Here is a 55,456-nt window from a genome sequence, read left to right as displayed (position 1 = left end):
CGGCCCGTGAGGAGGGCCCCGGCCGAAACCCTGCCGACGAGGCGCGTGGTGTGGGTTCAATGGCCCTCATGATGCGTAGAAGGACGTCGTCCACCGCCGTGGTCACCGCTGTCGTCGCTTGCGCGTTCGCCGTTCTCACGGCGTGTTCCTCCGGCGATTCGGAAGGATCCCCCGCCGAGGGCAAGGGCCGGCCGAGCGGGTCCGGCTCCAGCCCGGCGTCCGACCCCGCGGGGACACCCACACCGACGTCCACGCCGTCGCCTGCGCCGACCGGGCCGTGTGCCGACGGGACGTGCGAGATCAAGGTCGCCGTGGGGGACACCGTGAGCGTGCCGGAAGCGTACGGCCTCGGGCCGATCAAGGTGACGGCGATCGCGGGTGACAAGGTCGACATGGTCGCCCGGCTGACCGGGTCGGGCTACAGCGTGTCGGGCTGTTCCGGTGGCGGCGGCGTGTCCTCGGAGGGCGGTGGCGGCGTCGGGTTCAGCTGCTCAGAGGGACCCGCCGCGACCATCAACAACGCCATGAGCCTGGAGGTCGTCGACGTCGTCGATGCGGCCGCCGTCCTGCGCATCAGACCGGTCGGGTGATGTGCGGCCCTGCCGCGGCGACACGCCCTGACCGCGTTCGTCGTCAACGCCAAGGCGCGCGTGACGGTGTGTCCCGCACTCAAGGCGAAGGGTGGGGGGAGCTCTCGGCCGGACCTGTTCGGGACTCGGTCGGACCTGTTCGGGAGTCGGCCCGACCTGCCCTGGAGCCTGGCGGCCCTGCCCCGGAGCCGTTGGACCCGGCGCGGCGGCCCGTCAGCAGGACGACGGCCAGAGCGCCCGCGATCACCTGGCAAGCGGCGACCCCCAGCATCAGGGATACGGCTCCCAGCCCGCTGAGGGCACCCGCCGCGCCCGCCCCGGCGGCGGCGAAGGTGCTCTTGAGCCCGGCACCGAGGGTGAAGATCTGCGTGCGGACGGCCGCTGGGGCGTACCGCTCCCGGCCGGCCAGCAGCGCGCTGAACAACGGTCCGGTGCAGAAGCCGGCCACGGCGAACAGCGCGGCCGCCGCGACGGCATGACCGGCCCAGGGCACCACCGCCAGCGGCACCCCGGTGGCCGGCAGACCCCAGAGCACCACGAGTTCCGGGCGGTGCCGGCCGACGGGGCGGTAGGCGTAACTCAGGGAGCCCGCCAGGGCACCGGCGGCGAACGCGGTCATCAGCCCGCCCGTCGCCCATGAGGCGTGGTACTCGGCGGCCAGCAGTACGCTCACCACCGGCAGCGCCCCGACCCCCATCTGGCCCACGCTGCTCCCCCAGGTGACCGACCGCAGCGGGGGGTTGCGGACCAGTTCGACCACTCCCCGCATGAGGTCGGCAGGCCGTGGCCGCCCCGCTCCGGTGGGCCGTCGGGCCCGTGGACGCAGGGGCAGCGAGAACAGCAGAAGCCCGCCCGTCATCGCTCCGGCCCCCAGAACCGAGAGGGCGGCCCCCGCGCCCACCAGCGTGCCCAGGGCCGCCGCGACGGCGGGCCCGCAGATGCCCGCCAGGTTGTACGACACCGCATCCGCACTGAAAGCCCTGGTCAGCCGCTCCTTGCTGAGCAGTTCCGGCAGGAGACCGGTGAGGCCCCCGGTCAGCAAGGGGGCGGCACAACCGGCGGCGGCGGCCAGAGTCAGCGCCACGACGTCGTCGGCAGTACCCACCAGAAAGGCCAGGGCGACGAGCGCGGCACCGTAGAGCGCCACGGCGCTGCCGTGGAAGAGACGGCGTCGCCGCACGGAGTCGGCCAGAAAACCGGCCACCGGTGCGGCCGCCACATGGGGGATCATCAGCGCGGCCACCAGGGCACCGCCCAGCGTCGGGCTGTCGGCCCGCTGGGTGGCCAGCATGACGAGTGCGACGCGGGCCCCCTCGTCGGCGGTCCGGGCGAGGACGGCCGAGGTCAGGTACACCGGGAGAGGCGAGGGACCTCCGGTGCGGGGCGCGGTGCTACCGCGCATCGCGATCGGCGGTGCCGGCTGCGGGGACGCCGGACAGGGCGATGCGGGCGGTGACGCGCTTGCCGACCGGCTGCCGCTGGATGTCGAGGTCCTGGGCCACGGCCCTGACGATCTCCAGGCCGTGCCGACCGACTCGGTCCGGGTCGGTGGGGTGCGCCGACGGCATGATGGGGTTGCTGTCCCGGACGACGATCTCCACCCTGGGGCCGGTGACGCGCAGCTCCATGAGGACAGGTCCGGGGGCGTACTTGAGGGCGTTGGTGACCAGCTCGCTGACGATGAGCTGGGTCATTCCCACGGTGTACGGGGAGACGTCCAGGCCGTGCTTGTCGCGGAGCCGGGTGAGGAAGCCGGTGGCCTGGTCCCGGGCCTGGGCAATGCATCCGTCGTCTCCGGCCAGAGCGAAGTCGACGTGCGTCGGGTGGGCACCGCGCTCGGTGCAGTCCCCGTCCTCGGATTGCGAACTCACCAGCGTCACCCGTTTCCTCCCGTTCTCCGCGCGAGTGCCCACCCGGTCGCCTCGGCATGCACGCCGGGCGCGATGTCCGGCATGGCCGGCCCGGTGTCAGCGGCCGACGTGGCCGGCCGGTGCCACCGGCCGGGGTGGTGCGGCACAATCGTCCCCGGACGCTGCCCCGGGCAGCCTGGTCTGAGGTGAGGAACGGTGACCGACATATCGCCAACAGGCCGACCAGAGCGGCTGTACATCGCGCACTCCGTGGTCGACGGCATCCGCGTGGTGACCCTGCGCGGAGACATCGACCACGACGTCAAGGAGGCGCTGGCCGGAGCACTGCTGCCCGAGGAGGGCGCCGAGGACGGTCAGGCACCTCGTGTCGTGGCGGACCTCAGCGGCGTGACCTTCCTGGACTCCACCGGCATCAACGTCTTCGTCCACGTCCACCACCGGGTCAGCGCGGCCCGGGGCTGGTTCCGCCTGGCCGCCGCCCGCGAGCCGGTGCTACGGGTCGTCCAACTCGTCGGCCTGGACGCCGTCATCGCCTGCCATCCCACGCTGGAGCAGGCCCTGCGGCCCTGATCTGCCTACGGGCGCGAAGGTTCTTCGCCGGCCGTGGCCGGCGAAGAACCACCGAGAGGCTGTATGCCCAACCTCTCCTGAGCCGAGTCGCCCTCATCTCGCTGTTCACACTCGCCCCGACCGACCTGCGACGGCGTCCACGACCGACTCGACAGTTCAGGCGTCGGGGGTGGCAGCCGACGCGGCCGCCGGCAGATAAGGCGATCGTCAGCGCAAGCCCGCTGTATCGAGCAAGGTGGCCACCGTGGGACAGACGAGCCCTGCGAGGTTGTCGGCCCGGATTCCCGCGCGGGCGTTGGCCCCGTCGAAGACGAGGCTCAGCTGCCGGGCCAGCAGGTCGGGATCGCCCGCGCCGCCCTTGGCGGCCTCGGCGCGGAAGAAGGCGGTCAGATCCTCCTTGACCCGATGGGCCACCCGGCTCCCTGGATGGCTCCGGTCCTTGAGCTCGATCTGTACGGCGAGGTACTGGCAGCCGTGGAACTCGGCCGCACCCGCCTGCACCTCCACCTGCTCGAAGGCGTGCAGAATCCGCTCCCGAGGCGGGCGTCCGTCATCCGCCGCGGGCAGGAGTGCCGCCACGTAGGCGGAAGAGCTCCGCTCCAGGCTCGCCGCCAGCAGTTCGTCCTTGCTGTCGAACAGCTGGTACATGGACTTCTTCGACACCCCCGCCGCTTTGCACAGTGCCTCGACGCCGATATGGGCGCCGCCACGGTAGGTGAGCGAAGCCGTCGCCTCCAGCAGCCGCTCCCGGGGACTCGCCTTCACCTCGATGGTCATACCACGAGGTTAACCCGATTCGAACGAAAAGAAAACCGATCGGTTTTCACCTGGGTCCTCTGCGGTGGCCGGCTCGATGATCGATGACCGGACCGCCGCCGATCAGCGCTGCGGTTCCGGTCCCGTTGCGACCGGGGGGTTGCGATCGCCGTACCAGTCCAGGATCACGACGGTGGCGTCGTCCCTGAGGCTGCCGTGGCAGGCGTCGAGCACCGCGGCGGTCAAGGCCCGGACGGCCTCTCGCGGGTGCAGGTCGCCGGTGTCGTGGATGACCGAGGCCAGGTCGGCGGCCGCGGCACCGCGTTCCAGCATGCCGTCGGTCAAGAGGATGAGGCGGTCTCCGGGTCTCAGTTGCAGTTGCTGGAGCTGGTAGGAGGCGGGGGCCGCCACACCGAACGGCAGATTGACGGCGAGCCTGACCTCCTCGACGACGCCGTCACGCAGCCGCAGCGGCCAGGGATGGCCGGCGTTGACCAGCTCGCACAGACCCGATTCCAGGTCGACGCACAGCAACTGCCCGGTGGCCAGCCCGCGGCTGTGGTTCAGCAGGGCCTGGTGGGCGTGGTCGGCCTGCTTGAGGGCGTCACAGCCGCTGCGGCGCGCCCGACGCAGCGCGCCGACCAGCAGGGTGGCCAGCAGAGCGGAGTTCGTGTCGTGCCCCATCGCATCGGTGATGGACAGGTGCAGGGTGTCGCGGTCGAGGGTGTAGTCGTAGGTGTCGCCGCCGATGTCGTCAGCCGGCACCAGGCCGGCTGCGAGGGTGAACTGGGCCGCCTCGCAGCAGGGAGCCGAGGGCAGCAGCTGGTGCTGGATCTCCGCGGCCAGGCTGGTCTCGGTGGTGCGCCGGCCCAGGTGGTACAGGTCGGTGAAGCGGCCGTCCGTGACGATGATGTAGGCCAGCGCGTGTGACGCGTCGTGGACCTGCTGCAGCACGGTGTCGTCGGCGGACTGCAGGCTCACCTCCAGAACGCCGATGCAGTCGCCGCGGTTGCTGACCGGCGTGATGACGCGCAGACCGCCCTGGCCGTCCGGTTCCACATGCTGGCGCTGGCTGCGCAGCACGCTGTCGTAGACACTGCCCTGCAGGTCGACCGGCTCCCGGTCGTCCGCGATGTCGGCGCCGACCGCGGCGAGGCGTACCAGCCGCTGACCGATGAGGTCGACGAAGAGGAACGACACCTGCTCCGCACCGAGCCGTTTCTGCAGGTCGCGTGCCACCACGTCGACGGACTCACTGGGCGGGGCCGCTTCCGCAGCGGCCAGCAGCTCGCCCAGTTCCAGATCTCCACCCTCCACAGCAACCTCCCATCGGCTGCCGCAACTTCTTCCCCGCATCTCCGCACGCTCACCTCACACGGCCATGTTGCCTGTTCAGAGGCCGGCCCATCGCTCAAGTCCCCCAAGGGCGGCGGCACCTGTTGATCCACATCCATACCGGGTACACGCCTCGGCATGGCTGAATGGGTACAGGCTGGACTGTGGGGGCTGGTGGCGGGCGCGGCGCTGCTGCTCGGCGCCGCGCTGGGGTACGGCGTACGGGTCCCGCAGAAGATGATCGCGACCGAGATGGCCTTCGGCGCCGGGGTGCTGTTGTCAGCGGTCTCCTTCGAGCTGGTCGGGGAGGCGTACGACCAGGCAGGGCTCACGCCCGCGGTCATCGGCACCCTCATCGGTGCCGTGGCCTACACCGCGGGCAACGTGTGGCTGGCCCGCCGTGGCGCCCGGCACCGCAAGCGCTCCGGTCACCAGGAGTCCGCGGTGCAGCCCTCGGAGGCCCAGCAGGGCGGTTCCGGGATGGCGCTGGCGCTCGGCGCACTGCTCGACGGGGTGCCGGAGTCCGCGGTGATCGGCGTCAGCCTGCTCGACGGCGGTGCGGTCAGCCTGGTGACCGTGGCAGCGGTGTTCATCAGCAACGTGCCCGAGGGGCTGTCCAGTTCGGCGGGGATGAAGAAGGCCGGCCGCACCAAGGGGTACGTCTTCGGCGTCTGGGCCGCGATCGCCGCCGCGAGCACCGTGTCGGCCGTCCTGGGCTACACCGTGGTCGGCTCCTTCTCCCCCGCCCTGATCGCCGTGGTGACCGCCGTGGCGGCCGGCGCGATCCTCGCCATGATCGCCGACACGATGATCCCCGAGGCGTTCGAGGACGCCCACCTGGCCATCGGACTGATCACGGTGAGCGGCTTCCTGGTCTCCTTCGCCCTGTCCCACGCCTGACCGCCGGGTGCGACCTATTTCGCCGTCACCCTGCTTCCCCCGTCCCACACCACCATCTCCACGATCGCCATCAGCCCGAACAGCCGCCAGTGCCTTGACGGCACCAACCTGTCCACGGCCAACGGCACGCAGTACCAGCAGTACTACTGCGAGGGCGGCTACCAGCAGATGTTCGACGTCAAGCCGGTCGCCGGCCTGACGAACACCTACACGGTCGTCAACGAGCTCAGCGGCAAGTGCCTCGACGTATCCGCCGTCTCCACCGCCGACGGCGCCGCCGTCCAGCAGTGGACCTGCACCGGCGGCACCAACCAGGAGTTCACCCTCAGCCCCGTCGCCACCGGCAGCCATGACTACCAGCTGGTCGCCGTCCACAGCGGCAAGTGCATCGACGTATCCACAGCACGCGCCCAGATCCACCAGTGGACCTGCGACCCCGCGAGCGCCCTCACCACCAAGCAGAACCAGATCTGGACCCTCCTCAACTAGAGGAGACCTGCTCCGCACCCCTACCTCAGAGGGCTCCCGGGCACGGGCCGGGAGCCCTCCATGAGTTGCGGTCTCCTGTTCCCGGGCGGCGCAGCAGCCGAACTCCCGGGCTCTCCGCAACTCCTGGCCTCCCATGGAACACCGAGGGTGTGCAGGTCAGCCCCAGGCAGTCACCGGCACGAAGGAACTGTCCTGGCGGAACAGATCCGTCCCCGCCGTCCGGTCCAGCCGGAGCTGGTAGTTGTAGTGGCGCAGGTAGTACCCGGGGTAGTTGTACGACTCCCAGCGGATCGCGCCCGAGGACGAACCCGTGCGGGCGATGAACGTCGCGTCCTTGGCGAAGGTCGACGTGCCGTCGTCGGCGTCGAAGCGGCCGCGGAAGTCCCAGTGGCGCAGGTAGTTGCCGGAGGAGTCGCGGAAGGAGTAGCCGTTCGAGTCGGCGAGGCCCGCGACGACCGTGAACGTGGACGCGGACTTCTCGGCAGCCGTGCTGGAGCCGGTCACCACCGGGAGGTTGAGCAGGGAGGACTGCGTCTGCCAGTACCGCGTCGAGAAGTTGGACGACTGGAAGGAACGCGTGACGTTCTTCGCGAGCGAAGGCCCGCCGGACACCGTCTCCTTGATGACCGTGAAGTGGCGGGCGGTGCCGGAGACCACCGGCAGCGCGGTCGGGGCCGACCAGGTGGCGAAGGTGTCGTAGCTGTCGCTGTAGTAGTAGGTCCCGTCACCGTAGCCGTCGAAGAAGATCCGCCGGCCGCCGTTGTCGAGCTGGATCACGGACGGGCCCTCGCGGTAGCTGCCCCAGCCCGCCCAGTCGCCGGTCCTGGAGATCGTGTAGGGGCCCGTCAGGGACGACGCCGTCGCGTACTCGATGTACTTCGTCGTCTCGTTCTTCGTGAAGGCGTGGTAGGTCGAGCCGATCTTCACGATGTACGTGTCGATGTGGTTGGGGCCGATCCCGGCCAGGGCCACCGGTGAACTCCAGGCCGTCAGCGCGGAGTTCGTGGCCTTCAGCCGGTACGGAGTGAAGATCCACTCGTCGCTGGTGACCGAGCAGGACACGATGACGTTCACGCTGCCGTCGCTGTCGACGAACCACTCCGGCGCCCACGCGCGGGACAGGTTGGTGATCGGGACCGTGTAGTCGTACAGGAACGTCCAGTTGGCGCGGTCGGAGCTCCGCGCGAAGCCGATGGTGGGGCTGACGTCCTGCCAGGTGTGGGTCGTGTACGTGAGGTAGTAGTAGCCGTCGGTGTGCTTGAAGACGCTCGCGTCGCGGATTCTGTTGCTGGGCGGCGTGTAGGCGGAGGACTTGAGCAGCCGGAAGTCCGTGGCGTCGTCGGACTGGTAGACGTTCACGGTGCCGTCGTTGCTGTTGAGGAACGGCACGATCGTGTAGCGGGTGGCCGAGCCGCTGGGCGGGGCGGCGGCCAGGGCCGTGCCCGGCAGCTCACCGATCAGGACAGCCGAGGCCGGCAACGCGGCCATCGCGCGGAGCAGGGTGCGGCGGGACGGCGTGGGGGGACGATTGGTCACGGGCGGCTCTCCCTCGGACAAGGACGCGGCTCTGATGTCCGACATACCGAACAAGGTTCGGAAAGTCGATCAGACGGTAGGGTGGTGACCGGAACACGTCAATCCCTCGCGTGCAACCCGCTCCCCTCCGGGCGCAACCCGCGTTCCCTCGAAGCGCTTTCCGACGTTACCGTTCGGTAGAAGGCGTCGGTCCGCAGCACGGAGGTGCCCCGTATGACGTACGACCGTTCCGCTGGGCTGGTGGAGACCGCCCGAGCACTGGCCGACGGCGAGACCACCTCTCTGGCCCTCGTCGAACGGACCCTGGCGCGGATCGAGGCCTCCCAGGACACCCTCAACGCCTTCCGGATCGTACGTTCGCAGGCCGCCCTCGCCGAGGCGGAGGCCGCGGACGTCCAACTGGCCGCCGGAGTACGCAAACCGCTGCTCGGGGTGCCCGTCGCCGTCAAGGACGACATGGACGTGGCCGGTGAACCCACCGCGTTCGGCTGCCAGGGGGAGTTCCCGGCGGTCGCCCGGGACGGGGAGGCGGTACGGCGGCTGCGCGCGGCAGGGGCCGTGCTCGTCGGCAAGACGAACACCTGCGAGTTCGGGCAGTGGCCGTTCACCGAGGGGCCCGCCTTCGGGGCGACCCGCAATCCCTGGAGCCCGGAGCACACGCCGGGCGGCTCGTCCGGCGGGTCCGCCGCGGCCGTCGCCGCCGGTCTCGTGCCCACCGCGCTCGGCTCGGACGGGGCCGGTTCGGTACGGATCCCCGCGTCCTGGACCCACCTCGTCGGCATCAAGCCGCAGCGCGGCCGCATCTCCACCTGGCCGCGCGGCGAGTCCTTCCAGGGCATCACGGTCAACGGCACCCTGGCCCGTACGGTCGCCGACGCGGCCCTGCTCCTCGACGCGGCGAGCGGCAACCACGTCCTGGATCCGCACCGGCCGCCCGCTGTCGACGCCTTGGCGGCGGTCGGCCGCGACCCGGGTCGGCTGCGCATCGCGCTCGCCCTGAAACCGCCGTTCACCGCGCTGCCCGCCCGGCTCCAGCCGGAGGTACGGGCGCGGGTCGTCGAACTCGCCGAGAAACTCAGCGACTTGGGGCACACGGTCGAGGAGGCGGATCCGCCGTACGGGCAGATCGGGCTCACCTTCGTCCCGCGCGCCACGGCCGGTATCGCCGAACGGGTCCGCGAGGCGCCCTTCCCCGCGCTCCTGGACCGCCGCACCCGGGGCGCGGCCCGGCTCGGCGGACTGCTCGGCGGGGTCCCGCTGCGGGTGGCGCGGCGCGCGGAGGCGGTCCTGCACCGCCGTATCGGCGGGTTCTTCACGTCGTACGACGTCGTCCTCGCCCCGACCACGGCCGCTCCCCCGCCGCGCATCGGGGCGATGCTGGAGCTGAGCGGGCCGGCGACCGACCGCGCGATGATCGCGGCCTGTCCCTACGCCTGGCCGTGGAACGTACTGGGCTGGCCCGGGGTCAATGTGCCCGCCGGGTTCGTCGGCAAAGGGCTGCCCGTCGGGGCGCAGCTGCTCGGACCCGCGAACAGTGAACCGCTTCTCCTGTCGCTGGCCGCGCAGTTGGAGGCGGAGCTGCGCTGGCACGAGGTCTGGCCGAAGCCTCACCTCAGCGTGGATTCACCGGCCGCGTGAGTACCCCGGCCGTACCCTGTGACCATGGACGATGCGTCGATGGTCGGGCTCATGGGGCGGGTCACGGGGACGATCGGGCCGGGGCTCGTCGGTGAGGTGATCGTCCGGGTGCGCGGCGGCGCCGAGCACTTCCTCGCCTACCCCGCCACCGGCACGGACCGGATCGAGCGGGGCACGGTGGTGATGGTGGTGGAGTACCTGCCGCCGAGGACGGTCTACGTGCAGGCGGCGTACGACAGTTGAGCCCGCTCACGCGCAGGTGAGAGGCGTGTATCAAGGTTTCGACAAGGATTCGCCGACGTCTTCACCGGGGCCTCGAACAGGCGCACACTCCCTTCGTTCGGTGCCGAAAGGGCACCATCCAAAGGGGGCGTATGCCGATGATCGTCGGCGTCGTTGCGGGGGTGGCCGTAGCTGCCATCGCCGTTCTGATCGGTCTGTTCAAACTGATGTGGCGTGTCGCGGAACCCAACGAGGCACTGATCATCTCGGGCTCCAACCACAAGACCGAGGGGCTCGAAGCGGGCATGGGATTCCGCATCGTCACCGGGCGGGGCACGCTGGTGCTGCCCGGTGTGCAGGCGGTGCGCAAGCTCTCGCTCGACCTGAACGAGACGGAACTGCATGTGGACTGCGTGACCCACCAGGGCATTCCGCTCAAGGTGCGGGGCGTGGTCATCTTCAAGGTCGGCGACGACTTCGTGTCGATCGCCAACGCGGGGCGTCGCTTCCTCGACCAGCAGAAGCTGATGTCGGAGCGGGTGCACAACGTGTTCGCCGGTCATCTCCGGTCCATCGTCGGCGGGTTGACCGTCGAGGACATGATCCGGGACCGGGAGAAGCTCACCGGGCAGACCCGGGCCGCCTGCGGCACGGAGATGGAGAAGCTGGGGCTCATCGTGGACTCCCTGCAGATCCATGAGATCGAGGACCCGACCGGGTACATCCAGAACCTGGCGATGCCGCACGCGGCGGCCGTCCAGCGGGACGCGCGCATCGCGCAGGCCGAGGCGAACCGGCTCGCCACCGAGGCCGAGCAGCAGTCGTTCGCGCGGATGGCGCAGGCCACCCGGGACAGCGAGATCCTCCAGGCCGGCTACCAGGCGGAGCGGGACAAGGCGGGTGCCAAGGCCCGCCAGGCCGGTCCGCTCGCCGACGCCGCGGCCCGGCAGGAGGTCGTGGTCCAGGAGACCAGGGTCGCCGAACTCGAGGCGCACCGGCGCGAACAGCAGCTCCAGGCCGACGTCCGCAAGCCGGCGGACGCCAAGGCCTACGAGAAGCGCACGCTCGCCGAGGCCGAGCGAGACGCGCGGATCTCCGGGGCCGAGGCCAAGGCGAAGGAGACCGAGCTCGCCGCGGCGGCCGAGGCCACCCGGGTCAAGACGGCAGCGATGGCCGAGGCCGAGGCGACCAAGGCCCGCGGTACGGCCATGGCGGCGTCGACCCGGGCCACCGGTGAGGCGGAGGCCGCGTCGGCTCAGGCCAGGGGTCTCGCGGAGGCCGAGGCGGCGAAGGCGAAGGGTCTCGCGGAGGCGGAGGCCATCAAGGCGCGTGCCGCCGCCCTCGCCGAGAACCAGGAGGCGGTCGTCGCCCAGCAACTCGCCGAGAACTGGCCGGAGATCGTCAAGGCCGGCGCGTCCGCGTTCGGCAACGTCGACAACATGGTGGTGCTCAACGGCGCCGACGGCATGGCGGACATGCTCGCCAAGGCACTCACCATGGGCGGCACCGGGCTGGGCCTGGCCCGTCAGCTGCTGGCGTCGATGAACCAGAACGGGCAGCCGACGAACGGGACTTCGCTCAACGGGGTCGCCGCACCGCCGCCCGTGCAGAAGGTGCCGGTCCAGGAGTAGAAGGGTCCAGGAGTAAAGGACAGGCGGTCCGGGACCTTTGGAGAAAAGGGTCCCGGACCGCCCCCGTTCACCGCGCGAGCAACGTGACACCCAAGCACCGTCAGCGCCACGGTCCACACAATGACCCGAGCCGGTGCCTCGCCCGTCCGACCGACCGCTACTCCCCCGGTTCGGCGGACGCCTTAAGGTTCCCCACGTGACTGCGTTTACCGATGAGAACGTCCCCGGCCGCTTCGGCGCCGCCGCCACCACCGAGGCCGACCCCCGCGAGGTCGGCCGGGTGCGCACCGAGTACTCCCCCGCGCACGACGGTGACCCGGACCCCGGTGAGATCGTGTGGACCTGGGTGCCCTTCGAGGAGAACGACGGACGCGGCAAGGACCGTCCCGTGCTCGTGGTCGCCCGGGAGGCGGCCGGCACCTTCCTCGCCGTGCAGCTGTCGAGCAAGCGGCACGACGGGGACCGGGAGTGGGTACCGATCGGCGGCGGCCCCTGGGACCGCACCGGCCGGGACTCCTGGGTGGACGTCGACCGTGTCCTGCGCCTCCACGAGGAGGGCATGCGCCGGGAGGCGTGCGCGCTGGACCGGGGGCGCTTCAACCTGGTCAGGCAGCGGCTGCACGAGCGGTACGGCTGGACCTGACGCGGCTGGACCTGACGCGGCTGGACCTGACAGCTAACCCGTCTGGAGCAGTCGCTCCGGAAACGCCCGTACGAACGCCTCCCGGACCGCCGCGCCCGGCGTCCGGTCCAGCACCCCGAACACCACGTGCTCGAACGCCCCGGCGAACCGTCCGCCAGGCTCCAGCAGCGCCCGGAACGCCCCCGCCACCTGCGCGGGGTCGTTCTGGAAGACCCCGCAGCCCCAGGCGCCCAGTACCAGGTGCCGGTAGCCCTGCGCCACGGCCACCGACAGGACCTGCTCGGCACGCGCCGCGAGGGCGCTCGGGAGCTCGGCGGCCCGCTGGGGCGCCGTGCGCCGCACCACCCCGGCATTCGGGGCGGCCGCCGTCAGGAAACCCACGAGGTGGACCGACTCCAGCAGACGGCCGCGATCGTCCCGGAACACCGGCACGGCCGGGGAGTGGATGACCCGGTCCGTGTAGAACGGGTCGCGGTGGGTCCGGTGGTGGTCGTAGAACTCGCGGGCCTCCAGCTGGCAGGTGTACAGCGCGGAAGCGCGGCACAGGGCCTCTTCCTGGGCCTGCGCGCCGTTCAGATAGCCGCCGCCCGGATTGCGCGCCGAGGCGAAGTTCAGCACGGCGGGCCGGCCGCCGAGCCGACGGGCCGCTTCCAGGCTGCTCTCCCCCGTGACCTCGAAGAACGTGTCCACGGCGGCGAAGGCAGGCACCGCCACGGGTTCGGGTCCGTACATCCGTGTCCCCGCCCGCGCCGCCTTGATCTCGGCGGCCACGGAGACCTCACGCCCGTCCGGCGCGCGATAGTGCCCCGCCGCGACGATCTGTTCCGTCTCCTGCGCGATCCCGCGCAGACGCGCGCTCATGGCGCCACCCCCGTGAGCGCCATGACCGCACGCCGCGCGGTCTCCCCCGTCGTGCCCATGCAGGAATCGTGGGCGATGCGCATCATGGGGCGCAACAGAGTTTTTTTCGGCGCCCGGCACAGCCGGAGAACGCCTCGGAAACCCCGGGGAAACGGAGATCCACGACCCCTGATGCGCGGATGTGCCCCCTTGTGCGGAACGAGATGAGGGTCTTGGGTGGGACGAGCGTTGCCGGTCCGACCCACCTGATCCCCGGACCGGTGGCATGGTGGAATCTCAGGAGGATCCCGACATGTCCGACTCACCAGGCGACTGTACGAAGCCTCGTACGTCGCTCCCGGAAGCAGAGCTCGAGGCCCTGGTCCGAGGCATCTGCTTCAAGACCGGCCCGCCCCGCCGCATCGGGGTGGAAGTGGAATGGCTCGTCCACGAGCTGCGCAGCCCGCGGCTCCCCGTCACACCCGAACGACTCGCGGCGGCCTACGCCGCACTGCGGACCGTGCCCCTGAAGTCGGCACTCACCGTCGAACCCGGCGGTCAGCTGGAGCTGAGCTCGCAGCCCGCCGACTCCCTGATGGAGTGCATCGGTACCGTCTCCGCCGACCTCGCCGCCGTCCGGGCGGCTCTCGCCGAGCACGGACTCGGCCTCGTCGGCCTCGGCCACGACCCCTGGCACCCGCCCCGCAGATACCTGCGGGAACCGCGCTACGACGCCATGGAGGCCTGCCTCGACCGCACCGGCCCGGCAGGGCGCGCCATGATGTGCACCTCGGCGTCCGTGCAGGTGTGCCTGGACGCCGGCCACGAGGAGCCCGGCCCCCTGGGGCTAGGACGCCGCTGGTGGCTGGCGCACCAGCTGGGGCCGGTCCTGGTGGCCGCCTTCGCCAACTCCCCCCTCGCCGGGTCCGAACCCACCGGCTGGCTCTCCACTCGCCAGCTGCTGTGGACGGAGATCGGCAAGGGCCGGGCGGGCGGCCCCGACCTGGACGCCGACCCCCGGAGCGCGTGGGCCCGGCACGTCCTGGACGCGCCCGTGATGTGCATACGGCGGGACAGCGGCCCCTGGGACGTCCCTGAGGGCCTCACCTTCCGGGAGTGGGCCAGGTCGGGGGTGCCCCGGCAGCCGACGCGGGAGGATCTCGACTATCACGTCTCGACCCTGTTCCCGCCGGTCCGGCCGCGCGGGCATCTCGAACTGCGCATGATCGACGCCCAGCCCGGCGAGGACGGCTGGATCGTCCCGCTCGCCGTGACGACGGCCCTCTTCGACGACCCGGAGACCGCCGAGACCGCCTACCGGGTGGTGAAGCCGCTGGCGGAGCGCACCCTGTCCATGGCCGCCCCCCACAATCCGCTGTGGATCGACGCGGCCCGCCACGGGCTCGCCGACGCCGAGCTGCACGAGGCGGCGATCGCGTGCTTCGGGGCGGCCCTGGAGGCGCTGCCGCGGCTGGGGGCCACGCCCGAGGTCACGGACGCCGTCGAAACGTATCTGCACCGCTATGTGATCCGGGGCCGCTGCCCCGCCGACGATCTGCTGGACCGGACGCACGGTTCACTCGGGAAGGAAATCCGCACATGACCAACCCGTCCGCCGCTCCCTCCGTCACCCCTTCGGCCGACCCTTCCGACGATCCCGAGGCCTTCCGCGAGCGAGCCGTGACCACCCTGGTCACCGCCCGGGACCGTACGACGCTCCTCACCAGCTGCGTCGAGGACCCCGACCTGACCGCCCAGCACTCTCCGCTGATGTCGCCGCTCGTGTGGGACCTCGCCCACATCGGCAACCAGGAGGAGCAGTGGCTGCTGCGGACCGTCGGTGGGCACGAGGCGATACGGCCCGAGATAGATGGCATCTACGACGCCTTCGAGCACCCGCGCTCCGAGCGCCCCACGCTGCCCCTGCTCTCGCCCGCCGAGTCCCGGCGCTACGCGGCCGAGGTGCGCGGGCGGGTGCTGGACATCCTGGAGGGCTCCGCGCTCCACGGAACCCGGCTCACCGAGGCCGGGTTCGCCTTCGGGATGATCGCGCAGCACGAACAGCAGCACGACGAGACGATGCTGATCACCCATCAGCTCCGCAAGGGCCCCCAGGCCCTGACCGCCCCGGACCCGGAACCGGCCCCGCTGTTCACCGGCCCGGCCGAAGTCCTCGTCCCCGGCGGCCCGTTCACCATGGGCACCTCCGACGAGCCGTGGGCACTGGACAACGAACGTCCCGCGCACCGGCGCGAGGTGGACCCGTTCTACATCGACACGACTCCGGTGACGAACGCCGAGTACCAGGCCTTCATCGAGGACGGCGGGTACGAGAACGAGCGCTGGTGGGCCCCGGCCGGGTGGGCGCACATCCGCGGGCACTCCATCCACGCACCGCTGTTCTGGAGCCGTGACGGCAAGCAGTGGCTGAGGCGCCGCTTCGGCGTCACCGAGGTCGTGCCGCCCGACGAGCCGGTGGTCCACGTGTGCTGGTACGAGGCCGACGCCTACGCCCGCTGGGCCGGCCGGCGGCTGCCCACCGAGGCGGAGTGGGAGAAGGCGGCCCGTCACGATCCGGCGGGTGACCGCTCGATGCGCTACCCGTGGGGCGACGCCGACCCGGCGCCGGAGCACGCGAACCTGGGTCAGCGGCACCTCCGTCCCGCCCCCGCCGGAAGCTACCCCGAGGGCGAGTCACCGCTCGGTGTCCGCCAGTTGATCGGTGACGTGTGGGAGTGGACGGCGAGCGACTTCGAGCCCTACCCGGGGTTCCAGGCGTTCCCGTACAAGGAGTACTCGGAGGTGTTCTTCGGCCCCGACCACAAGGTGCTGCGCGGCGGTTCGTTCGCCGTGGACGCGGTGGCCTGCCGGGGCACGTTCCGCAACTGGGACTACCCGATCCGGCGGCAGATCTTCTCCGGCTTCCGCACGGCCCGTTCCGCGGGAGCCGTCTGATGTGCCGTCACCTGGCCTACCTGGGGCCCGAGGAGCCGCTCGGCCGGCTCCTCGTGGAGCCCCCGCACAGCCTGTACCACCAGTCCTGGGCGCCCAGGCGGCAGCAGCACGGCACCGTCAACGCCGATGGTTTCGGGGTCGGTTGGTACGCCGAGGGCGACCCGTCCCCGGCGCGGTACCGGCGGGCCGGACCCATCTGGGCGGACCTGTCCTTCGCGGACCTGGCACGGGTCGTGAAGAGCTCGGCGGTCCTGGCCGCGGTACGGGACGCGACCCTTGCGGGAGCCGACGCCGAGGCGGCCGCGGCACCCTACGCCTCGGGGCCCTGGCTGTTCAGCCACAACGGCGCGGTGAAGGGCTGGCCGCGCTCCCTGGCCCCCCTGACCACCACTCTGCCCCCGGCGGAGCTGCTGTCGATGGAGGCCCGCAACGACTCGGCGTTCGTGTGGGCCCTGGTCCTGAACCGGCTGCGCGGCGGCGACGAGCCGGGCCAGGCACTGGCCGACACGGTGCTGGAGGTCGCCGAGGCGGCCCCCGGCTCCCGGCTCAACCTCCTGCTGACCGACGGGGAGTCCATCGCCGCGACCGCCTGGGGCGACACCCTCTGGTACCTCCAGCGCCCCGGCACCGGCACGGTCGTGGCCTCCGAGCCGTACGACGACGACCCGCACTGGCGGGAGGTCCCCGACCGCACACTGCTCGCGGCGAGCCGCACCGACGTCCTGCTCACGCCGCTCAAGGAACCGTCCGTGGAACCACTCGAGGAGCCCCACACGTGAGTCCGTTCCTGCTGACCCGCACCCTGCCCGAGGACGCCACCGAGGCCGCCCTGCGCGCCGACGTCCTCAAGGGCCTGCATCACACACCCAAGACACTGCCGCCGAAGTGGTTCTACGACGCCCACGGCAGCGAACTCTTCGAGCAGATCACCGAGTTGCCCGAGTACTACCCGACCCGCGCCGAACGGGAGATCCTGGTCGCGCGCTCCGGCGAGATCGCCGCGGCGACCGGCGCCCGCACCCTGGTCGAGCTGGGCTCCGGCTCCTCTGAGAAGACCCGGTACCTTCTCGACGCGCTGACCGGGCTGCACACGTACGTGCCGGTCGACGTCAGCGAGAGCGCCCTCACCCAGGCCGGGCACGCGCTCATCGCCCAGCGGCCGGAACTGAGCGTGCACGCGCTGATCGCCGACTTCACGGGCGGTCTGACCCTGCCGGGGACGCCGGGCCCGCGCCTGGTGGCCTTCCTCGGCGGCACGATCGGCAACCTGCTGCCCGTCGAGCGCGCCGCGTTCCTCTCCTCGGTCCGCTCCCTGCTCTCCCCCGGTGACGCGCTGCTCCTCGGCACGGACCTGGTCAAGGACGAGAACGTGCTGGTCAGGGCGTACGACGACGCGGCCGGGGTGACGGCCGCGTTCAACAAGAACGTCCTGACCGTCGTCAACCGCGAGCTCGGTGCGGACTTCGATCCCGGCGCCTTCGACCACGTGGCCCTGTGGGACGCCGAGAACGAATGGATCGAGATGCGCCTGCGTTCCCGTACGGAGCAGACCGTGAAGGTCCCGGCGCTGGACCTGGCCGTCGACTTCGCGGCGGACGAGGAGTTGTACACCGAGATCTCGGCGAAGTTCCGCAAGGAAGGCGTCCGCGACGAACTGTCCGCCGCCGGGCTGGAGTTGGAGCACTGGTGGACGGACAGCGAGGGCCGGTTCGCGCTGTCGCTGAGTGTCGTGAAGTAGCGGGGTGACCAAGAAGGGGGCCGGTTCGTCCCGGCCCCCTTCAGTGTCGGTCCGTCAGCATCGGTCCGTCAGTGTAGGTCCAGGGCCCCGGCCATCCGCCGTACCGCCTCGGTGATCAGCTCGGGCGATGTCGCGAGGTTCAGCCGGACGAAGCCGGCGCCCCCGGTGCCGAACGGCAAGCCGGAGTTCAGGGCGACCCGGCCGCGCTCCAGGAAGACGGCCGCGGGATCGTCGCCCAGCTCCAGCGCGCGGCAGTCCAGCCAGGCCAGAAAGGTGGCCTCCGCCGGTTCGTAGCGCACGGCGGGCAGCGACTCGGCGAGCAGTCCGGAAAGCAGCCGGCGGTTGTCGTCGAGGCCGGTGAGCAGGGCGTCGAGCCAGGCGCCGCCGTCCCGCAGCGCGGCGGTGTGGGCGATGACGCCGACATGGCTGGGGCCGTGGCCGACCTCTTCGGGAAGGCGTGCGAGGTCGTCGGCCGCGTCGGGCCCGGCGACGGCCACGGCGGCCTTGATCCCGGCCAGGTTCCACGCCTTGGAGGCCGACATCAGCGACAGCCCGTTCCCCCCGCCGGGAACGCTCAGGTAGGGGACGAACGTGGCACCCGACGCGACGACCGGGGCGTGGATCTCGTCGGCCACGACCCGCACCCCGTACGTCCGCGCCAGCGCCGCCACGTCCGCCAGCTCCTCGGCGCTGTGCACGGCGCCGGTCGGGTTGTGCGGGCTGCACAGCAGATACGCGGGCCGGGCCGGGCCCTTGCGGACTCGCGCGAAAACGTCCTCCAGGACCTCGAAGTCGATCCGGCCGTCCGCACCGAGCGGGGCCTCGACGACCTCGCGGTCCATGTTCCCGACGAACTGGTAGAAGGGCGGGTACACGGGCGAGTTGACGACGACCGGATCGCCCGGTCCGGAGACCAGCTTGAGCATCTCGACGATGCCCAGCATCACGTCCGGGACGATCGCCGTACGCTCCACGGCGAGCCCGTCCCAGTTCCAGCGCTCCCTCGCGAACCCGGCCAGCGCCTCGGCGTACGCCGTCCCGGCCGGATACCCGGTGTCCCCGAGCGCCACCGCCTCCCGGACGGCCCGCGCGACCGGTTCGGCCAGGGGGACGTCCATCTCGGCGACCCACAGCGGCAGCACGTCCTCCGGGTACGTCCGCCATTTCATGCTCGTACGACGCCGGAGCTGCTCCAGGGTGAGCCGGCGCAGGGGATTGGGCATACCGTCCATGGGCCAACGATAGGGTCGGACGGCTCGCGCTCCGCCGCCGCCTGAGGCACCGTGGAACCATGACGAACCACACCTACCGGGTGACCGAGATCGTCGGCACCTCGCCGGACGGCGTAGACCAGGCGATCCGCAACGGCATCTCCCGCGCCTCGCAGACCCTCCGCAATCTCGACTGGTTCGAGGTGACCCAGGTACGCGGTCAGATCGAGGACGGGCAGATCGAGCACTGGCAGGTGGGGCTGAAGGTCGGCTTCCGCCTCGACGAGTCCGACTGACGGCCGTCAGGCCTCACCAACGGATCTCAGGTCCGCCCCTCCCGCTCCTGCGCCACCTCGAGCTCGGCGGAAGGGGCGGTCCAGTGCGCCCGTACGACGGTGAACCCGGCCTGTCGGGCGTCCTCGCAGACCAACTCGTCGTCGTCCACCAGGACGCGGATCTCCCGGGTGCGGGCGAGCCGCTTCAGGATCTCCAGTTTGGTGCGCCGGGCGGGCCGCCGGTCGTCGTTGCGCCGCATGTGCACGCGCCCCTCCGGCAGCCCCTGCGCGGTGAGCCACGCCAGCGTGTCCCGTCGGCAGCGCTCAGGGCGTCCGGTGAGGTAGACGATCTCGCAGTCCTCGGCGCTCTCCAGCACCAGCGCGACGCCTTCCGGGATGGGCGGATCGTCGGGCGCGGCCGCGAAGAAACCGTCCCAGTCGCGCGGCCTGCGCTCCAGGAACCGCTGGCGGTGGGCCGTGTCGGCCAGGGTGTTGTCCAGGTCGAACACGGCGAGCGGGCGCTTGTCGCTGTCGGTCACCTCACCCACCCTAGACCCGGCAACCTTCCCGCCCCGGGTGACCACTGCCTGGCGACAGAGCAGTCGGGCCGAGGCGGGAGACCCCATGCGCGTGAACAAGACCATCTGGACGGCGGCAGCGGTGAGCGCGGTCCTGATGACGGCGTTACCGGCGACCGAGGCATCCGCGGCGCCGGCCACCCTGATCGTGGCGACGAACGGGAACGACACCGCCCCGGGCACCCTCGACCGCCCGCTGCGCACGGTCCAACGGGCCGTGGACCTGGCGAAGCCCGGCGACACCATCGCGGTGCGCGCGGGGACGTACGCGCTCACCGACAACATCACCATCGCCACCTCGGGCACCGCGTCCCAGCCCATCACCCTGGGCGCCTACCAGAGCGAGCGGGTCGTGATCGACGGCGAGCAGCTGGCCGCGAGCCACACCCCGGTCGGCGGCAGCATCCCACGGGCCGAGCGCGGGGCGATCCACCAGGAGGCCTCCTACTGGCGGATATCCGATCTGGAGATCGTCAACGGGCCGTACGGGGTCTACTGCGACGGCTGCACGGGCAATGTCTTCTCCCGCCTGAGGACCCACGACAACTACGAGTCGGGTTTCCAGCTCCAGGGCGCCTCCAGCGACAACCAGATCCTGAACCTGGACAGTTACGCCAACCGCGACCCGCGCAAGAACGGTGAGAGCGCGGACGGCCTCGCCATCAAGGAGGGTTCGGGCACCGGCAACGTCGTGCGGGGCGCCAGGCTGTGGAACAACGTCGACGACGGCTTCGACGACTGGAAGTTCACCTCGCCGGTCCTGATCGAGAACACGATCGCGTACGGCAACGGCTTCAACCGCTGGAACTTTCCCGACTTCGCGGGCGACGGGAACGGCTTCAAGCTCGGCGGCGGCAGCCCGGCACCGGCGGTGGCGCACACCCTGCGCAACTCGATCGCCTTCAAGAACGCGGCGCACGGCGTCACGGACAACGGCAACACCGGCGCCCTCACCCTGACCCGCAACACGACGTGGGCCAACGGCGGCACCGGCTTCGACGCGGACGTCTCCGGCGGCACGGCCAAGCTGACCGCGAACCTGTCCGTCGCCGACACCAAGGCGTCCGCCCTGGGCTCGGCGACCGTCTCCAGCGGTAACTCCTGGGATCTGGGCGGCACTTGGAACGCGTCGTCGGTACTGAGTACGGACCCGGCGACAGTCACCGGGGGGCGCGCGGCCGACGGTTCGCTGCCGTCGGCTCCTTCCTTCCTGGTGCCGCGCAACGGTACGGCCGTCGGAGCACGCTTCTAGCCCCCAGGGGTACCCCGCCCGCACTCCGCGATCAGTGCAGGCCGCATGCTTCTCCCATGTCTCCGACGCCCCGCACGTTCCTCACCGGCTCCGCCTCCTGCACCCTCGTCGTGTGCCGGGGCTGCTGCTGCGGCGACGCCCGCAAACACCCCGGCACCGACCACGCCTGGCAGTTGGAGCTGCTGCGGGCCGGAGCGGCGGAGCACGGTTTCCAGGTCCGTACGACCGACTGTCTGGGCCCCTGCGACCAGGCCAACGTCATCGTCGTACGCCCTTCGGCGGCCGGGCGCCGGGCGGGAGGCAAGGCCGCGTGGATCGGCTTCGTCATGGACGACGAGGGCACCGAGGAGGTCGTGCGGTGGGCGGCGGCGGGCGGCCCGGGCGTCGCCGAGCCGCCGCTGACGCTGGAGCTGCAGTTCATCGAGCCGCCGAGGGAGGCGAGGGTGCGGTCTCGCAGGCGCCGTTGATCACCCGGCTGGTGCGCGTCACGGGACTGAGGACCACTGAAGCTCACGCTCACGCGGCCGTGTCGTAGAACTCCGCGCGGACGCGGCGCAGCCACGCCTCGGCCGGCGCCTCGTCGGGCCGGTCCGGCAGCACGCTGCGGGTCTCGGCGAACGCGGCCTCGTAGTGGGCGAGCAGCGACCGGGCCGAGGCCGGGTCCGCGGCGACGGCGTCCCCGAAGCGGTGATACTCCTCGGGGTCCTCGACCCGCACCGCCAGCTTTCCCGTGGTGTACAGCTCCAGACCCTGGTGGCAGAGCCGCTTCAGGTGCCGGGCGTGCTTGGCGGTGCGGTGGTCGCCGTCGCGGCTCTCCAGTTTCCTGAACTGCTGGGTGGCGTACCCGAGATAGGCGTCCCGGACCCGCTGGGCGCTCAGGAACGAACCGCGGATGCCGATGAGTTCGTCGCCCAGCGGGGTGCGCACCTCGTACAGCTCGTCCGGCAGCCACACCAGCTCCATGACGGTCGGATTGCCGCCGAGGGCGAGTCGGCACCACTTCGCCGCCTCGTGCAGGGTGCGGTCCGGCGTCGTGGTGACGTGGGACTCCTTCGGCGTGTGCAGGCCGAGGAGGGTCTCGGTGGGCGCGGCGAACATGCCGAGCCGGTCCACGTCGGAGCCCTCACGGGCCAGTCCGTACGCGGTCGAGCCGACGATGCCGGAGAGCAGGATGTTCTGGACGGTCACCGGTCCATTGTGCTGACCTGCGGTGATCGCGGTCATCCGGTTTTCCGGTGGGAATACCGCCTCCGCTCAGGCGTTGAACCCGGTGTGAGTTCCCTGACCGCCGCCACCCGCTTCTCCGTCCTCGACCGCTCCCGCACCCGCGAGGGCGGTACGAACGCGCAGGCGCTCCAGGACACCGTCCGGCTGGCGCGCGAGCTGGAAGGGCTCGGCTACCACCGCTTCTGGGTCTCGGAGCACCACGGCGTGCCGGGAGTCGCGGGCTCCGCGCCGACGGTGCTGGCGGCCGCCGTCGCCTCCGCCACGGACACGATCCGGGTCGGCACCGGTGGCGTGATGCTGCCGAACCACCAACCCCTGGTCGTCGCCGAGCAGTTCGGGGTGCTGGAGTCCCTCTTCCCCGGCCGGATCGACATGGGCCTGGGGCGCTCGGTCGGTTTCACCGACGGCGTGCGCCGGGCGCTGGGCCGCGGCAAGGACGACGCCGACGACTTCGCCGTACAGCTGGAGGAGCTGCTGGGCTGGTTCCGCGGCACCTCTCCGACGGGCGTGCACGCCCGCCCGGCCGAGGGCCTGACCGTGCCGCCGTTCGTCCTGGCCATGGGCGAGGGCGCCACGATCGCGGCCCGCGCGGGCCTGCCGGTGGTCATCGGCGACCTCAGGAACCGCGAGAAGATGCAGCGGGGCATCGACCACTATCTTGCGCATTTCCGCCCCTCGTCCTGGGCGTCCGAGCCGTACGTCGTCATCTCGGGCACGATCGCGGTCGCCACCACGCCCGAGGAGGCGCGGCGCCTCCTCGTCCCCGAGGCCTGGTCGATGGCGTACTCCCGGACCCACGGCACCTTCCCGCCCCTGCCGCCCGCCGAGCGGGTCGAGGCGCTGGCGATGACGGCCAAGGAACGGGGCTTCTACGAGTCCGGGCTCGCCGGCCACATCGCGGGCACCGAGGAGCAGGTCGCCCACGAGCTGGAGACGGTCCTGAAGGAGACGGGAGCGCAGGAGGTCCTGGTCACGACCAGCACGTACGACCGCGAGGCCCTGCTGGAGTCCTACCGGCGGCTGGCGACGATCACCTCCGGCTAGAGTCGTTCTCATGCACGACCCGAACGGCTCCCACGACCCGTACGTCCGTGTCCGCGGTGCCCGTGAGCACAATCTCAAGGGTGTGGATGTCGATGTCCCACGGGATGTGCTGGCCGTGTTCACGGGGGTGTCCGGGTCGGGGAAGTCGTCGCTGGCGTTCGGGACGATCTACGCGGAGGCCCAGCGGCGGTACTTCGAGTCGGTGGCCCCGTACGCGCGCCGGCTGATCCACCAGGTGGGGGCACCGAAGGTCGGGGAGATCACCGGCCTGCCGCCCGCGGTCTCGCTGGAGCAGCGGCGTTCGGCGCCGACGTCCCGCTCGTCCGTGGGCACGGTCACGAATCTCTCGAACTCGCTGCGCATGCTGTTCTCCCGGGCCGGCGACTATCCGCCGGGCGCCGAACGGCTCGACTCCGACTCGTTCTCTCCCAACACGGCGGTCGGCGCCTGCCCGGAGTGTCATGGCCTGGGCCGCGTCCACCGTACGACCGAGCAGTCGCTGGTGCCCGATCCGTCGCTGTCGATCCGGGAGGGCGCCATCGCCGCGTGGCCCGGCGCCTGGCAGGGCAAGAACCTGCGGGACATCCTCGACGCGCTCGGCTACGACGTGGACCGGCCGTGGCGTGAACTGCCCGCCGATCAGCGGGAGTGGATCCTGTTCACCGACGAGCAGCCGGTGGTCACCGTGCACCCGGTGCGGGACGCGGACCGTATCCAACGCCCTTACCAGGGCACGTACATGAGCGCCCGCCGCTATGTCCTCAAGACGTTCGCGGACTCCAAGAGCCAGACGCTCAGGACGAAGGCGGAACGGTTCCTGGTCTCCGCCCCGTGCCCGGTCTGCGGCGGCAGCAGGCTGCGTCCGGAAGCGATGGCGGTCACCTTCGCGGGCCGCACCATCGCCGACCTCGCGGCCCTGCCGCTGACCGAGCTGGCCGCCTCACTGGTCGCCCATGGTGAGACCGCGCGGTTCCTCACCGACGACCTCAAGTCCCGTATCGCCCCCATCGTCGAGCTCGGCCTCGGCTATCTGAGCCTGGACCGCGCGACCCCCACCCTGTCCGCAGGCGAGCTCCAACGGCTGCGTCTCGCGACCCAGTTGAGATCCGGGCTGTTCGGAGTCGTGTACGTCCTCGACGAACCCTCCGCCGGACTGCACCCGGCGGACACCGAGGCGCTGCTCACCGTGCTGGCGCGGTTGAAAGCGGCAGGCAACTCGGTGTTCGTGGTGGAGCACCACGTGGACGTCATGCGGGGCGCGGACTGGCTGGTGGACGTCGGGCCGGCGGCGGGTGAGCACGGCGGGCGGGTGCTGTACAGCGGCCCGGTGGCCGGGCTGACGACGGTCGAGGAGTCCGCCACGGCCCGGTACCTGTTCGACCGCTCCCCCGCCTCGCAGCGCGAAGTGCGGTCGCCTCGCGGCCGGTTGGAGGTGGGTCCGGTCAACCGGCACAACCTGCGCGGGGTGACGGCCGAGTTCCCGCTAGGTGTGTTCACCGCGGTGACCGGGGTGTCGGGCTCGGGCAAGTCCACGCTGGTCGGTCAGATCACGGAGGAGTCGGAGGGGGTGGGCCGTCTGGTCTCGGTCGACCAGAAACCGATCGGCCGGACCCCGCGCTCCAACCTGGCGACCTACACCGGTCTGTTCGACGTCGTGCGCAAGGTCTTCGCCGCCACCGACGCGGCGCGTGAACGCGGCTACGGCGTGGGCCGGTTCTCCTTCAACGTGGCGGGAGGGCGCTGCGAGACCTGCCAGGGCGAGGGGTTCGTGAGCGTGGAGCTGCTCTTCCTGCCCAGCACGTACGCGCCCTGCCCGGACTGCGCCGGGGCCCGCTACAACCCCGCGACGCTCGAAGTGACGTACCGGGGACGGAACATCGCCGAAGTGCTCGACCTGACGGTGGAGTCGGCGGCGGACTTCTTCGCGGACACCCCGCTCGTGGCCCGCAGTCTCGCCACCCTCCTCGACGTCGGCCTCGGCTACCTCCGCCTCGGCCAGCCCGCCACCGAACTCTCCGGCGGCGAGGCCCAGCGCATCAAGCTCGCGAACGAACTCCAGCGCATCCGCCGCGGCCACACCCTGTACCTCCTCGACGAACCCACCACCGGTCTCCACCCGGCCGACGTCGAGGTCCTCATGCGCCAGCTGCACGGCCTCGTGGACGCCGGACACACGGTGATCGTCGTCGAGCACGACATGTCGGTCGTGGCGGCCGCGGACTGGGTGATCGACCTGGGCCCCGGCGGCGGGGACGCGGGCGGCCGCATCATGGCGGCGGGAGTCCCGGGCGAGGTGGCCGCGGTGGCGGGTAGCGCTACGGCGCCCTATCTGGCACGGGCACTGAGCACGGACACGTGACTCCGTCGTCCCGACGGTGATCCTGCGATACAGGGTTGCGGCGCGACTCGGAGCTGGGACGGAAGACAGCGGCGCGCCGCGGACACGTTACTCCGCGAGCGCCGGCACAGCGCCCGGCGAACGGACTGCCGGGAGACGCGGCCGAAGCGGGAGACGGCGACGTCACGCCGCCCTGCATGGCCGGGTACACACCGCAGCGGGGCCGCCACCTCGCCCCCGGCACAGCGCCCGGCGACGGACTGCCGGGAGACGCGGCCGAAGCGGGAGACGGCGACGTCACGCCGCCCTGCCTGGCCGGATGCACACCTGACCGGGGCCGCCACCTCGCCCCCGGCACGGGAACCGGCGACAGGACTCCGGGATGACGCGGCCGAGTCCGAGGACAGTGCTGCACGGCGCCTGGCGCGGACGCCTGTCCCCGGCCCCCGGCGCTACAAAGCCCGGCGCCTCGGCGCGCGGTGCCGTCGCTCAGCGGATCAGAGGCGATCGGTCTCCGTCGGCGGCGCGGAACTCTGTGCCGTGGCCGACCGGGCGTCAGCCCGCCGCGTGCTCCCCCGTCCGCCCATGGCACGCGCACAACTGTGCCGCGCGGGCCAGGGAGCGGCGGTCGGGGTGGCTGTCCGGGGTGACCGGGGCCGGGACCTCCACCTCGGCCAGCAGCCCCTGAGCCGACACGACCCGCCAGACCGAGGTGAGCAGTGAGTCGTCGCCGATGAAGGCGGGGGCCGTGCTGGACCCGCCGTCGACGAGCCGGTAGCGCAGGCTCACCGGCTGGACGGGCACCTCGGCGTCCAGGGCCGCCTGGAACACGGCGCGGCGGAAGTGCCCCTGGGCACGGCCGCACCAGGTGCTCCCCTCGGGGAAGACGGCGACCGCGGCGCCCCCGCGCAGCGCGTCGGCGATGCGGGCGACCGTGTCCGGGAGGGCACGCAGCCGGTCCCGCTCGATGAACAGCGCGCCGCTGCGGGCCGTCAGCCACCCCGCCACGGGCCACCGGCGGATCTCGGCCTTGGCGAGCATCCGGGCGGGGCGTACGGCGGCCAGCAGCGGGATGTCCAGCCAGGAGATGTGGTTGGCCACCAGGAGCACACCGCCCGTGGGTACGGTGGTGCCGGACACGCGGACCCGAACCCCCGAAGCCCGCACCACCGCCCGGCACCACCACCTGACCACGCCGGCCGGCACCCACCGGCCGACCGGCAGCAGCGCGATCCCGGCGAGCAGGACCGTCGTGACCGCGAGGAGCCGCAGCACGGCACGGGGTACGGCCGTGACGGACCCCGTCCGCTCCACGCACGCCCCGGGGGTGCAGGGCGCGCTGGGCAGCCAGACGCTCATCAGGCCGGGACGAGCGAGAGGAAGTGCCGCAGATAGCGGGCGTTGACCCGGCGCATCGACAGCAGCACGTACATGTCGGCCACCCCGAACTCCGGGTCGTGGGCGGGCCGGCCGCACACCCAGGCGCCCAGGCGCAGGTACCCGCGCAGCAGCGGGGGCAGTTCGGTGTGGGCGGCGGGCGTGCCCTCGGCCGGTTCCCAGGGCAGCAGGGGCCGTACCCGGAACTCCTCGGGAGCCAGGTACTTGGTGCGCACCCGGTCCCATGTGCCGGCCGCGAGCGCGCCGCCGTCGGCGAGCGGGATCGAGCAGCAACCGGCCAGCCAGTCGTGGCCGCGGTCCACCATGTAGCGGGCGATCCCGGCCCAGATGAGGCCGATGACGGCCCCGTCGCGGTGGTCGGGGTGCACGCAGGAGCGGCCGACCTCGACGAGGCCGGGGCGGATCGCGTCGAGCGGGTTGAGGTCGAACTCGCCCTCCGAGTACAGGCGTCCGGCCACCGCGGCCCGCTCCGGGGGCAGCAGCCGGTAGGTGCCGACGACCTCGCCGGTGATGGTGTCGCGGACGAGCAGGTGGTCGCAGTAGGCGTCGAAAGCGTCGACGTCGAGGCCGGGCTCCGGGGTGGACAGGAGGGCGCCCATCTCCCCGGCGAACACGTCGTGCCGCAGCCGCTGGGCGGCGCGTACGTCGTCCTCGTCGCGGGCCAGGGTCACGGTGTAGCGGGTGGGGGCGACGCTCTGCGGGGGACGGTCCAGGGTGGAAACGCCGGTCATGGCACTCTCCAGGTCACAGGCGGAGGCGGCGAGCGGTGCCGCTGTCCCTGTTCTCCCGACGCCGGTTGGCGTGTACGTGACCGGTTCCGAGAGCGCGGATGTGCGGTGGCTGAACGGCTCGGGCAAAGTGTCCGGGGCCTGCGACTCCGCCGACCGGCCGGTGTCCCGCCGGTGACCGGAGGGCGGCGAACCCGGGGCCGGCACCACCCCCGTGATCCTGGTGGGGCCGGACCTGAGCACCACGTCCGGCCCCACCCGTCCGCACCTTCTCGGCGAACGTCTCTCAGCGCCCCGCGACCTTCCGGGTCGCCCGCAGCCACTCCTTGTTCATGCTGGTGATGGACATCAGCGGGATCCCCTTGGGGCAGGCCGTCGCGCACTCGCCCGTCAGCGTGCACCCGCCGAAGCCCTCCTCGTCCATCTGCTCCACCATGTCGAGGACCCGGGTCTCCCGCTCGGGCGCGCCCTGCGGCAGCACGTTCAGATGGTTGATCTTGGCCGAGGTGAACAGCATCGCCGCCCCGTTGGGGCAGGCGGCGACACAGGCCCCGCACCCGATGCACTCGGCGTGCTCGAACGCGAAGTCGGCATCCGGCTTCGGCACCGGCGTGGCATGCGCCTCCGGAGCCGCCCCGGTGGGTGCCGTGATGTATCCCCCGGCCTGGATGATCCGGTCGAAGGCCGACCGGTCCACGACCAGGTCCTTGATCACCGGGAACGCGGACGCCCGCCACGGCTCGATGTCGATCGTGTCGCCGTCCGAGAAGGACCGCATGTGCAGCTGGCAGGTGGTCGTCCGCTCGGGCCCGTGCGCGTCGCCGTTGATGACGAGCGAGCACGCGCCGCAGATGCCCTCACGGCAGTCGTGGTCGAAGGCCACCGGATCCTCACCGCGCAGGATGAGCTCCTCGTTGAGGGTGTCCAGCATCTCCAGGAAGGACATGTCGGACGAGATGCCGTCCACCTCGTACGTGGACATGGCGCCGTCGGCGTCGGCGTTCTTCTGCCGCCAGACGCGCAGGGTGAGCTTCATGCGTAGCTCCGCTGAGTGGGGTGGACGTACTCGAAGACCAGGTCTTCCTTGTGCAGGACGGGAGCCTCGCCGGTGCCGGTGAACTCCCAGGCCGCCGCGTAGGCGAACTCGTCGTCCCTGCGGGCGGCTTCGCCGTCGGGGGTCTGGGACTCCTCCCGGAAGTGGCCGCCGCAGGACTCGGCGCGGTGCAGTGCGTCGAGGCACATCAGCTCGGCGAGCTCCAGGTAGTCGACGACGCGGTTCGCCTTCTCCAGCGACTGGTTGAACTCCTCGCCGGTGCCGGGGACCTTGATGCGGCGCCAGAACTCCTCGCGGATCTGCGGGATGCGCTCCAGTGCCTTGCGCAGCCCGGAGTCGGTGCGTGCCATCCCGCAGAACTCCCACATGAGTTCACCGACCTCGCGGTGGAAGGAGTCCGGTGTGCGGTCGCCGTCGACGGTGAGGAGCAGGTTGAGCCGGTCCTCGGTCTCCGCCAACACCTCCTGCACGGCGGGGTGTTCGTCGGTCACCGCGTCCTGGTGGGGGTTGCGGGCGAGGTAGTCGTTGATGGTCGCCGGCAGCACGAAGTAGCCGTCGGCCAGGCCCTGCATCAGTGCGGAGGCGCCCAGGCGGTTCGCGCCGTGGTCGGAGAAGTTGGCCTCACCGATCGCGAACAGGCCGGGGATCGTGGTCTGGAGGTCGTAGTCGACCCACAACCCGCCCATCGTGTAGTGCACGGCGGGGTAGATCCGCATCGGCACCTCGTACGGATCCTCGTCGGTGATCCGCTGGTACATGTCGAAGAGGTTGCCGTACTTCGCCTCGACGGCCTTGCGTCCCATGCGCCGGATGGCGTCGGCGAAGTCGAGGTAGACGCCCTGTCCGCCGGGCCCCACTCCCCTGCCCTCGTCGCAGACGTTCTTCGCGGCGCGGGAGGCGATGTCGCGTGGGACCAGGTTGCCGAAGGACGGGTAGATGCGCTCCAGGTAGTAGTCGCGCTCGTCCTCGGGGATCTTGTTCGGCGGCCGGGTGTCGCCCTTGGCCTTCGGTACCCAGATCCGGCCGTCGTTGCGCAGCGACTCGCTCATGAGCGTCAGCTTGGACTGGTGGTCGCCGGTGCGGGGGATGCACGTCGGATGGATCTGGGTGAAGCAGGGGTTGGCGAAGAGGGCTCCGCGGCGATGGGCCCGCCAGATGGCCGTCGCGTTGGAGTTCATGGCGTTCGTCGACAGGTAGAAGACGTTGCCGTAGCCGCCGGAGGCCAGTACGACGGCGTCCGCGAAGTAGGTGTCGATGCGCCCGGTGACGAGATCGCGTGCCACGATCCCGCGTGCCCGCCCGTCGACGACGATCAGGTCGAGCATCTCGGTGCGCGGGTGCATCTCGATGTTCCCGGCGGCGATCTGCCTGCTGAGTGCCTGGTAGGCGCCCAGCAGCAGCTGCTGGCCCGTCTGGCCGCGGGCGTAGAAGGTCCGGGAGACCTGGACGCCGCCGAAGGAGCGGGTGTCGAGCAGACCGCCGTACTCCCGCGCGAAGGGCACGCCCTGCGCCACGCACTGGTCGATGATCTCCACCGAGATCTGCGCCAGGCGGTGGACGTTGGACTCGCGCGCCCTGAAGTCGCCGCCCTTGACGGTGTCGTAGAAGAGGCGGTGGATCGAGTCGCCGTCGTTGCGGTAGTTCTTGGCCGCGTTGATGCCGCCCTGCGCGGCGATCGAGTGGGCGCGGCGCGGGGAGTCCTGGTAGCAGAACTGGACGACGTGGTAGCCCTGTTCGGCGAGCGTGGCGCCCGCGGAGCCGCCGGCGAGGCCGGTCCCGACCACGATCACCGTGTGCTTGCGCCGGTTGGCGGGGTTGACCAGCTTGGCCTCGAAACGGCGCTTGTCCCAGCGCTCGTTGACGGGCACGGAAGGAGCCTTGCCGTCGGTCAGCGGCGCGCCGGTCGGGTAGTCGACGTAGGTCATGTTCAGCTCACCACTCCGGTCATGACGCCCACCGGTACGGCGATGAAGCCGGCCGTGAGCAGCAGTGCGAGGACGTTCGCGACGGCCTTGAGGGCGCGGTCGCGGGTGCGGCTGCCGACGCCGAGGGTCTGCGCGGCGCTCCAGAAGCCGTGCCGGACGTGCAGGCCGAGGGCGAGCATCGCGACGATGTAGATGACGTTGCCGTACCAGGTGGAGAAGGTGTCCACGACGTTCTGGTAGGGGTGGCCCTCCTGGAAGCCGCCGGAGTGCACGGTGCCGGTCGTCAGGTCGAGCAGGTGCCACACGATGAACAGGCCGAGGATGATCCCGCCCCAGCGCATGGTGCGGGTCGCGTAGCTCGCCCGGGGCTTTTTGTGGACGTACTTGCTGGGCCGTGCCCGGATGTCGCGGCGGCTGAGCTGGTAGGCCGAGGTGGCGTGCGCGACGACGGCGAGGACCAGCACGATCCGGATGAGCCAGAGCGTCCACTCGTAGTGCATGAACGGTTCGCCGACCGTGCGCAGCCAGTGCGCGTAGTGGTTGAACTCGCCCGCCCCGAAGAAGATCTTCAGGTTGCCGATCATGTGGACGACCAGGTACAGCAGCATGATCAGACCGCTGACGGCCATCACGGCCTTCTTGCCGACGGAGCTGTCCCACACGGTGCGTGCCATGGACGGCCGTCGGTCCGTCCGCGTTGCCAGAGCCATGGGTCAAGACGCTAGAGCCGGGGAACCCGATCGGTCCAAGACATGGTCCGGCTTGATTCCATAGTGAGCGGCTATCGTACAAGGGTGCAGTTCCAGCAGCTCCAGTACTTCGTGGCGGTAGCCGAGACCCGGCACTTCACCCGCGCCGCCGACCTCGTCCATGTCGCGCAGCCGTCCCTGTCCCAGCAGATCAAGGCGCTGGAGCGGGAGCTCGGGGCCGATCTGTTCCTGCGGGCGCGCGGCAACATCTCCCTCACCGACGCGGGCGAGGCCCTGCTGCCGCTGGCCCGTCGCATCCTGGCCGACGCGGACACGGCCCGGCACGAGGTGCAGGAGCTGGTGCAGCTGCGCAGCGGCCGGGTCCGGCTCGGCGCGACCCCGAGCCTGTGCACCGGTCTGCTGCCGGACGTGCTGCGCGCCTTCCACGACCGCTATCCCGGCATCCGGCTGATGATCGAGGAGGGCGGCTCCCACGATCTCGTACGGCTGCTCGCGCGCGGTGCCCTCGATCTGGCCCTGGTGGTCCTCCCGCTGCCGTCGCCGTCCCCGGCGCTGACGACGGTGGAGCTGTTGCGCGAGGACCTGGTCGTCGTCTCCTCACCGGAGGCGCCGGCCCCGGGTGGCCCGGGCCGCCGTACCGTGCGCGTCGCGGACCTGGAGAGCGAGCCGCTGGTGATGTTCCGGCACGGCTACGACCTGCGCGAACTGACCGTGGCCGCGTGCCGCGCCGAGGGCTTCGAGCCGGACTTCGCGGTGGAGGGCGGGGAGATGGACGCGGTGCTGGGCTTCGTGCGGGCGGGTCTGGGCGTGGCCGTCGTACCGCGCATGGTCGCCACGCGCTCCGGGCGGGGGCTGCGGGTCACCCCGCTCGCCCGGCCCGGCCTGCACCGGACGATCGCGCTGGCCCACCGCAGCGATGTGGCACCGCCGCGGGCCGCACGGGAGTTGCAGCGGATGCTGCTGGAGCACTGAGCGGCCGTAGCATGGGGATTTCTCGCACAGGGGTGGGCGGATGACACGGCGAATCCTGGTGGTCGGCGCGGCGTTGCTGGCGCTCGCGGGGTGTGCGGGGAACACCGCGTCCGGCGGACCGAGCCCGGCGGTCTCCCGGCCGTCCCGCGCCTCCGAGCCGACGGTGGAGACGACCTCGACGACCGTCTCGGGCCCGTGGCGTGCGTGGACGGCGTCCCTCTCCCGCCAGGAGGCCCGCGGCAGTTGCGGCGCTACGGCGCACCAGGTGGTGTGCGCGACCGGCTCCGGCGGATTCGTGGGCCGTTCACGGGCCGACGGCCGTGTCACCTGGACCGTGCCCGCCGACGACCACGGCAAGAGCGCCGGACTGGTCGTCGACGCGGCCGACGAACGGGCCGTGACCGCGATCGCCGGTGTGCTGCGCGCGGCGAACCTGCGGACGGGTGCGCAGGCGTGGACCGACCGGTTGCCCACCAGGAGCGCCTACGCCGTCCTCGGCACCGCGGACGGTGTCGTCTATGCCCTCGACACGCCGGACCCGACGTCACATACCGCTGTCCTGGACGCCGTTCGGGCATCCGACGGCACGCCCCTCTGGCACCGGACCGTCGCCTGGAGCACGGGCGAACCCCTCGCCGCCTTCCGGGGCCGCGTCTACACCGCCGACGGCGCCCGGGTCACCGCCCGCGACGCCCGCACCGGCGCCACGGTGGCGACCAGCCCCCCGGGCGTGGCGTGCCCGCACCTCGTCACCGGCGGCCACTACCTGGTCTGCACCGGCAGCCCGCTCTCCGCCGGGGACACCTTCGCGCGTATGCGGCGCCTGGATCCGGTGACCCTGAGGCCGCTGCCGACGCCGAGGAACACGGTCGACAAGCCCGTACGCGGGGTGATCTCCGACGACGGGGTCCTGGTGCTGTACGAAGCCGGCGCCGAGGACACGAGCGCGGGCAACTGGTTCGCGTACGACCTCGAGAACGACCGCAGACTGTGGAGCACGTACGCCACCGAGGCGGACGCCACCGTGGCCGACGGCCGGTTCGTGACGTTCACCCCCCGCAACGACTTCACGACGCGGAGCCGCGTGATCACGATCGACCTGCACGCCGGTCCGCGGGGGACCGGAACCGCCGCGCCCCGCATGTCCGCGGCGTACTCGCAGACCAGAGGTGGCGAATACCCCGTGTTCGTCGCGCCGGGCGGGGACACGGGCCACGTCGTCGTCCTGGCCCGTACCCACGGTTCCCTGCGCTCACTGCCGCTGCCCTAGCACCGGGGCGGGACTCAGCCCGTCGCGTCCACCAGTGCCAGTTCGTGCAGCCGCTCCGGCGGGCCCGGGCGGGCGTAGTACCAGCCCTGGGCCGTGTCGCAGCCCAGTATCCGCAACTGCTCGGCCTGGGCCCCGGTTTCGACGCCCTCGACCGTCACCGCGAGGTTCAGGCCGTGGGCGAGTGAGACGATCCCCTCGACGATCTTGAGGTCGACGGGGTCGGCGGGGAACTGCTGCATGCTCTGGGTGAAGGAGCGGTCCAGCTTGAGGACGCTGACCGGGAGGCGGCGCAGGTTCGCCAGGTTCGAGTAGCCGGTGCCGAAGTCGTCCAGGGCGATGTCGACGCCCATCTCGGCGAGCCGGCGCAGCGGCTTGAGCAGGTCGTCGTCGGCGCCGATGAGGGCCGACTCCGTGACTTCGAGGCAGAGGGCGTCCGGCTCGACGCCGGTGCGCTCCAGGATGTCCACCGTGTCCTGGACCAGGCCGGGATGGGTGAGCTGGCAGGGCGAGAGGTTGACGTTGATGCGGAGCGGGCCGCCCGCCGCGTCCTTGCCGTACCGTTCTCGCCACTCGCGGGCCTGGCGCACCGACTGCTCCAGGACCCAGCGGCCGAGCGGCACGATCAGCCCGGTGTGCTCGGCGAGCGGGATGAACCGGTCGGGCCCGAGGACGCCGTGCTGCGGGTGCAGCCAGCGCACCAGCGCCTCGGCGCCTCGCACGCTGCCGTCGCCGAGATGCACCAGGGGCTGGTACTCGATGAAGAACTCGCCCCGATCCAGGGCCGCGGGCAACTGCGTGGTGAGCCCGTGCCGGGTGATGGCGCGGGCGTCGGCCTCCGGGTCGGCCAGCTCGAAGCGGTTGCCGCCCGCCGACTTGGCCCGGTACATGGTGATGTCGGCGCTGCGCAGCACCTCCGCGGGGCCCCGCTCCCCCGCCGGGCCCTCGACGATGCCGATGCTGCCGCGCACGGTCAGCTCCCGGCCGTCGATGCGGACCGGGGCGAGCAGCACGTTCATGATGCGCGCCGCGAGGTCGTCGACCTCGCTCTCGGTGTCGGGTCCTGTGGTCAGCGCCACGAACTCGTCACCGCCGAGCCGGGCGACCATCTCACCCGGCGCGGTCGCGCAGGACTGGAGCCGGTCGGCGACCTCGACGAGCAGCCGGTCCCCGGCCGCGTGGCCGAGGCTGTCGTTGATGGTCTTGAAGCCGTCGAGGTCGAGGTAGCACAGGCCGAACCTCTGGCCCTCGCCGGCGCTGAGCGCCTTCTCCAGACGTTCGAAGAACAGGGTGCGGTTGGGCAGCCCGGTGAGCGCGTCGTGCGTGGCCTCGTAGCGCAGCCGGAGGTTGAGCAGCCGGCGCTCGGTGGTGTCCTCCATGAGGGCGAGCTGGTACTGCGGGACGCCGTCGGCGTCGCGCAGCAGGGAGACCGTCAGGTTGGTCCACAGGACCGTGCCGTCCGGGCGGTAGAAGGCCTTTTCGAGGTGGTAGTGCTCGCGCTCGCCGCGGACGAGTTCGTCGTAGAGCGTCCAGGTCTGCGGCGCGTCCTCGGGGTGGGTCCACTCCTGGACCCGGCGGCCGCGCATCGTCTGGTCGGTGATGCCGAACATGCGCAGCAGCGCGCCGTTGACCTGGAGGACGTTGCCGTCCAGGTCGGCGATGCCGATCCCTATGGCCGCGCCCTCGAACACGGCGCGGAACCGTGCCTCGGTCGCGTGCAGCGCCTGTGCCACCACGCCCTGTGCCTTGAGGGCGGCCTGCGCGATGGCCTCCTGCTCGGCCAGTGTCCGCTCGCGCAGCGCCTGCGCGAATCCGGCCGCCATGGCGTGCTGCAGGCGTGCCGACCGGGACCGCAGGTCCTCGCGGTCGCCGTCGCCGCCGCAGTAGAGCACCAGATAGGCGTCGACGCAGTCCAGGGACCGGGTCAGCGCCTCGGGGTCCGTGCAGTGCGCGTCGACGAGGGCGGCGCCGACCGCCCGGCCCTCGTCCGTGTCCACGGTCCTGGCCGCGAGCGCCTGGCTCAAGCGGCGGGCCAGCGGCAGCAGGTGCTTCTCGAACTCCGGCCGGGTCGCGGACGTCGACGTCACCGGGAACACGGCCCGGCTCCAGATCGTCGCGAACCGGCGCAGTCTGTCCTCAGGCCCGTCCGGCTCGGCGATCACGCGGCACGCCCCACGCCGGCGAAGCCCGTGAAGGCCCACGGATCCTCTTCGTCGGGGTCCCAGGTCGCCGACTCGGGCCGCCACCTCGGCGGCGACACCAGTCCCGGTTCCACCATGTCGTACCCCTCGAAGAACCGCGCGATCTCGTCGCGCGAGCGCATGATCAGCGGGTTGCGAATGTCCTTGTACACGTCCACCGCGCCTTCGGCCCGCTCCGGCGGAAGCGGCATGCCCTCGTACGAGGCGTGCGTGAGCACCAGCAGGCTGCCGGGCGCGAGCGCGTCGCGCAGCTCGGCCACCGCTCCGTACGGGTCGTCCGCGTCTTCCACGAAGTGCAGTATGGCAACGAGAAGCAGCGCCACCGGCCGGTTCAGGTCGATCAGACGCTGGACCTCGGGGTTCGCAAGGATCTCCTGGGGCTTACGGAGGTCCGCCGCGACGACGCCCGCGTCCGCGTTGCCCTCCAGGACCGCCTGGCTGTGCGCCACGGCCACCGGGTCGTGGTCGACGTAGACGACCCGGGCGCCGGGGCTGGCGCTCTGGGCGACCTCGTGGACGTTGCCGAAGGTCGGGATGCCGGAACCGATGTCCAGGAACTGGCTGATGCCCTCGTCGGCGGCGAACCGCACCGCCCGCCGCAGGAACGCCCGGTTCGCCTGCATGGTCTTCGGCAGTCCCGGCGCGAACTCCATGGCCCTGCGGGCCGCCTCCCGGTCGGCCTCGAAGTTGTGCGAACCGCCCAGGTAGAAGTCGTAGATACGCGCGACGCTCGGCACCGAGATGTCGATGTTCCGGGGAGCCCAGGCGGGTCGCTCCATGTATCTCTCCAAGGCGTAGGCGATCCGGTGTTCGAGCTGAGGCTACTGATCGCCCGCCAATGGAGCGAGCAGAAACGGAAATTGACCGTCCGTTCCCGGTCACTGCCTGCGGCACGTGCCGCTCGGACCCGGCTGTGGGTTCCCTACGAACCGTAGGCGCCACACTCCGGAGAGTTCCGGAACGGGTGCCGAATCGGGGGGGGTTGCGGGGAATGACGGCAAAACCGGTCCGACCCCTCCGTGCGGCGCGGAGGGGTCGGACCGGTGGATCGGTGAGGCCTGTGTCACTTGTCGGAGACGCCGACCATGTCTCCGTTGGGACGGACGGCGTACCAGGTGCCGCCGACGCCCTGGCCGTTGGTGTCGCCGGGCTGCTTGTCGGCCGCGAAGGTGTAGATGGGCGAGCAGTTGACGGTCTGCTGCTTGACGCCGTCGGAACGGGTGAAGCTCATCAGGCCCTTCTTCTGGACGCCCTTGGTGTCGTTCGACGACACGGGCCCCACGGCCGGCCACTTCTGCAGGCAGGCTCCGAGGCAGTTGGAGACCGGCTCGGGCCACGCCTTGTCCTTGGCGAAGCGGTAGACCGTCATGCCGTTCTTGTCGACGACGATCTCGCCCAGCTTGGGGTCGTTGCGCGTGGACAGCCCGGGCAGGCTGGCGACCGACGCCTTCTTGCCGGTGGGCGCCAGCGCGTACCACTTGCCGCCCACGCCCTGACCGGTCAGATCGCCGGCCTTGGTGTCCTTGGCGTAGCGGTAGGCCGGCCAGCCGCCGATGGTCAGCTGCTTGCTGCCGTCGGCCCGGGTCACCTCACCGAGCAGCGCCTTGTCGATGCCGGCACCGGCCGAGGCGTCGTCCGCGGGCACCGGCGGCCAGGCCGTCGCACAGTCGCCGTTGCAGTTCGACTTCGGCGGCTCGGCGGTGTCCTCGTCGAAGCGGTAGAGGCTGAGACCGGTGGCGTCGGTCAGCACGTCCCCGAGCTCGGGGTTCGCGGACACCTGCAACTTGCCGGCCGAGGCCGACTGGGCTCCCAGGTTCCCCTGGCCGATCGCGGTCGAACTCGCGGTGGGGCTCGGGCTGGTACCGGTCCCGACCCCCGCGCCGACTCCGCCGTAACCGCCCGCAGCCGCCGTGGCTCCGACGTTCTGGCTGCCCACGGACGAGGTGCCGCCTTCCTGGCCGCACGCCGTCGTCAGCGCCAGCACCGCCGCGGCGCTTGCCATGAGTGAGGCGCTCCGCCAGGAGGTCTTCATCGTCAACTCCCCATAATTCAAAAGGGTGTTGCAGCGCCCTGCTGCGCCGCCGCACGACAATGGGTACGCACCGGACCAGGGGTTGTGTTCAACCGTCCCGCAAATTTCTTTCCGGAAGCTGTGACCACACCCGCCTCAGACCGCACAGACGTACGCCTCATCGGACGACGAGCGCCCCAGATTCAAACATCCGGCGATCCTTTATCCCTCCTTCGGAGCAATCTCTTCGCACCCGCGCGTGTGGCGGCGTGCCAGGCCTCATGATCTCCGTCGTGCATCGACCCGAATCACCCCAATCCGGCACCGCCATACGTGTGTTGGCCCTGCTCACCCTGACGTGGGCGCTCATCGGTCCCACGGCCGGGGTGGCCGAGGCGGATGCCTGCGCCTACGCCTCGGTCGGTCCCGACGGTGCCGAGGTGGTTGCGGTCGCCGGGAACCTCACGTGGCCCACTCCCCCGCCCTGCCCGAAACCGACGCCCACGCCCACCCCGACCCCCACTCCCCCAGAGCCCCCTTGCACTCCGACGCCCTCTCCCGACCCCACGCCGAAGCCGCCTCCGACCCGGAAGCCGCCGAAGCCCAGGCCCACCCCGACGCCGGAGCCGCCACCTCCCCCGCCTCCGCCGCCCGCACCGGCACCGCAGCCGGCGCCACCGCGGGCACGGCCGGCACCGCCCCCCGCGCCCGCCCCGACGCCGACCCCCACCCCGCCCCCGACACGGACGCCGCCGCCCAGGCCGGCCCCGGGCCCTTCCGCGGCCCCGGTGACCTACCCGGTCTACCACCACGCGAAGGCGCCCGAGCGCCCCAGGCACAGCACGACCTCGCCCGTGATCTACGTCCTGCTCATCACCGCGCCCGCGGTGGTCGCCGTGGCCGCCCTGCGGCCCCGCTAGTGCCGATCCTGGAGGCATCCCTTGCCGGAATGGCTTGTTCTCATCCTCGCGATGCTGGCTGCGTGCGCGGTGGTGGTCATCATCACGCTCATCCGCCACAAGGCGGCACCCGTGGACGAGGATCCCAGCGAGACCCCGGACGTCATCGAGTACATGACGATGTGGATCGGGGTGGTGTACGCCATCGTCCTGGGTCTGGCCATCGCGGGCGTGTGGGAGGCGCGCAGCGCCGCCCAGGACCACGTGCAGACGGAGGCCCAGGCGCTGCACGAGATCTCGGAGCGGGTCCAGGTCTATCCGCCCGGCGTCCGTGACCGCATTCGGGCCGATGTCAACGCCTATGTCGGACACGTCGTCACCACCGAGTGGAAGGAGATGGCGGACCACCGCCGGATGACCGAGCGCGGCACCGAGCTCCTCGACCGGATCCGCACGGACGTCACCTCCTACGAGCCGAAGACCGACTTCGAGGCCCAGGCCTACCAGCCGCTCGTCGACCAGGTGGCCGCCGTGGACCAGGCCCGCAACGCCCGGGCGGACTCGGTCGAGCCCACCATGCCCGGGGTCGTCTGGTTCGGCCTGCTGGGCGGCGCCGTCGTCACCATCGGGATGGTCTTCGCACTGCAGATCCGGCGTACGACACGCGAACTGATCCTGGCCGGCCTGTTCTCCGCGCTGATCGCCTTCCTGCTCTTCCTGATCTGGGACTTCGACGCCCCCTACAGCCGGGGCATCACGGCGTCGGCGGAGCCGTTCCTCGCTCTCTTCCCGGGCATCGAGGGCTGACCCCTCCTCACCACGGCTGCCGCCGGGGGACGTACGACACGCCGTCGGCGTCCCCTGAGCGGCCCACACGCATGCCCCATTCGGAGCGACAGCGATCGCGCAGACGTACACACGTTCCTAGCGTTTCGGTCATCGAGGTGCATTTCTGACGTAGGCGGAAAAGATCCGCAGCTGCTCCTCGGGGACCGGAGGAACCACCATGCGCGCGATACGCGTCGCTTCGGCCGCACTGCTGGGCGTGACCGCCCTGGCCTTCTCCGCACCGGCCGCCGTGGCGACGGGCGACACCACCATCACGCCCTTCGGCTTCAGCGTCCTGCCCTCGACCATCGCCGCGGGCGGACAGGTGGCGCTGCTGCTGGAACGCAACCACGGGGGCTGCAAGGGCCCCGCGACCGTCACCTCGGCGGTGTTCGACACCGTCACCATCCCGTCGCACAAGAGCTACGCCACCACCGGGGTCGACCGGGACGCCAAACCCGGTGCGGTCTACCAGGTGACGTTCACCTGCGACGGCGTGAGCGGTTCCACGGGCCTGGCCATCGCGGGCGGCCGACCGGTCGGTCCCACACCGGTGCCGCTCAACCCCGGCCGCGGTGTGCACGCCGGTGCGGGCGGCAGCATCGCCGGGTTCGACGCCGAGACGCTCGGCATGGGCGCCCTGCTGATCGTGGGCTCGATCGGGGCGGCGTATTACTTCTCCCGTCGCCGCGCTGGTGACGACGGCGCCTGACGGCTCTTCCGGGCGCGCAGACCTCCGCCCCGGTTCCTCTCGGAGCCCGGGGCGGAGAGCTTCTCCGAAGGGGTGGAGATCAGATGTGGCTCTCGGACCGCCTGCGCATCCAGAACACGCCACCGCCGATGACGGCCAGCGCCACCAGACCGCCGCCGATGGCCATGTCGGTCGGGGTGGCCCCGGTGGAGGTGCTGCCGCCCAGACCGCCGCGGACACCGCCGATGACGGTGAAGGCCGTCGGGTTGATCACGGTGCCGTTGCCGCAGACCACGCTGATGCTGTGCGACCCCGTGGCCGCGTTCCGGTTGACGGTGGCGCGTCCCGTCGCCAGGTTGTTCGTCCCGGTCGTCAGCCGGATCGTCCGGAACGCGTCCGAGCTCGCGGTGGCGTTGCCGGTGCAGTTGTTGACGGTGATGGTCAGTTGGCCGCCCCGGGCGATGACGTTGGGAAGGGCGACGACATTGCTCGGGCTCAGGTTCATGCCGTCCCGCGCGACGGCCGCCGGGGCGGCGAGTCCGAGCACGGCGACCGCGGCGCCGGCGGCCGCCAGGGCACGAGTAGTACGCATGTGAATCCTCCGCGGGAGACGCCCCGGGAACGGTCCCCGGTGGATCGGCGAGAAAACGCCTCCCAGAAAGACCCTCAGACGCCGTGCGCGGACCCGCATTTCGAGAATGGTCCGTCCTGGTGAGTGGACACGCCGAGCGCAAAGCACACAATCGGATATCTCCGCAGGTCACGGACCGTCAGAAAATTCCTGTTCACGGCAACTCGGATGGCGCACCACCCGCGTTCGGGGGCCACCCGTTCGCCGCTGACCCGTCGCCGGTTCCGTGCGCGGGACTTAGCGTTCTCGTATGCGCGAATGACGCGGCGACGGCCGCGTCGAGAGGGGAAGTCAATGTCTGCGTCCGAGCTGGCCGATCTGGCCGAAGAAGAGGAGCAGCGGAAGAAGCGCGCTCCCTGGGGCGTGATAGCGCTTGTTCTGCTGACCGGTCTCGCGCTCATTCGGAACGGTTCGGGGGAGTTCGACGTCGGGCCGCCGCAGCCCGCGTCGGCGGCCGCGGCGGACAGCCGCGTGCACGGCACCGCCTTCGGCACCGCCCCCGCTCCCCTGCCGTTCGCCGCGCCCGACCGGGTCTCCATCCCCGCGATCCGGGTCGACGCGCCGGTGACGCCGGTCGGCCTGGACCCGGACGGCTGGGTCGGCGCGCCGCCACCGGAGGACCCGAACCTGGCCGGCTGGTTCACCGGCGCGGTGTCCCCCGGCGAAAAGGGCACCGCGGTCGTCGTCGGCCATGTCGACAACAAACAGGGCCCCGCCGTGTTCTACGGACTCGGGGCCCTGAAGAAGGGAAATCGCGTCGAGATCAGGCGCAAGGACGGAAAGACAGCGATTTTCGAGATCTACGGCATCGAGGTCTTCGAGAAGAGCAATTTCCCCGGCGACCGTGTCTACGGCTCCAAGGGAACCCCCGAATTGCGGGTCATCACCTGTGGAGGCGGTTTCTCCAAGCAGAACGGCTACGCGGGCAATGTCGTGGCCTTCGCCCGCCTGGTCGAGGTCCGCTGAGCGGTCCCCGACCGGGCGGGCGTCATTCCGGCTATACGTATCGCCGTAGCGGGACGGTGATGTGATAGCCGGAATCGATGAGGTGCGGCAGATAGTCGCGCAGCGCCCGGACACTCTGGGAGCGGTCGCCCCCGGCGTCGTGCGAGAGCACCACGACGCCCGGGGCGGCGCCGTTCTCCACCGCGCCGACGATGCGGCGGGTGCCCGGGGTGGTCCAGTCGAGGGTGTCGACGGTCCAGGCGAGGGGGTCCATGCCGAGTTCGGCGCCGAGCTGGAACGCGGCGCGGTTCCAGGCCCCGTAGGGAGCGCGGAACCATTGGGGACGCTCGCCGTAGGCGTCCTCGATGACGTCCGAGGTGCGTTCCATCTCGGAGTGGATGCGGGAGCGGCTGAGCCGGGTGAGCAGCGGGTGGGACCATGTGTGGTTGCCGACGACGTGTCCCTCGTCGGCCATCCGGGCCAGCAGGTCCTGGTTGTCGACCGCCATCTCCCCGCACACGAAGAACATCGCGCGGACGTCGTACTCGGCCAGGGTGTCCAGGATGTGCGGGGTGTATCGGGGGTCGGGTCCGTCGTCGAAGGTCAGCACCATGGTCCGGCCGCGTCCGGACACCTTCAGAAACGGCTCGTGGCGCACGAGGGTCTTCCTGGGGGCGGGGGGCGGCGGGCCGTATCCGGTCAGGGGCTGGAGGCGGTAGGCCGAGGGCTTGACCGCGCGACGGGCCGGGGGGCCGGCGGCGGGGAGCGCCGGCCGGACCGGCTCCTCGCCCGTGAGGGCCGCGAGCACTCCGGCCGTGCCGGCGGCCCCGATCGCGGCGGCGCCCGCCAGCAGGGCCCGGCGCCGCGTGAGCGCCGCCGCCGCCTTCGACGACAGCCGTGTGAGCAACTGATCCTTCGTCATGACTCATCAGTCGCCCGGCGGACGGCCGACGCACCTCAACAACACCGGTGCGGCGGCACGAATCCACCCGGCCGGCCCAGCGAGGACACTCCGAGCCGCATGGCGGAACGTCAGGACGACGTTCCACGGGGCCGATCGGCTTCGGGCCCGGCCTCGTCCCCTCCGTCGAGGCCGGGCGCCGAGGGCGGCGGCGGGCTCCGGTGGCTGCCCGTCGCGGCCCGCCCTTCGGGTGCCCCGTTTCCGAAAAGCTTGCGCACTCATGTCGGCGGGGTCCCGAATGCCGCCCGGACCTGCGGCTTCCGATAGCCTCACAGCCGTGACGGAACAGCATGCGCACCAGTTCGAGCGGGGCACGGACGGGCCCAAGGTCATCGTCGTCGGCGTGGACGGCTCCGACTCCTCGCTCCGCGCCGCGGCATACGCCGGAGGTCTGGCCCGGCGGCAGCACGCCCTGCTCGCCGTGGTGTACGTCCAGCCGGTGCTCGCCTCGGGCGCCGCGCTCGGCGCTCCGGTCGCCGAGACCACGGACGAGATCGCCGAGGACCTGGTCGCCCAGATCCGGCACGCCACCGAGCAGAACAAGGGGATATTCGACGTGCGCTGGGAGTTCCACACCTTCCGCGGCGACCCCTACAGCGGGCTGACGAAGGCGGCGGACGAGCTCAAGGCCGACGCGGTGGTCGTCGGCGCCTCGGAGCAGGCCGGCCACCGCATCGTCGGTTCCGTCGCGGTGCGGCTGGTCAAGGCGGGCCGGTGGCCGGTGACCGTGGTGCCGTAGCGGGCCGCCCTTTCGTGCTCGGGGTGAGACGGGTGTGGTCCTCGATGTCCCGGGCCGGGCTGCTGCCGCGGTGGTTGACGACGACGCACCCGGCGCGGCACGTGTCCACGCGCGTGACGCGGCCCGTCGGCCGCCGTCGCCGGGTTCTTGCCGGTCGGCGGGGCGGCCGAACCGACCGGCATCGGGCGCGGCGTCAGAGCGAGCGCAGGAAGTCCAGCACGATCGCGTTGAACTCCTCGGGCTTCTCCAGGTTCGGGTAGTGCGAGGTCCCCTCCACCAGTACCGAGCGGCCGTTCTGCGCGGTGCCGGCGTAGCGTTCGGCGTCGGCGAGCAGGTCCGGTGAGTCGAGCGTGCCGTTGACGGTGAGCACCGGGACGTCGATCTTCGGGACGCGGGCCCAGGTGTCGGTCATGGGTACGTGCCAGTTCCGTTCGCCCGGTGCGTGCTTGGCGACGGTGTGCAGGGCCATCTCGCGCAGGTGGTCCAGGATGCGCGGGTCGACCTCGTCGGACGAGCGGAACGGGCCGCCGGCGATCCCGAGGAACACCTTCAGCCAGCCGTCGATGTCGCCCGAGTACAGGGTCCGCTGGGATTCGGCCACGACCTGCCGGGACACCTCGTGGGTGTGCTCGAAGTCGCTGACGGAGGCTCCGCTCAGGACGATCCCCCGGACCAGTTCCGGATACTCGATCGCCGTGTCACCGGCGATGGCTCCCCCCATGCAGACGCCGACCAGGGCCGCGGGCCCCGCGTCGAGGTGGCGCAGCAGTGCGGCGAGGTCGTCGGCCCAGCGGAAGGGCTGGGTGGCGTTGGCGGTCCAGCCGTGGCCGCGGGCATCCACGGCGATGACGCGGTGGTCGGCGGCGAGGACAGGTATCTGCGCCTCGAAGAGGCGGTGGTCGACGTAGCCGGAGTGCAGCAGGACCACGGGGTCCCCGGTGCCGATGTCGAGGTAGGCGATGTCCCCGTCGGCAGATGCGAAGAAGCTCAGTTCCGAAGCAGCTGTCATGACAACCAAGGTGTCATGTTCGTGGAGTTTTGACAACTGGGTTGTCATGATGAACCGGTGCATGATGAACAGGTGAACGACATCGACGAGCCACTGCCACCCGACGATCTCGGCCACCGGGTCAGCGAGGTGTTCGACCTGGTCGGCGCGCTCTACCGGCGCGGCCTGCGCAAACTGGAGCAGGACGAGGCGGCCGGCGGGGTGTCCGTCGGTGTGCGGTCCGTCCTCGTCCTGCTGCACCGATACGGACCCATGACGGTCCCTCAGATGGCCCGGCTCATGGCGCTGACGCGGCAGTTCGTGCAGCGCATGACCAATGACGCGATGGACCGGGGCTGGGCGCAGGCCACGCCCAACCCCGCCCACCAGCGGTCCTCGCTGATCCGGATCACGGACGAGGGCGTGGCCCTCATCACCGCGATCCTCGCGCGCGAGCACGCCCTGAACCGGCAGGTCGGCGGCGGCGAGCTGACCGAGGCCGAACTGCGGGCGTGCGTGCGCGTGCTGAAGGAGATGCTGCGGACCTTCGACCACGTGGACGTGGACTGACCTACCGCCCCATCGTGAGCCCGTCCTTCGCCGCGCCCCGGCTGAGCACCACCTCCCGGATCCGGTCGCGGACGCCCTGGACGTCGGCGCCCTGCGCGATCGCCTGATTGAGGTTCACCACCCGGCCGGCGTCCACGTCGAACATCTGGGGCACGAACTCCGCCTTCGCGACCCGCCACCGCCCACCCGGCCGGGCGGGCGGGGCGAACGTGAAGCGGCCGAGGGTGGACTGGTTTCCGCGCGGGTCCTGGGCGCCCTCGTTGTTGGACATCTCACCGGCGATCTGGTCGCCCATGCCGTAGATCACCCAGGTGCCGTTGACCTTCTCGTACGCCTGCGGGACATGGGCGTGGGTGCCGAGGATCAGGTCGACGTCGGGACGGCCGCCGGTGCGGGCGGCGGTCAGGTCGCGAGCCAGGGCCAGTTGCTGCTCGTCGGGTGCGTCCTGCCATTCGGTGCCCCAGTGCAGCGATACGACGACCACGTCGGCGCCCGCCTTCCGGGCGGCCCGCGCGTCCGCCAGGATCTTGTTCTCGTCCATCAGGTTCACCGCCCAGGGCTGCCCCTGGGGCATCGGGAACCCGTTGGTGTCGTAGGTGTAGGCGAGGTGGGCGACCTTCGCCTGCCCCGCGCGCAGGACGGTGACCGTGCGCGCCTCGCCCTCGGTACGGGCCGATCCGGTGTGCCGTACGCCCGCTCGGTCCAGGGCGTCGAGCGTACGGCGGATTCCGTCGGCGCCGTCGTCGAGGCTGTGGTTGGAGGCGGTGGAGCAGCCGTCGTAACCGGTGGCGGCGAGCCCCTGGGCCACCTCGGGCGGGGACTTGAAGGTCGGGTAGCCGGTGTAGTCGCCGTTGGCGCCGTAGACGGTCTCCATGTGACACAGCGCCAGATCGGCACGGGAGACGACGGATCGGACACCGGCCAGCATCGGCCGGAAGTCGTAGCCACCTCCGCCCGCGTCGAAGCGGGCCCGGTCGATGATCGAACTGTGCGGCAGGACGTCACCGGAGGCGACGAGCGTGAAACCGCGCGGTGCGGCGGCGGACGGGGCCGGATGCCCGGGTGTCGCGTGGTCGTGCGCCTGGCAGGCCGCTCCTCCGGCGAGCAGGGCCGTGAGGGCCAGGGCAATCTGCCGTCTGCGTGCAATCATCAGCTCACCCCACTGAGGTCATATTTACTGACGAATAGGTATGAGCTTGTCCGTGTCCGCAAACGGCCCGGACGACTACTTGACCCGTCCGGGGCGGAGGGGAGGCGGAAAGCACGCGAAAGGAACGCGGAAGCAACCGTTCACCGAACCGTTCGTCGACGCGATCGACCGTCCGCCGCAGATCCTTGTGCGTGCCCTGTCCCCCGGCCCCGCATTGAGGTGCCATACGGCCATGACGGCCGGATCCACCCTCACGAACGGGACGACCGCCGAGCACGAGCTCGCCGCACTGCAGCGGGAGCACGGCCGGCCTCTCTTCGCGCTCCTGCTCCGGCTCAGTGACGGCGACCGGCAACGCGCCGAGGACCTGGTGCAGGAGACCCTCGTGCGCGCCTGGCAGCATCCCGAGGCCCTGCGCGCCGACGACTTCGAGTCCGTACGGCCTTGGCTGCTGACGGTGGGACGGCGGCTCGCGATCGACGCGCGGCGGGCCCGGCAGGCGCGTCCCGCCGAGGTCGGCGACGCGGTGCTGGAGAACGCCCGGGTGTGCGCCGATCACGCCGAACGGGCGGCCGCCACCCTCGACGTACGCGAGGCTGTGAAGACTCTCACTCCGGAGCACCGTGAAGTCCTGGTGCTGGTGTATTTCCAGGGGGCGAGTGTGGCGGAGGCCGCCGAGATCCTGGGGATTCCGCCCGGTACCGTGAAGTCCCGCGCGTACTACGCGCTGCGCGCCCTGCGCCGGGTGCTTCCGGGATACGCGGCCGACCTGCGGTGAAACCGAAGGAAAAGTCAAACCTCCGTAAAGCGCCTTGCTGAAGACCCCTGTTGAGTAATCGGCTGTCTTCATCCGTGTTCCGGATGGGGGCCTGGCGCGGGGTCGGGCGACGCGCACGCACCGGAGGAAGGCAGGAAGGGATGCTGCACAGAGGTCAAGAGAGCACGGACGGGGCCGGCGGCGGGGAACTCGACGTCCCCATGGCCTGGTTGTACGCCGAGTACATCGCCGACGAGCTGCTGCGTTCCGGCGATCTGATGCCGCCGACGTCCTTCGAGTTCCGCGCCGGACGGGACGCCCTGGCGCTCACCGTCTTCCTCGCCGACACCGAGGGAGAGCTCTCCGGCATCCAGGTCGTCTCGCAGCTGGAGAACTGGCTGTCACTGACGGCGTACGACCAGCCGTGGCAGGACTGGGTGTGCGAGCGGATGGCCGCGCTGACCACCGAGGCGGTCGCCACCGGCGAGCCCGCCGCGGACCTCGAACTGGCGGCCGCAGCCTGGCGCTGGCTCGAGGAGACGGAGCTGCTCGCCCCCGATCTGAACGCCGTGCCGGGCGGCGGGGCGGGGATCGGTGAGGACGAGGGGCCGAAGGTGTGGACACCGGCGTGGCAGCTCGGTCTGCCCCTCGGGCACCTCGCCATCCACCTGTTCTAGCCCTTCTGGATTACTTTCGATCCGGACCAATCCGCGGGACCGACCGCTCCGAATCCCTTGGTCACGATTCTGCGCATGCCTTGAGTGATTCGGCGGGCTGGTGCGTACCGGTGGGAGCAAGGAGTAACCCCACCCACACTCAACGGCACGAGGTTTCCGCATGAGGTCCTTGGAGAGGCATCGCGACGTCGGCGCGTACGCGCTCGGCGTGCTGGACGAGGCGGAGGCCTTCCGCTTCGAGGACCACCTCATGGAGTGCCCCCAGTGCGCGGCACACGTGACCGAGTTCGGTCCTGTGACCCGTCAGATGATGCTGTACCGCCGGGCGACCCCGCGGGTCGTCCACCCGATGGCCCAGCCCGGCCCCCAGCTCCTGAACCGCCTCCTCGGCGAGGTCGCGACCCGCCACCGGGCACGGCGCAGGCGGCTGCTGTACGCGGTGGCCGCGTCGGTGGTCCTGACCGTGGGCGGTTCCGCGCTCGCGATGACGACGGGCGGCGACGCGGCGGGGACCACCAGCATCGAGGCGACCGACGCCCGGTCCGGCGTGTGGGCCCAGGTCACCACCGAGGACGAGGACTGGGGCACCCAGGTGGAGCTCAAGGTGAAGGACGAGTCCGGTCCCCGCGCCTGTCACCTGGTCGCGATCAGTCAGGACGGCAAGGAGGAGACCGTCACCGGCTGGAACGCCACCGGGCACGCGACCGGCGACAACACCATGATGGGCAGCTCCACCTTCCACGCCGACCAGATCGACCACTACGAGGTCAGGACGTCGGGCGGGGAGCACCTGGTGACGCTGGATCCCGGCTGACGACGGACGCGGTCACTTCAGCAGTCGCGACAGCCTCCGGTCCGCCAGCAGCTTGCCACCCGTCTGGCAGGTGGGGCAGTACTGGAGGGAGGAGTCGCTGAAGGAGACCTCCCGGATGGTGTCGCCGCAGACCGGGCAGGGATCGCCGGTGCGGCCGTGGACACGCAGGCCGGACTTCTTCTCCGACTTCAGGCGTCCTGCCGCCACCCCTCTCGACCGTTCCACCGCCTCGGTGAGGGTCGTGCGCAGCGCCCGGTAGAGGTTGTCGGTCTCCTCGGGGGTCAGGGAAGCCGCCAGTTTGAACGGGGACATTCTCGCCGCGTGCAGGATCTCGTCGCTGTAGGCGTTGCCCACGCCGGCGATGAGGGTCTGGTCGCGCAGGGCGCCCTTCAGCTGTCGGCGTTCGTCCTTCAGGAGGGCGGCGAGACTCGCCCCGTCGAAGTCGTCGGCCAGGGGGTCCGGGCCCAGGCGGGCGATGCCGGGGACCTGCTGGGGGTCGGCCACCACGTACACCGCGAGGCGCTTCTGCGTCCCCGCCTCCGTGAGGTCGAAGCCGGCGCCGGTCTCCAACGCCACCCGGAGGGCGAGGGGGCCCTTGCCGGGACGGGGCGGGCCGTCGGGCAGGCGGTCCTTCCAGTGCAGCCAGCCCGCGCGGGCCAGGTGGGTGACGAGATGCGGGCCGCCGTCCGTCTCCAGGTCGAGGAACTTGCCGTGGCGGTGCACGGCGACCACCTCACGGCCCTCGACGGCGGTGAGCGGGGGGTCGTACGTCTTCAGGACGCTGATGGCCACCGGCAGCACGCGCACCATCTCGTGGCCGACCAGGTTCTCGGTGAGGAAGTCCTTGAGCGCTTCCACCTCGGGCAGTTCCGGCATAGGTCCAGAGTGCCACCCGGGACCGTTGTGGTCAGGTCCGTTGTGGTCAAATCCGCTGTGGTCAGGTCCGCTCCCCCACGACGAACTCGCACCACACACACTTCCCGCCGCCCCGCGCCTCCACGCCCCACACGTCGCTCAGCAGGTCGACCAGGAGCAGGCCCCGGCCCGAGACCCCCGACTCGCCCGCCTCCCGGCGGCGCGGCAGGGCGCTGGAGGAGTCCTCGACCTCGACGCGCATCCGCCGGTCGGAGCGGGTCATGACGCGCAGGGTGACGATCGCGGAGCCCTCGGTGTGCATCAGGGCGTTGGTGATCAGCTCGTCGGCGACCAGCTCGATCTCGTCGGAGCGCTCCCGCGCGCCCCAGGCGCCGACCGCGGCCCGGATCATGTGGCGGGCCTCGGTGAGGGCCTCGGGGTCCCCGGGCGCCACGTGCTGCTGGAGGCGGCCGCCGGACTGCGGGGCGTCCAGACCGCGGCGGCGCAGCAGGAGCAGTGCCACGTCGTCGTCGCCGCCGCGTTCCTCGGCCACGTCGATGAGCCGGTCGGCGAGCTCCCACACATCGGGGGGACCCGCGGCGATGAGGTGCGTGAGGGTCTGCATGCCGTCGTCGAGGTCGGCGCCCGGCTCTTCGACCAGCCCGTCGGTGCACAGCAGCAGGGTGCCCCCGGGGTCGAGCTCGAGGGTGGTGACGGGATATTCGAGCTGCCCGAACTCGGCGGACAGTCCGAGCGGCAGCCCCCCGTCGACGGTCACCCGGCGGCAGCTGCCGTCGGCGTGCCGGACCAGGGGGTCGATGTGGCCGGCGCGGACGACCTGGACGACTCCGGTGGCCAGGTCGGCCTCGGCGTACAGGCAGGTCGCGAAGCGGTCGGTGTCGAGCTCGTGGAGGAAGACGGAGGCCCGGGCCATCACCGTGGCCGGGGTGTGGCCCTCGGCGGCGTAGGCCCGCAGCACGATCCGCAGCTGGCCCATGACGGCGGCGGCGTGGGTGTCGTGGCCCTGGACGTCGCCGATGACGGCACCGACGCGGCCGCCGGGCAGCGGGATCAGGTCGTACCAGTCGCCGCCGATGTCCCGGGCCAGCGCCCCCTCGCCGCTGGCGGCCCGGTAGCGCACGGCGACGTCGGCGCCGGGGACGCTCGGGATGGTGCGCGGCAGCATGGCCTGCTGGAGGCCGGTGGCGAGGTCCTTCTCCTGCTCGTAGAGCATGGCCCGCTGAAGGCTCTGGGCGATGCTGCTGCCGAGGGCGATGAGGACGTTGCGGTCCTCGGGGGTGAAGCCGTACCGGTCGCTGTACAGCAGGCCCATGGCGCCGATCGGGCGGGCCTCGGCGATCAGCGGGAGGTAGGCGGCGGAGGTGATCTTGAGGCCGGTGATGTGCGGCCACAGGATCGGGTAGCGGTCCGCGAACTCCTCCGGCGACTCGATGAACCGCGGGCTGAGCGTGCGCACGGCCTCGCTCATCGGGTACGGCTCGTCGATGCGGGTGATGTCGGTGCCGGGCACGAAGCTGCCCGCGGGGCCCTCGGCGATCAGCCGGATGCGGCCCGCCTCGACCAGTCCCATGACCAGGCTGGTGGCGCCGAGGTGGGTGAGGCCGTGAGTGTCCTTGAGGACGTCGATGACGTCCTGGACGGTCCGGGCGTGGGCGAGGGCGGCCGTGGTGAGCTGGACGACGTTGGTCTGCCGGCGCCGGGCCTCGTCCTGCGCGGCCTGCTCCTTGCTGGCCTCCAGCTCGTCGACCTCCTGGGTGGCGTCGCGGAGGATGCCGATGATCCGGCGCGGGCGTCCCGTCTCGTCGCGCCGGATGTAGCCCTGGGTGTGGGTCCAGCGCAGGCTGCCGTCGCGGCAGCGCAGCCGGAAGTAGGTGCCGTAGTTCTCGCTGCCGTCCTTGATGGCCTGGGCGACCAGGGCGTCCAGGCGGTGCGCCTCGACCCTCGGGATCCGGACGCCGAGGCTCATCGGGTTCCCGTCGTATTCGTCGGGGCGCAGGTCGAAGACCTCGTGGGCCTGGGCGTCCATGTGGAACAGACCGGTGTCCAGATCCCAGTCGAAGCTGCCCATGCGGTTGAGCGCCAGGATCGGGTCCGGGCGGGCGGGCCAGTCGTCCGGGAGTGACAGGGCGCTCGCTCCCCGATCAACCATGCAGCCACCTTGCCAGTATTTGTCCGATTCTTCGACCGGGAGGACGGTGCTTTCTGCGGCTGTCAGGCGCCGAAGACATCGGTGGGGCTGTCGAACACGGTGTCCCCACCGGTCGACTCAGGCGGTGCGTCGGGGATCAGCCCGCCGCCGTCGGGGAGATCGGGCGTGTCCGGGACGGTCTGGGGGCCGATCCCGGTCTCGGGGTCCGCGGGGACGGTCGTACGGGGGCCGCCCGGTGGGACCACGGGGGTCCCGGGCCGCGTCGGGGGCGGCGGGGTGGCGGGGACAGTGGGCGTGGGACAGCCGGCGTACGGCTCCTCGGTGGCGGTGGCGGTGGGCATGACGCCGACGGTCGGGGCCGGCGTAGGGGTGGGGGTGGGGGCCGGGGTCATGCAGTCGGGCGCGGGGCTCTTCGGCGCGAGGGGCGTGCCGTCGCCCGGTGAAGCCGTGGGGGCGGGCACGGAGGCCGGCGGTTCCGGCTTCGGCGGGGGTACGACATGGTCGTGCCGGCAGTCGTGGTCGATCCGGCGTTCGATCCAGGCGTGGTGGGCGAGGTCGATGATCGTGATGTCGGTCATGACCTGCTCGCTGGGGGTCACCACGACCACCTGGTCGGGGCGGTATGCGGACCACGGCTGCCCACCCACGACCGCGCCGCCGCGCATCGCCACCGGCGGCGTCAAAGGGTTGCCGCAGGCGCAGCGGACGCGCGGGACGCCCCGGTCGTCGACGAGGACCGCGGTGCCCGCCTGGAGGACGGACTGGTGGCCGATCGCCCGGCCGCCGCGGTACACGTGGTCGGTGATCCGGGTGTCGGCGCGCAGGACGACCGGGGCGAGTCCGCGCAGGTACGCCGGGACCGAGGCCGGGGAGACGCCCGCGACCTGCGCGAACGCGCTCGTCCTCGACCGGTCGGCGGCCAGGTCGTCGATCTGCCGTTCGACGTCGCAGCCGGCGACGCGCTCGATGCCGCCGTAGAGGCCGGGCGTCCCGCCGGAGACGGTCCGTGGGGCGGTCGAGTCGCGCTGGGGCGTTCGGGTGACAGGCGGCGACATGGTCGCCGTGGAGCGGGTGAAGGGGTCCGCCCCCTGGGCGGCCGCCGGCTGCAGAAGGAGTTCACCCTTCGCCGCGGCGGCGTGGTCGCCACCGCCGTCGACCCCGCGTCCGGCGACGAGGAGTGCCGCCGCGAGCGCGCAGGCCGTGACGAGGGTTCTGGTGGGTGTCGGCACCGCGTTCTCCCGTCCATCCCGGGCAGTTCGTCACTATTGTCTGTTTCGCTCGCTCGGGTTACGCAAGCGGAGGGGAGGTACACGGAGGGTCACGGAGGGATTCGGCGGGACAATGGAGGCAGGAGAGCACGGCCGTGGACTGGTTCACCGCACCCGGGTACTGGCTGAGCCGGCTGGTCTTCCAGCGGGCTCTGGCCGGGCTGTACTTCGTCGCGTTCCTCGCGGCGGCCCTGCAGTTCCGGGCACTGCTCGGGGAGCGCGGGATGCTGCCCGTCCCGCGTTTCGTGGCGCGGGTACCCTTCCGGCGGGCGCCGAGCCTCTTCCAACTCCACTACTCCGACCGGTTCTTCGCCTGCTGCGCGTGGACGGGCTGCGCGGTGGCGGTGGCGCTGGCGGCGGGCCTCGACTCCCGGCTGCCGCTGTGGGGCGGGATGCTGCTGTGGCTGGTGCCGTGGCTGCTGTATCTGTCGATCGTCAACGTGGGCCAGACCTGGTACGGCTTCGGCTGGGAGTCCCTGCTCCTTGAGGTCGGCTTCCTCGCGGTGTTCCTGGGCAACGACGAAGTGGCCCCGCCGGTCGCGGTGTTGTTCCTGCTGCGCTGGGTCCTGTTCCGGGTCGAGTTCGGCGCGGGTCTCATCAAGATGCGCGGCGACGACTGCTGGCGCAAGCTCACCTGCCTGGACCACCATCACGAGACACAGCCGATGCCAGGTCCGCTGAGCTGGTACTTCCACCATCTGCCGAAGCCGCTGCACCGGGTGGAGGTGGCCGCGAACCACGTCACCCAACTCGCCGTGCCCTTCCTGCTGTTCACCCCGCAGCCGATCGCCACGGCCGCCGCCTCCCTGATGATCGTGACCCAGCTGTGGCTGGTGCTCTCCGGCAACTTCGCCTGGCTGAACTGGATCACGATCGTGCTGGCGGTGCCGGCCCTGGAACTCCCGGGAGACACGCCGCGCCTGCCGGCCACCCCGCTCTGGTACGAGGTGACGGTCCTCGCCGTCGCCGCGCTGCTCCTCGCCCTGAGCTACCACCCGGTCCGCAACATGATCTCCCGGAGCCAGATCATGAACCGCTCCTTCGACCCGCTCCACCTCGTCAACACCTACGGCGCTTTCGGCAGCGTCAGCCGGATCCGCTACGAGGTGGTGGTCGAGGGCACCGCGGACGACGTACCGCGCAGGGACTCCGAGTGGCGGGAGTACGAGTTCAAGGGCAAGCCGGGTGATCCACGGCGGTGGCCGCGCCAGTTCGCGCCCTACCATCTGCGTCTGGACTGGATGATGTGGTTCGCCGCGCTGTCCCCGGCGTACGCCGGGGCGTGGTTCGGCGCGATGGTCGAGCGGCTCCTGGAGAACGACCCCGCCACGCTGAGGCTGTTGCGCCGCTCCCCGTTCCCGGCGGACTCACCGCCCCGCCATGTCCGCGCCCGCCTCTTCCGGTACCGGTACACCACCTGGCGGGAACTGCGGGAGACGGGGGCGTGCTGGGAGCGGACGTATGTACGGGAGTATCTGCCACCGACACGGCTGACGGGGACGGCTCAGAGGTCGTAGACACGGACGGCGGTGCCCTCGAAGATCTGGCCGCTGTCGTGAGCACCGGTCAACTGGCGTGCCACGTCCAGGACTTCACCGTAGGTCGCGGCAAGTGTGCACACCGGCCAGTCCGAGCCGAACATGAGGCGGTCCGGGCCGAAGGCGTCCAGAACCGTGTCGGTGTACGGGCGCAGGTCGTCGATCGTCCAGGCGGCGAGGTCCGCTTCGGTGACCATGCCGGAGAGCTTGCAGACGGTGTTGGGAAGGGCGGCGAGGGCGCGGACGGCCGAGGCCCAGGGTTCCAGGTCGCCGGACGCGATGGGCGGCTTGCCCAAGTGGTCGAGGACGAAGGTGAGGTGAGGGAGGGAGTCGGCCGCCTTCACGCAGGCACGTATCTGGTGCGGAAGGACCACGAGGTCGTACACCAGGCCGGCGTCGGCCACGGCGGTCAGGCCCCGGCGGACGTCCGGGCGCAGCAGCCACTCCGGGTCGGGTTCGCCCTGGACCTGGTGGCGGATGCCCTTGAGGTAGGAGCCACCGGGCAGTTCACGCAGGCGGGCCAGTTCGTCGGCGATGTCGGGGCGGGGCAGGTCCGTCCAGCCGACGACGCCCGCGATGAGGTCGTGCTCGGCCGCGAGGGCCAGGAACTCGGGGGTCTCCTCGGGCACGGTGATCGTCTGGACGAGGACCGTGCGGTCGACGCCTGCCGCGGCGGCTTCCGGTGCGAGGTCCGCCGCCGTGAAGTTCCGTCGCAGGGGGCTGTCCGCGGCGATCCAGTCCTGGTCCCGCACCGACAGGTCCCACACGTGGTGGTGCGCGTCCACGACCGTCACGGCAGCTCCCACACGACGGGCAGGCCGGCGTCGGCGCCCTCGCCGGAGTAGTCGTGCACCACGTCGAGGAGTTCGGCCATGCGGGCCTGCCAGGTGACGTTCACCGGGAGCTTCTCCAGTTCGGCGAGGAGGCGGCCGTAGTCCTCGCACTCCAGGACGTGGAAGAGGTCGGTGCCGCTGCGCCAGATCGTCCAGGAGGTGGCCCCGGCGGCGCGGATCGCGTCGGTGAGTTCGGCGGGGACCTCGCGGTGGGCGGCCTCGTACTCCTCGACGCGG

Annotated in this window: 55 protein-coding genes and 1 pseudogene (1 of these 56 cut by a window edge); 30 read left to right on the top strand and 26 right to left on the bottom strand. The window is 71.3% G+C overall.

Features of this window, described 5'->3' with window-relative positions; translation table 11 throughout:
* The first annotated feature begins 323 nt into the window (after positions 1-323).
* Complete coding sequence (locus ABZT06_RS02535) at positions 324-590, top strand: hypothetical protein (RefSeq protein ID WP_355733655.1); 267 nt, start codon at positions 324-326, stop codon at positions 588-590.
* A gap of 79 nt (positions 591-669) precedes the next feature.
* Here the strand turns inward: ABZT06_RS02535 and ABZT06_RS02530 are convergent, their stop codons facing one another.
* Together ABZT06_RS02530 and ABZT06_RS02525 are read right to left on the bottom strand one after the other, a co-directional pair.
* Positions 670-1,944, bottom strand: a complete 1,275-nt coding sequence (locus tag ABZT06_RS02530) for an MFS transporter (protein ID WP_355733652.1) — start codon at positions 1,942-1,944, stop codon at positions 670-672.
* Positions 1,945-1,981: 37 nt separating this feature from the next.
* On the bottom strand, positions 1,982-2,461 hold the full coding sequence (locus ABZT06_RS02525) for an ATP-binding protein (protein WP_355733649.1): 480 nt from the start codon (positions 2,459-2,461) through the stop codon (positions 1,982-1,984).
* Positions 2,462-2,656: 195 nt separating this feature from the next.
* Here ABZT06_RS02525 and ABZT06_RS02520 point away from each other — a divergent pair, with 195 nt between their 5' ends.
* The gene (locus ABZT06_RS02520; protein ID WP_355733647.1) at positions 2,657-3,031 is read left to right on the top strand and encodes an STAS domain-containing protein; all 375 of its coding nucleotides are present in this window, start codon (positions 2,657-2,659) and stop codon (positions 3,029-3,031) included.
* Positions 3,032-3,238: 207 nt separating this feature from the next.
* Here the strand turns inward: ABZT06_RS02520 and ABZT06_RS02515 are convergent, their stop codons facing one another.
* Positions 3,239-3,808, bottom strand: a complete 570-nt coding sequence (locus ABZT06_RS02515; protein WP_355733644.1) for a TetR/AcrR family transcriptional regulator — start codon at positions 3,806-3,808, stop codon at positions 3,239-3,241.
* A 102-nt stretch (positions 3,809-3,910) separates the two neighbouring features.
* Positions 3,911-5,104: a PP2C family protein-serine/threonine phosphatase gene (locus ABZT06_RS02510; RefSeq protein WP_355733641.1), complete on the bottom strand. Its 1,194-nt coding sequence runs from the start codon at positions 5,102-5,104 to the stop codon at positions 3,911-3,913.
* Between the two features lie 156 nt (positions 5,105-5,260).
* On the opposite strand from ABZT06_RS02510, the gene ABZT06_RS02505 reads away from it, so the two are divergent.
* Positions 5,261-6,022: a ZIP family zinc transporter gene (locus tag ABZT06_RS02505; protein ID WP_355733638.1), complete on the top strand. Its 762-nt coding sequence runs from the start codon at positions 5,261-5,263 to the stop codon at positions 6,020-6,022.
* A gap of 168 nt (positions 6,023-6,190) precedes the next feature.
* Positions 6,191-6,511: an RICIN domain-containing protein gene (locus tag ABZT06_RS02500; protein WP_355733635.1), complete on the top strand. Its 321-nt coding sequence runs from the start codon at positions 6,191-6,193 to the stop codon at positions 6,509-6,511.
* A 156-nt stretch (positions 6,512-6,667) separates the two neighbouring features.
* Here ABZT06_RS02500 and ABZT06_RS02495 read toward each other — a convergent pair whose 3' ends face one another.
* Positions 6,668-8,047 (bottom strand): glycoside hydrolase family 43 protein, encoded by a 1,380-nt coding sequence (locus ABZT06_RS02495; RefSeq protein ID WP_355733632.1) that lies wholly within the window; start codon positions 8,045-8,047, stop codon positions 6,668-6,670.
* Positions 8,048-8,260: 213 nt separating this feature from the next.
* Between ABZT06_RS02495 and ABZT06_RS02490 the strand changes: the two genes are divergently transcribed.
* The 4 genes from ABZT06_RS02490 (at position 8,261) to ABZT06_RS02475 (ending at position 12,181) form a co-directional block, all read left to right on the top strand.
* Positions 8,261-9,685, top strand: coding sequence for an amidase (locus tag ABZT06_RS02490; protein ID WP_355733629.1), 1,425 nt, complete (start codon positions 8,261-8,263; stop codon positions 9,683-9,685).
* Between the two features lie 24 nt (positions 9,686-9,709).
* Positions 9,710-9,928: a hypothetical protein gene (locus ABZT06_RS02485; protein WP_355733627.1), complete on the top strand. Its 219-nt coding sequence runs from the start codon at positions 9,710-9,712 to the stop codon at positions 9,926-9,928.
* A 131-nt stretch (positions 9,929-10,059) separates the two neighbouring features.
* Positions 10,060-11,538, top strand: coding sequence for an SPFH domain-containing protein (locus tag ABZT06_RS02480; protein WP_355733624.1), 1,479 nt, complete (start codon positions 10,060-10,062; stop codon positions 11,536-11,538).
* Positions 11,539-11,734: 196 nt separating this feature from the next.
* Positions 11,735-12,181 carry a type II toxin-antitoxin system PemK/MazF family toxin gene (locus ABZT06_RS02475; RefSeq protein ID WP_355733621.1) on the top strand — a complete coding sequence of 149 codons (447 nt, stop codon included), beginning with the start codon at positions 11,735-11,737 and terminating at the stop codon, positions 12,179-12,181.
* Between the two features lie 33 nt (positions 12,182-12,214).
* On the opposite strand, the gene ABZT06_RS02470 is transcribed toward ABZT06_RS02475, so the two are convergent.
* Positions 12,215-13,042: a TIGR02452 family protein gene (locus tag ABZT06_RS02470; RefSeq protein ID WP_355733618.1), complete on the bottom strand. Its 828-nt coding sequence runs from the start codon at positions 13,040-13,042 to the stop codon at positions 12,215-12,217.
* Positions 13,043-13,334: 292 nt separating this feature from the next.
* Here ABZT06_RS02470 and egtA point away from each other — a divergent pair, with 292 nt between their 5' ends.
* Genes egtA through egtD form a run of 4 tightly spaced genes read left to right on the top strand, consistent with a single transcriptional unit; the run spans position 13,335 to position 17,714 of the window.
* Positions 13,335-14,624, top strand: coding sequence for an ergothioneine biosynthesis glutamate--cysteine ligase EgtA (gene egtA, locus ABZT06_RS02465; RefSeq protein ID WP_355733616.1), 1,290 nt, complete (start codon positions 13,335-13,337; stop codon positions 14,622-14,624).
* Complete coding sequence (gene egtB, locus ABZT06_RS02460) at positions 14,621-15,976, top strand: ergothioneine biosynthesis protein EgtB (protein WP_355733613.1); 1,356 nt, start codon at positions 14,621-14,623, stop codon at positions 15,974-15,976. Before egtA ends, egtB begins: the two co-directional genes overlap by 4 nt.
* On the top strand, positions 15,976-16,755 hold the full coding sequence (egtC, locus tag ABZT06_RS02455; protein WP_355733610.1) for an ergothioneine biosynthesis protein EgtC: 780 nt from the start codon (positions 15,976-15,978) through the stop codon (positions 16,753-16,755). Before egtB ends, egtC begins: the two co-directional genes overlap by 1 nt.
* Positions 16,752-17,714: an L-histidine N(alpha)-methyltransferase gene (gene egtD, locus ABZT06_RS02450; protein WP_355733608.1), complete on the top strand. Its 963-nt coding sequence runs from the start codon at positions 16,752-16,754 to the stop codon at positions 17,712-17,714. The genes egtC and egtD overlap by 4 nt, the downstream gene beginning before the upstream one ends.
* A gap of 68 nt (positions 17,715-17,782) precedes the next feature.
* Here the strand turns inward: egtD and ABZT06_RS02445 are convergent, their stop codons facing one another.
* Positions 17,783-18,946 carry a MalY/PatB family protein gene (locus tag ABZT06_RS02445; RefSeq protein WP_355733606.1) on the bottom strand — a complete coding sequence of 388 codons (1,164 nt, stop codon included), beginning with the start codon at positions 18,944-18,946 and terminating at the stop codon, positions 17,783-17,785.
* A gap of 59 nt (positions 18,947-19,005) precedes the next feature.
* Here ABZT06_RS02445 and ABZT06_RS02440 point away from each other — a divergent pair, with 59 nt between their 5' ends.
* Positions 19,006-19,221, top strand: coding sequence for a dodecin (locus ABZT06_RS02440; RefSeq protein WP_355733603.1), 216 nt, complete (start codon positions 19,006-19,008; stop codon positions 19,219-19,221).
* Positions 19,222-19,247: 26 nt separating this feature from the next.
* On the opposite strand, the gene ABZT06_RS02435 is transcribed toward ABZT06_RS02440, so the two are convergent.
* Positions 19,248-19,739: an HAD family acid phosphatase gene (locus ABZT06_RS02435; protein ID WP_355733600.1), complete on the bottom strand. Its 492-nt coding sequence runs from the start codon at positions 19,737-19,739 to the stop codon at positions 19,248-19,250.
* Between the two features lie 85 nt (positions 19,740-19,824).
* Between ABZT06_RS02435 and ABZT06_RS02430 the strand changes: the two genes are divergently transcribed.
* Both ABZT06_RS02430 and ABZT06_RS02425 read left to right on the top strand, forming a co-directional pair.
* Complete coding sequence (locus tag ABZT06_RS02430) at positions 19,825-21,030, top strand: right-handed parallel beta-helix repeat-containing protein (protein WP_355733598.1); 1,206 nt, start codon at positions 19,825-19,827, stop codon at positions 21,028-21,030.
* Between the two features lie 56 nt (positions 21,031-21,086).
* Positions 21,087-21,497: a (2Fe-2S) ferredoxin domain-containing protein gene (locus tag ABZT06_RS02425; RefSeq protein WP_355733595.1), complete on the top strand. Its 411-nt coding sequence runs from the start codon at positions 21,087-21,089 to the stop codon at positions 21,495-21,497.
* Between the two features lie 49 nt (positions 21,498-21,546).
* Here ABZT06_RS02425 and ABZT06_RS02420 read toward each other — a convergent pair whose 3' ends face one another.
* On the bottom strand, positions 21,547-22,254 hold the full coding sequence (locus tag ABZT06_RS02420; protein ID WP_355733592.1) for a nucleotidyltransferase domain-containing protein: 708 nt from the start codon (positions 22,252-22,254) through the stop codon (positions 21,547-21,549).
* 48 nt (positions 22,255-22,302) lie between these two features.
* On the opposite strand from ABZT06_RS02420, the gene ABZT06_RS02415 reads away from it, so the two are divergent.
* Positions 22,303-23,301 carry an LLM class flavin-dependent oxidoreductase gene (locus tag ABZT06_RS02415; protein ID WP_355733589.1) on the top strand — a complete coding sequence of 333 codons (999 nt, stop codon included), beginning with the start codon at positions 22,303-22,305 and terminating at the stop codon, positions 23,299-23,301.
* Positions 23,302-23,311: 10 nt separating this feature from the next.
* Entirely contained in the window at positions 23,312-25,660 is a 2,349-nt protein-coding gene (locus tag ABZT06_RS02410; RefSeq protein WP_355733586.1) for an excinuclease ABC subunit UvrA, read from the top strand.
* A gap of 534 nt (positions 25,661-26,194) precedes the next feature.
* On the opposite strand, the gene ABZT06_RS02405 is transcribed toward ABZT06_RS02410, so the two are convergent.
* The 5 genes from ABZT06_RS02405 to ABZT06_RS02385 all read right to left on the bottom strand — a co-directional run bounded on the left by ABZT06_RS02405 (position 26,195) and on the right by ABZT06_RS02385 (position 31,418).
* Positions 26,195-26,998 carry a lysophospholipid acyltransferase family protein gene (locus tag ABZT06_RS02405; protein ID WP_355733583.1) on the bottom strand — a complete coding sequence of 268 codons (804 nt, stop codon included), beginning with the start codon at positions 26,996-26,998 and terminating at the stop codon, positions 26,195-26,197.
* Positions 26,998-27,768 (bottom strand): GNAT family N-acyltransferase, encoded by a 771-nt coding sequence (locus ABZT06_RS02400; protein ID WP_355733581.1) that lies wholly within the window; start codon positions 27,766-27,768, stop codon positions 26,998-27,000. The genes ABZT06_RS02405 and ABZT06_RS02400 overlap by 1 nt, the downstream gene beginning before the upstream one ends.
* A gap of 283 nt (positions 27,769-28,051) precedes the next feature.
* Positions 28,052-28,801: a succinate dehydrogenase/fumarate reductase iron-sulfur subunit gene (locus tag ABZT06_RS02395; protein ID WP_355733578.1), complete on the bottom strand. Its 750-nt coding sequence runs from the start codon at positions 28,799-28,801 to the stop codon at positions 28,052-28,054.
* A complete protein-coding gene (locus ABZT06_RS02390; protein ID WP_355733575.1) occupies positions 28,798-30,744 on the bottom strand; it encodes a fumarate reductase/succinate dehydrogenase flavoprotein subunit in 1,947 nt (648 codons plus the stop codon). Before ABZT06_RS02390 ends, ABZT06_RS02395 begins: the two co-directional genes overlap by 4 nt.
* Before the next feature lie 2 nt (positions 30,745-30,746).
* The gene (locus ABZT06_RS02385; RefSeq protein ID WP_355733573.1) at positions 30,747-31,418 is read right to left on the bottom strand and encodes a succinate dehydrogenase; all 672 of its coding nucleotides are present in this window, start codon (positions 31,416-31,418) and stop codon (positions 30,747-30,749) included.
* 120 nt (positions 31,419-31,538) lie between these two features.
* On the opposite strand from ABZT06_RS02385, the gene ABZT06_RS02380 reads away from it, so the two are divergent.
* Together ABZT06_RS02380 and ABZT06_RS02375 are read left to right on the top strand one after the other, a co-directional pair.
* Positions 31,539-32,426 (top strand): LysR substrate-binding domain-containing protein, encoded by an 888-nt coding sequence (locus ABZT06_RS02380; protein ID WP_355733570.1) that lies wholly within the window; start codon positions 31,539-31,541, stop codon positions 32,424-32,426.
* Between the two features lie 40 nt (positions 32,427-32,466).
* Complete coding sequence (locus ABZT06_RS02375; protein WP_355733567.1) at positions 32,467-33,696, top strand: PQQ-binding-like beta-propeller repeat protein; 1,230 nt, start codon at positions 32,467-32,469, stop codon at positions 33,694-33,696.
* Positions 33,697-33,710: 14 nt separating this feature from the next.
* On the opposite strand, the gene ABZT06_RS02370 is transcribed toward ABZT06_RS02375, so the two are convergent.
* From ABZT06_RS02370 to ABZT06_RS02360, 3 genes are all read right to left on the bottom strand, one after another.
* Positions 33,711-35,855, bottom strand: coding sequence for an EAL domain-containing protein (locus tag ABZT06_RS02370; protein ID WP_355733565.1), 2,145 nt, complete (start codon positions 35,853-35,855; stop codon positions 33,711-33,713).
* Positions 35,852-36,673 carry an SAM-dependent methyltransferase gene (locus ABZT06_RS02365; RefSeq protein ID WP_355733562.1) on the bottom strand — a complete coding sequence of 274 codons (822 nt, stop codon included), beginning with the start codon at positions 36,671-36,673 and terminating at the stop codon, positions 35,852-35,854. The genes ABZT06_RS02370 and ABZT06_RS02365 overlap by 4 nt, the downstream gene beginning before the upstream one ends.
* Before the next feature lie 284 nt (positions 36,674-36,957).
* Positions 36,958-37,926, bottom strand: a complete 969-nt coding sequence (locus tag ABZT06_RS02360; protein WP_355733559.1) for an SCO0930 family lipoprotein — start codon at positions 37,924-37,926, stop codon at positions 36,958-36,960.
* Positions 37,927-38,693: 767 nt separating this feature from the next.
* On the opposite strand from ABZT06_RS02360, the gene ABZT06_RS02355 reads away from it, so the two are divergent.
* From ABZT06_RS02355 to ABZT06_RS02345, 3 genes are all read left to right on the top strand, one after another.
* A complete protein-coding gene (locus ABZT06_RS02355; protein WP_355733556.1) occupies positions 38,694-38,825 on the top strand; it encodes a hypothetical protein in 132 nt (43 codons plus the stop codon).
* Between the two features lie 21 nt (positions 38,826-38,846).
* The gene (locus ABZT06_RS02350; RefSeq protein ID WP_355733554.1) at positions 38,847-39,611 is read left to right on the top strand and encodes a DUF4239 domain-containing protein; all 765 of its coding nucleotides are present in this window, start codon (positions 38,847-38,849) and stop codon (positions 39,609-39,611) included.
* 199 nt (positions 39,612-39,810) lie between these two features.
* Positions 39,811-40,344, top strand: a complete 534-nt coding sequence (locus ABZT06_RS02345; protein ID WP_355733551.1) for a hypothetical protein — start codon at positions 39,811-39,813, stop codon at positions 40,342-40,344.
* 79 nt (positions 40,345-40,423) lie between these two features.
* On the opposite strand, the gene ABZT06_RS02340 is transcribed toward ABZT06_RS02345, so the two are convergent.
* On the bottom strand, positions 40,424-40,915 hold the full coding sequence (locus tag ABZT06_RS02340; protein ID WP_355733548.1) for a hypothetical protein: 492 nt from the start codon (positions 40,913-40,915) through the stop codon (positions 40,424-40,426).
* Positions 40,916-41,248: 333 nt separating this feature from the next.
* On the opposite strand from ABZT06_RS02340, the gene ABZT06_RS02335 reads away from it, so the two are divergent.
* Positions 41,249-41,920 (top strand): class F sortase, encoded by a 672-nt coding sequence (locus ABZT06_RS02335; protein WP_355733545.1) that lies wholly within the window; start codon positions 41,249-41,251, stop codon positions 41,918-41,920.
* Between the two features lie 31 nt (positions 41,921-41,951).
* Here ABZT06_RS02335 and ABZT06_RS02330 read toward each other — a convergent pair whose 3' ends face one another.
* The gene (locus ABZT06_RS02330) at positions 41,952-42,821 is read right to left on the bottom strand and encodes a polysaccharide deacetylase family protein (protein WP_355733542.1); all 870 of its coding nucleotides are present in this window, start codon (positions 42,819-42,821) and stop codon (positions 41,952-41,954) included.
* A 316-nt stretch (positions 42,822-43,137) separates the two neighbouring features.
* Between ABZT06_RS02330 and ABZT06_RS02325 the strand changes: the two genes are divergently transcribed.
* Positions 43,138-43,599: a universal stress protein gene (locus tag ABZT06_RS02325; protein ID WP_355733540.1), complete on the top strand. Its 462-nt coding sequence runs from the start codon at positions 43,138-43,140 to the stop codon at positions 43,597-43,599.
* Positions 43,600-43,610: 11 nt separating this feature from the next.
* Positions 43,611-43,785 (top strand): annotated as a pseudogene (locus tag ABZT06_RS02320) (amino acid permease); the annotation flags it as partial.
* Positions 43,786-43,792: 7 nt separating this feature from the next.
* On the opposite strand, the gene ABZT06_RS02315 reads toward ABZT06_RS02320, so the two are convergent.
* Complete coding sequence (locus tag ABZT06_RS02315) at positions 43,793-44,608, bottom strand: alpha/beta hydrolase (RefSeq protein ID WP_355733537.1); 816 nt, start codon at positions 44,606-44,608, stop codon at positions 43,793-43,795.
* Between the two features lie 72 nt (positions 44,609-44,680).
* On the opposite strand from ABZT06_RS02315, the gene ABZT06_RS02310 reads away from it, so the two are divergent.
* The gene (locus ABZT06_RS02310) at positions 44,681-45,157 is read left to right on the top strand and encodes a MarR family winged helix-turn-helix transcriptional regulator (protein WP_355733534.1); all 477 of its coding nucleotides are present in this window, start codon (positions 44,681-44,683) and stop codon (positions 45,155-45,157) included.
* 1 nt (position 45,158) lies between these two features.
* Here ABZT06_RS02310 and ABZT06_RS02305 read toward each other — a convergent pair whose 3' ends face one another.
* Positions 45,159-46,307 (bottom strand): CapA family protein, encoded by a 1,149-nt coding sequence (locus tag ABZT06_RS02305; protein ID WP_355733531.1) that lies wholly within the window; start codon positions 46,305-46,307, stop codon positions 45,159-45,161.
* Positions 46,308-46,539: 232 nt separating this feature from the next.
* Between ABZT06_RS02305 and ABZT06_RS02300 the strand changes: the two genes are divergently transcribed.
* The 3 genes from ABZT06_RS02300 (at position 46,540) to ABZT06_RS02290 (ending at position 48,555) form a co-directional block, all read left to right on the top strand.
* Positions 46,540-47,085, top strand: a complete 546-nt coding sequence (locus ABZT06_RS02300; protein WP_355733528.1) for a sigma-70 family RNA polymerase sigma factor — start codon at positions 46,540-46,542, stop codon at positions 47,083-47,085.
* Positions 47,086-47,225: 140 nt separating this feature from the next.
* Positions 47,226-47,741: a hypothetical protein gene (locus ABZT06_RS02295; RefSeq protein WP_355733526.1), complete on the top strand. Its 516-nt coding sequence runs from the start codon at positions 47,226-47,228 to the stop codon at positions 47,739-47,741.
* A 160-nt stretch (positions 47,742-47,901) separates the two neighbouring features.
* Positions 47,902-48,555 (top strand): zf-HC2 domain-containing protein, encoded by a 654-nt coding sequence (locus tag ABZT06_RS02290; RefSeq protein ID WP_355733523.1) that lies wholly within the window; start codon positions 47,902-47,904, stop codon positions 48,553-48,555.
* Positions 48,556-48,567: 12 nt separating this feature from the next.
* Here the strand turns inward: ABZT06_RS02290 and ABZT06_RS02285 are convergent, their stop codons facing one another.
* The 3 genes from ABZT06_RS02285 to ABZT06_RS02275 form a co-directional block, all read right to left on the bottom strand.
* Entirely contained in the window at positions 48,568-49,431 is an 864-nt protein-coding gene (locus tag ABZT06_RS02285; protein WP_355733520.1) for a DNA-formamidopyrimidine glycosylase family protein, read from the bottom strand.
* 61 nt (positions 49,432-49,492) lie between these two features.
* A complete protein-coding gene (locus ABZT06_RS02280) occupies positions 49,493-51,580 on the bottom strand; it encodes a SpoIIE family protein phosphatase (RefSeq protein WP_355733517.1) in 2,088 nt (695 codons plus the stop codon).
* Between the two features lie 62 nt (positions 51,581-51,642).
* Positions 51,643-52,809, bottom strand: coding sequence for a DUF6777 domain-containing protein (locus tag ABZT06_RS02275; protein ID WP_355733515.1), 1,167 nt, complete (start codon positions 52,807-52,809; stop codon positions 51,643-51,645).
* A 134-nt stretch (positions 52,810-52,943) separates the two neighbouring features.
* On the opposite strand from ABZT06_RS02275, the gene ABZT06_RS02270 reads away from it, so the two are divergent.
* Positions 52,944-54,365: a lipase maturation factor family protein gene (locus tag ABZT06_RS02270; RefSeq protein ID WP_355733512.1), complete on the top strand. Its 1,422-nt coding sequence runs from the start codon at positions 52,944-52,946 to the stop codon at positions 54,363-54,365.
* Here ABZT06_RS02270 and ABZT06_RS02265 read toward each other — a convergent pair.
* The gene (locus tag ABZT06_RS02265) at positions 54,353-55,180 is read right to left on the bottom strand and encodes an amidohydrolase family protein (protein WP_355733509.1); all 828 of its coding nucleotides are present in this window, start codon (positions 55,178-55,180) and stop codon (positions 54,353-54,355) included. The two genes, ABZT06_RS02270 and ABZT06_RS02265, sit on opposite strands and share 13 nt — an antisense overlap.
* On the bottom strand, positions 55,177-55,456 hold the 3' portion of the coding sequence (locus ABZT06_RS02260; RefSeq protein WP_355733507.1) for an L-rhamnose mutarotase. Its footprint extends 35 nt past the window's final position; 280 of the gene's 315 nt are visible here — the last part of the coding sequence; the start codon falls outside the window, past its right edge; it ends in the stop codon at positions 55,177-55,179. The genes ABZT06_RS02265 and ABZT06_RS02260 overlap by 4 nt, the downstream gene beginning before the upstream one ends.

Source organism: Streptomyces sp. NPDC005483 (assembly GCF_040606035.1).
Taxonomy (GTDB): domain Bacteria; phylum Actinomycetota; class Actinomycetes; order Streptomycetales; family Streptomycetaceae; genus Streptomyces.
The sequence above is the reverse complement of the archived record's forward strand: the minus strand, read 5'-3'. Positions and strand labels throughout refer to the sequence as shown.

Coding starts and splice junctions, on each gene's coding strand:
- ABZT06_RS02375 (WP_355733567.1), top strand. CDS start 32,467: ATGACACGGCGAATCCTGGTGGTCGGCGCGGCGTTGCTGGCGCTCGCG.
- ABZT06_RS02290 (WP_355733523.1), top strand. CDS start 47,902: ATGAGGTCCTTGGAGAGGCATCGCGACGTCGGCGCGTACGCGCTCGGC.
- ABZT06_RS02295 (WP_355733526.1), top strand. CDS start 47,226: ATGCTGCACAGAGGTCAAGAGAGCACGGACGGGGCCGGCGGCGGGGAA.
- ABZT06_RS02445 (WP_355733606.1), bottom strand. CDS start 18,946: ATGGACGGTATGCCCAATCCCCTGCGCCGGCTCACCCTGGAGCAGCTC.
- ABZT06_RS02285 (WP_355733520.1), bottom strand. CDS start 49,431: ATGCCGGAACTGCCCGAGGTGGAAGCGCTCAAGGACTTCCTCACCGAG.
- ABZT06_RS02430 (WP_355733598.1), top strand. CDS start 19,825: ATGCGCGTGAACAAGACCATCTGGACGGCGGCAGCGGTGAGCGCGGTC.
- ABZT06_RS02335 (WP_355733545.1), top strand. CDS start 41,249: ATGTCTGCGTCCGAGCTGGCCGATCTGGCCGAAGAAGAGGAGCAGCGG.
- ABZT06_RS02515 (WP_355733644.1), bottom strand. CDS start 3,808: ATGACCATCGAGGTGAAGGCGAGTCCCCGGGAGCGGCTGCTGGAGGCG.
- ABZT06_RS02345 (WP_355733551.1), top strand. CDS start 39,811: ATGCGCGCGATACGCGTCGCTTCGGCCGCACTGCTGGGCGTGACCGCC.
- ABZT06_RS02390 (WP_355733575.1), bottom strand. CDS start 30,744: ATGACCTACGTCGACTACCCGACCGGCGCGCCGCTGACCGACGGCAAG.
- ABZT06_RS02300 (WP_355733528.1), top strand. CDS start 46,540: ATGACGGCCGGATCCACCCTCACGAACGGGACGACCGCCGAGCACGAG.
- ABZT06_RS02360 (WP_355733559.1), bottom strand. CDS start 37,926: ATGAAGACCTCCTGGCGGAGCGCCTCACTCATGGCAAGCGCCGCGGCG.
- ABZT06_RS02395 (WP_355733578.1), bottom strand. CDS start 28,801: ATGAAGCTCACCCTGCGCGTCTGGCGGCAGAAGAACGCCGACGCCGAC.
- ABZT06_RS02505 (WP_355733638.1), top strand. CDS start 5,261: ATGGCTGAATGGGTACAGGCTGGACTGTGGGGGCTGGTGGCGGGCGCG.
- ABZT06_RS02485 (WP_355733627.1), top strand. CDS start 9,710: ATGGACGATGCGTCGATGGTCGGGCTCATGGGGCGGGTCACGGGGACG.
- ABZT06_RS02400 (WP_355733581.1), bottom strand. CDS start 27,768: ATGACCGGCGTTTCCACCCTGGACCGTCCCCCGCAGAGCGTCGCCCCC.
- ABZT06_RS02440 (WP_355733603.1), top strand. CDS start 19,006: ATGACGAACCACACCTACCGGGTGACCGAGATCGTCGGCACCTCGCCG.
- ABZT06_RS02280 (WP_355733517.1), bottom strand. CDS start 51,580: ATGGTTGATCGGGGAGCGAGCGCCCTGTCACTCCCGGACGACTGGCCC.
- egtB (WP_355733613.1), top strand. CDS start 14,621: ATGACCAACCCGTCCGCCGCTCCCTCCGTCACCCCTTCGGCCGACCCT.
- ABZT06_RS02385 (WP_355733573.1), bottom strand. CDS start 31,418: ATGGCACGCACCGTGTGGGACAGCTCCGTCGGCAAGAAGGCCGTGATG.
- ABZT06_RS02500 (WP_355733635.1), top strand. CDS start 6,191: ATGTTCGACGTCAAGCCGGTCGCCGGCCTGACGAACACCTACACGGTC.
- ABZT06_RS02420 (WP_355733592.1), bottom strand. CDS start 22,254: ATGACCGCGATCACCGCAGGTCAGCACAATGGACCGGTGACCGTCCAG.
- ABZT06_RS02330 (WP_355733542.1), bottom strand. CDS start 42,821: ATGACGAAGGATCAGTTGCTCACACGGCTGTCGTCGAAGGCGGCGGCG.
- ABZT06_RS02480 (WP_355733624.1), top strand. CDS start 10,060: ATGCCGATGATCGTCGGCGTCGTTGCGGGGGTGGCCGTAGCTGCCATC.
- ABZT06_RS02340 (WP_355733548.1), bottom strand. CDS start 40,915: ATGCGTACTACTCGTGCCCTGGCGGCCGCCGGCGCCGCGGTCGCCGTG.
- ABZT06_RS02365 (WP_355733562.1), bottom strand. CDS start 36,673: ATGGAGCGACCCGCCTGGGCTCCCCGGAACATCGACATCTCGGTGCCG.
- egtC (WP_355733610.1), top strand. CDS start 15,976: ATGTGCCGTCACCTGGCCTACCTGGGGCCCGAGGAGCCGCTCGGCCGG.
- ABZT06_RS02315 (WP_355733537.1), bottom strand. CDS start 44,608: ATGACAGCTGCTTCGGAACTGAGCTTCTTCGCATCTGCCGACGGGGAC.
- ABZT06_RS02425 (WP_355733595.1), top strand. CDS start 21,087: ATGTCTCCGACGCCCCGCACGTTCCTCACCGGCTCCGCCTCCTGCACC.
- ABZT06_RS02405 (WP_355733583.1), bottom strand. CDS start 26,998: ATGAGCGTCTGGCTGCCCAGCGCGCCCTGCACCCCCGGGGCGTGCGTG.
- ABZT06_RS02410 (WP_355733586.1), top strand. CDS start 23,312: ATGCACGACCCGAACGGCTCCCACGACCCGTACGTCCGTGTCCGCGGT.
- ABZT06_RS02470 (WP_355733618.1), bottom strand. CDS start 13,042: ATGAGCGCGCGTCTGCGCGGGATCGCGCAGGAGACGGAACAGATCGTC.
- egtA (WP_355733616.1), top strand. CDS start 13,335: ATGTCCGACTCACCAGGCGACTGTACGAAGCCTCGTACGTCGCTCCCG.
- ABZT06_RS02490 (WP_355733629.1), top strand. CDS start 8,261: ATGACGTACGACCGTTCCGCTGGGCTGGTGGAGACCGCCCGAGCACTG.
- ABZT06_RS02305 (WP_355733531.1), bottom strand. CDS start 46,307: ATGATTGCACGCAGACGGCAGATTGCCCTGGCCCTCACGGCCCTGCTC.